The sequence below is a fragment of the Microbacterium istanbulense genome, assembly GCF_037204145.1.
Lineage (GTDB): Bacteria > Actinomycetota > Actinomycetes > Actinomycetales > Microbacteriaceae > Microbacterium > Microbacterium istanbulense.
Genome location: NZ_JBBDGN010000011.1, coordinates 1 through 56958 on the forward strand (window position 1 = coordinate 1; position 56958 = coordinate 56958).

Annotated in this window: 51 protein-coding genes, 4 tRNA genes and 1 pseudogene (1 of these 56 only partly in view); 23 read left to right on the forward strand and 33 right to left on the reverse strand. The window is 67.2% G+C overall.

What is annotated here, in order from left to right:
* Positions 1-69: 69 nt before the first annotated feature.
* The 4 genes from WDU93_RS11380 to pdxS all read right to left on the reverse strand — a co-directional run bounded on the left by WDU93_RS11380 (position 70) and on the right by pdxS (position 3403).
* A complete protein-coding gene (locus WDU93_RS11380) occupies positions 70-831 on the reverse strand; it encodes a YebC/PmpR family DNA-binding transcriptional regulator (protein WP_337320689.1) in 762 nt (253 codons plus the stop codon).
* A 113-nt stretch (positions 832-944) separates the two neighbouring features.
* The gene (locus WDU93_RS11385) at positions 945-1823 is read right to left on the reverse strand and encodes a ribonuclease FAU-1 family protein (protein WP_337320691.1); all 879 of its coding nucleotides are present in this window, start codon (positions 1821-1823) and stop codon (positions 945-947) included.
* Between the two features lie 28 nt (positions 1824-1851).
* Positions 1852-2484 (reverse strand): pyridoxal 5'-phosphate synthase glutaminase subunit PdxT, encoded by a 633-nt coding sequence (gene pdxT / locus WDU93_RS11390; RefSeq protein ID WP_420064069.1) that lies wholly within the window; start codon positions 2482-2484, stop codon positions 1852-1854.
* A 16-nt stretch (positions 2485-2500) separates the two neighbouring features.
* Positions 2501-3403, reverse strand: coding sequence for a pyridoxal 5'-phosphate synthase lyase subunit PdxS (pdxS, locus tag WDU93_RS11395; protein ID WP_337320693.1), 903 nt, complete (start codon positions 3401-3403; stop codon positions 2501-2503).
* Positions 3404-3469: 66 nt separating this feature from the next.
* Here pdxS and WDU93_RS11400 point away from each other — a divergent pair, with 66 nt between their 5' ends.
* Positions 3470-4777 carry an aminotransferase class I/II-fold pyridoxal phosphate-dependent enzyme gene (locus tag WDU93_RS11400; protein ID WP_337320696.1) on the forward strand — a complete coding sequence of 436 codons (1308 nt, stop codon included), beginning with the start codon at positions 3470-3472 and terminating at the stop codon, positions 4775-4777.
* Positions 4778-4820: 43 nt separating this feature from the next.
* The gene (gene pdxY / locus WDU93_RS11405; protein WP_337320698.1) at positions 4821-5672 is read left to right on the forward strand and encodes a pyridoxal kinase PdxY; all 852 of its coding nucleotides are present in this window, start codon (positions 4821-4823) and stop codon (positions 5670-5672) included.
* A gap of 15 nt (positions 5673-5687) precedes the next feature.
* Here the strand turns inward: pdxY and WDU93_RS11410 are convergent, their stop codons facing one another.
* The 8 genes from WDU93_RS11410 to WDU93_RS11445 all read right to left on the reverse strand — a co-directional run bounded on the left by WDU93_RS11410 (position 5688) and on the right by WDU93_RS11445 (position 10948).
* On the reverse strand, positions 5688-6212 hold the full coding sequence (locus tag WDU93_RS11410; RefSeq protein ID WP_337320857.1) for an HIT family protein: 525 nt from the start codon (positions 6210-6212) through the stop codon (positions 5688-5690).
* Positions 6213-6286: 74 nt separating this feature from the next.
* Entirely contained in the window at positions 6287-8215 is a 1929-nt protein-coding gene (thrS, locus tag WDU93_RS11415; protein ID WP_337320859.1) for a threonine--tRNA ligase, read from the reverse strand.
* 249 nt (positions 8216-8464) lie between these two features.
* Positions 8465-9040 (reverse strand): hypothetical protein, encoded by a 576-nt coding sequence (locus WDU93_RS11420; protein ID WP_337320700.1) that lies wholly within the window; start codon positions 9038-9040, stop codon positions 8465-8467.
* A gap of 4 nt (positions 9041-9044) precedes the next feature.
* Positions 9045-9932 (reverse strand): hypothetical protein, encoded by an 888-nt coding sequence (locus tag WDU93_RS11425; protein ID WP_337320702.1) that lies wholly within the window; start codon positions 9930-9932, stop codon positions 9045-9047.
* Positions 9929-10477, reverse strand: coding sequence for a DUF6932 family protein (locus tag WDU93_RS11430; RefSeq protein WP_337320704.1), 549 nt, complete (start codon positions 10475-10477; stop codon positions 9929-9931). The genes WDU93_RS11425 and WDU93_RS11430 overlap by 4 nt, the downstream gene beginning before the upstream one ends.
* Before the next feature lie 174 nt (positions 10478-10651).
* Positions 10652-10723: transfer RNA gene (locus WDU93_RS11435), tRNA-Val, on the reverse strand.
* Between the two features lie 27 nt (positions 10724-10750).
* Positions 10751-10821 (reverse strand) — tRNA-Cys (locus WDU93_RS11440).
* A gap of 54 nt (positions 10822-10875) precedes the next feature.
* Positions 10876-10948, reverse strand: a tRNA-Gly gene (locus WDU93_RS11445).
* A gap of 195 nt (positions 10949-11143) precedes the next feature.
* Between WDU93_RS11445 and WDU93_RS11450 the strand changes: the two genes are divergently transcribed.
* A tRNA-Val gene (locus WDU93_RS11450) sits at positions 11144-11216 on the forward strand.
* A 43-nt stretch (positions 11217-11259) separates the two neighbouring features.
* Positions 11260-11454 carry a hypothetical protein gene (locus WDU93_RS11455; protein WP_337320706.1) on the forward strand — a complete coding sequence of 65 codons (195 nt, stop codon included), beginning with the start codon at positions 11260-11262 and terminating at the stop codon, positions 11452-11454.
* 366 nt (positions 11455-11820) lie between these two features.
* On the opposite strand, the pseudogene WDU93_RS11460 reads toward WDU93_RS11455, so the two are convergent.
* Positions 11821-12951: pseudogene (locus tag WDU93_RS11460) on the reverse strand (recombinase family protein); the annotation flags it as partial.
* Between the two features lie 288 nt (positions 12952-13239).
* On the opposite strand from WDU93_RS11460, the gene WDU93_RS11465 reads away from it, so the two are divergent.
* Both WDU93_RS11465 and WDU93_RS11470 read left to right on the forward strand, forming a co-directional pair.
* Positions 13240-13950 carry a hypothetical protein gene (locus WDU93_RS11465; RefSeq protein ID WP_337320708.1) on the forward strand — a complete coding sequence of 237 codons (711 nt, stop codon included), beginning with the start codon at positions 13240-13242 and terminating at the stop codon, positions 13948-13950.
* Between the two features lie 62 nt (positions 13951-14012).
* Positions 14013-14900, forward strand: coding sequence for an HNH endonuclease (locus WDU93_RS11470; RefSeq protein ID WP_337320710.1), 888 nt, complete (start codon positions 14013-14015; stop codon positions 14898-14900).
* Between the two features lie 22 nt (positions 14901-14922).
* On the opposite strand, the gene WDU93_RS11475 is transcribed toward WDU93_RS11470, so the two are convergent.
* From WDU93_RS11475 to zapE, 4 genes are all read right to left on the reverse strand, one after another.
* On the reverse strand, positions 14923-17028 hold the full coding sequence (locus WDU93_RS11475) for an ankyrin repeat domain-containing protein (RefSeq protein WP_337320712.1): 2106 nt from the start codon (positions 17026-17028) through the stop codon (positions 14923-14925).
* A 616-nt stretch (positions 17029-17644) separates the two neighbouring features.
* Complete coding sequence (locus WDU93_RS11480; RefSeq protein WP_337320714.1) at positions 17645-18241, reverse strand: type II toxin-antitoxin system PemK/MazF family toxin; 597 nt, start codon at positions 18239-18241, stop codon at positions 17645-17647.
* Positions 18242-18272: 31 nt separating this feature from the next.
* Positions 18273-19511 carry an ammonium transporter gene (locus WDU93_RS11485; protein WP_337320716.1) on the reverse strand — a complete coding sequence of 413 codons (1239 nt, stop codon included), beginning with the start codon at positions 19509-19511 and terminating at the stop codon, positions 18273-18275.
* 115 nt (positions 19512-19626) lie between these two features.
* A complete protein-coding gene (gene zapE / locus WDU93_RS11490; RefSeq protein WP_337320718.1) occupies positions 19627-20661 on the reverse strand; it encodes a cell division protein ZapE in 1035 nt (344 codons plus the stop codon).
* A 131-nt stretch (positions 20662-20792) separates the two neighbouring features.
* On the opposite strand from zapE, the gene WDU93_RS11495 reads away from it, so the two are divergent.
* Both WDU93_RS11495 and WDU93_RS11500 read left to right on the forward strand, forming a co-directional pair.
* Positions 20793-21689, forward strand: coding sequence for a sulfurtransferase (locus tag WDU93_RS11495; RefSeq protein ID WP_337320720.1), 897 nt, complete (start codon positions 20793-20795; stop codon positions 21687-21689).
* 19 nt (positions 21690-21708) lie between these two features.
* The gene (locus WDU93_RS11500; protein WP_337320722.1) at positions 21709-22140 is read left to right on the forward strand and encodes a SufE family protein; all 432 of its coding nucleotides are present in this window, start codon (positions 21709-21711) and stop codon (positions 22138-22140) included.
* Here WDU93_RS11500 and WDU93_RS11505 read toward each other — a convergent pair.
* Positions 22124-23281, reverse strand: coding sequence for an alpha/beta hydrolase family protein (locus WDU93_RS11505; RefSeq protein WP_337320724.1), 1158 nt, complete (start codon positions 23279-23281; stop codon positions 22124-22126). The genes WDU93_RS11500 and WDU93_RS11505 overlap by 17 nt on opposite strands.
* A gap of 25 nt (positions 23282-23306) precedes the next feature.
* Between WDU93_RS11505 and WDU93_RS11510 the strand changes: the two genes are divergently transcribed.
* From WDU93_RS11510 to WDU93_RS11525, 4 genes are all read left to right on the forward strand, one after another.
* Positions 23307-23888, forward strand: a complete 582-nt coding sequence (locus tag WDU93_RS11510; protein ID WP_337320726.1) for a DUF3000 domain-containing protein — start codon at positions 23307-23309, stop codon at positions 23886-23888.
* Positions 23881-25074, forward strand: coding sequence for a ribonuclease D (locus WDU93_RS11515; protein ID WP_337320728.1), 1194 nt, complete (start codon positions 23881-23883; stop codon positions 25072-25074). The genes WDU93_RS11510 and WDU93_RS11515 overlap by 8 nt, the downstream gene beginning before the upstream one ends.
* Positions 25075-25147: 73 nt before the next feature.
* Positions 25148-26353: a thiolase family protein gene (locus WDU93_RS11520; RefSeq protein ID WP_337320730.1), complete on the forward strand. Its 1206-nt coding sequence runs from the start codon at positions 25148-25150 to the stop codon at positions 26351-26353.
* A gap of 11 nt (positions 26354-26364) precedes the next feature.
* On the forward strand, positions 26365-28509 hold the full coding sequence (locus tag WDU93_RS11525; protein ID WP_337320732.1) for a 3-hydroxyacyl-CoA dehydrogenase NAD-binding domain-containing protein: 2145 nt from the start codon (positions 26365-26367) through the stop codon (positions 28507-28509).
* Positions 28510-28564: 55 nt separating this feature from the next.
* Here WDU93_RS11525 and WDU93_RS11530 read toward each other — a convergent pair whose 3' ends face one another.
* The 3 genes from WDU93_RS11530 to WDU93_RS11540 are packed head-to-tail and all read right to left on the reverse strand — an operon-like array spanning position 28565 to position 32737.
* Complete coding sequence (locus WDU93_RS11530) at positions 28565-30190, reverse strand: GMC family oxidoreductase (protein WP_337320734.1); 1626 nt, start codon at positions 30188-30190, stop codon at positions 28565-28567.
* On the reverse strand, positions 30187-31101 hold the full coding sequence (locus WDU93_RS11535; protein ID WP_337320736.1) for a diacylglycerol/lipid kinase family protein: 915 nt from the start codon (positions 31099-31101) through the stop codon (positions 30187-30189). The genes WDU93_RS11530 and WDU93_RS11535 overlap by 4 nt, the downstream gene beginning before the upstream one ends.
* 1 nt (position 31102) lies before the next feature.
* Positions 31103-32737 (reverse strand): FAD-binding oxidoreductase, encoded by a 1635-nt coding sequence (locus WDU93_RS11540; RefSeq protein WP_337320738.1) that lies wholly within the window; start codon positions 32735-32737, stop codon positions 31103-31105.
* A gap of 20 nt (positions 32738-32757) precedes the next feature.
* Here WDU93_RS11540 and WDU93_RS11545 point away from each other — a divergent pair, with 20 nt between their 5' ends.
* The 5 genes from WDU93_RS11545 (at position 32758) to WDU93_RS11565 (ending at position 36875) form a co-directional block, all read left to right on the forward strand.
* A complete protein-coding gene (locus tag WDU93_RS11545) occupies positions 32758-33378 on the forward strand; it encodes a TetR/AcrR family transcriptional regulator (RefSeq protein ID WP_337320740.1) in 621 nt (206 codons plus the stop codon).
* Positions 33375-34817: a glycerol-3-phosphate dehydrogenase/oxidase gene (locus WDU93_RS11550; protein ID WP_337320742.1), complete on the forward strand. Its 1443-nt coding sequence runs from the start codon at positions 33375-33377 to the stop codon at positions 34815-34817. The genes WDU93_RS11545 and WDU93_RS11550 overlap by 4 nt, the downstream gene beginning before the upstream one ends.
* A gap of 252 nt (positions 34818-35069) precedes the next feature.
* The gene (locus tag WDU93_RS11555) at positions 35070-35603 is read left to right on the forward strand and encodes an SPFH domain-containing protein (protein WP_337320745.1); all 534 of its coding nucleotides are present in this window, start codon (positions 35070-35072) and stop codon (positions 35601-35603) included.
* Between the two features lie 106 nt (positions 35604-35709).
* A complete protein-coding gene (locus tag WDU93_RS11560; protein ID WP_337320747.1) occupies positions 35710-36384 on the forward strand; it encodes a TetR/AcrR family transcriptional regulator in 675 nt (224 codons plus the stop codon).
* Positions 36381-36875, forward strand: a complete 495-nt coding sequence (locus tag WDU93_RS11565; protein ID WP_337320748.1) for a hypothetical protein — start codon at positions 36381-36383, stop codon at positions 36873-36875. Before WDU93_RS11560 ends, WDU93_RS11565 begins: the two co-directional genes overlap by 4 nt.
* A 204-nt stretch (positions 36876-37079) precedes the next feature.
* Here the strand turns inward: WDU93_RS11565 and dxs are convergent, their stop codons facing one another.
* From dxs to dut, 5 genes are all read right to left on the reverse strand, one after another.
* Positions 37080-39026, reverse strand: a complete 1947-nt coding sequence (gene dxs / locus WDU93_RS11570; RefSeq protein WP_337320750.1) for a 1-deoxy-D-xylulose-5-phosphate synthase — start codon at positions 39024-39026, stop codon at positions 37080-37082.
* 145 nt (positions 39027-39171) lie between these two features.
* Positions 39172-42051: an aconitate hydratase gene (locus tag WDU93_RS11575; protein WP_337320752.1), complete on the reverse strand. Its 2880-nt coding sequence runs from the start codon at positions 42049-42051 to the stop codon at positions 39172-39174.
* 108 nt (positions 42052-42159) lie between these two features.
* Positions 42160-42912: a DUF3159 domain-containing protein gene (locus WDU93_RS11580; RefSeq protein WP_337320755.1), complete on the reverse strand. Its 753-nt coding sequence runs from the start codon at positions 42910-42912 to the stop codon at positions 42160-42162.
* Entirely contained in the window at positions 42909-43496 is a 588-nt protein-coding gene (locus WDU93_RS11585; protein ID WP_337320757.1) for a DUF3710 domain-containing protein, read from the reverse strand. Before WDU93_RS11585 ends, WDU93_RS11580 begins: the two co-directional genes overlap by 4 nt.
* Positions 43493-43942, reverse strand: a complete 450-nt coding sequence (dut, locus tag WDU93_RS11590) for a dUTP diphosphatase (RefSeq protein WP_337320759.1) — start codon at positions 43940-43942, stop codon at positions 43493-43495. Before dut ends, WDU93_RS11585 begins: the two co-directional genes overlap by 4 nt.
* A 12-nt stretch (positions 43943-43954) precedes the next feature.
* On the opposite strand from dut, the gene WDU93_RS11595 reads away from it, so the two are divergent.
* On the forward strand, positions 43955-44437 hold the full coding sequence (locus tag WDU93_RS11595) for a DUF3093 family protein (protein ID WP_337320762.1): 483 nt from the start codon (positions 43955-43957) through the stop codon (positions 44435-44437).
* Positions 44438-44515: 78 nt separating this feature from the next.
* Here WDU93_RS11595 and WDU93_RS11600 read toward each other — a convergent pair whose 3' ends face one another.
* Positions 44516-44809, reverse strand: a complete 294-nt coding sequence (locus WDU93_RS11600; protein WP_337320764.1) for a DUF4193 domain-containing protein — start codon at positions 44807-44809, stop codon at positions 44516-44518.
* Between the two features lie 206 nt (positions 44810-45015).
* Here WDU93_RS11600 and sepH point away from each other — a divergent pair, with 206 nt between their 5' ends.
* On the forward strand, positions 45016-46056 hold the full coding sequence (gene sepH / locus WDU93_RS11605; RefSeq protein ID WP_337320765.1) for a septation protein SepH: 1041 nt from the start codon (positions 45016-45018) through the stop codon (positions 46054-46056).
* Positions 46057-46082: 26 nt separating this feature from the next.
* On the opposite strand, the gene WDU93_RS11610 is transcribed toward sepH, so the two are convergent.
* Positions 46083-47210 carry an alkaline phosphatase family protein gene (locus WDU93_RS11610; RefSeq protein ID WP_337320766.1) on the reverse strand — a complete coding sequence of 376 codons (1128 nt, stop codon included), beginning with the start codon at positions 47208-47210 and terminating at the stop codon, positions 46083-46085.
* A gap of 83 nt (positions 47211-47293) precedes the next feature.
* Between WDU93_RS11610 and WDU93_RS11615 the strand changes: the two genes are divergently transcribed.
* Positions 47294-49738 (forward strand): DNA gyrase/topoisomerase IV subunit A, encoded by a 2445-nt coding sequence (locus WDU93_RS11615; protein ID WP_337320768.1) that lies wholly within the window; start codon positions 47294-47296, stop codon positions 49736-49738.
* 214 nt (positions 49739-49952) lie between these two features.
* Positions 49953-50327, forward strand: coding sequence for a GIY-YIG nuclease family protein (locus WDU93_RS11620; protein WP_337320770.1), 375 nt, complete (start codon positions 49953-49955; stop codon positions 50325-50327).
* Between the two features lie 48 nt (positions 50328-50375).
* On the opposite strand, the gene WDU93_RS11625 is transcribed toward WDU93_RS11620, so the two are convergent.
* On the reverse strand, positions 50376-52478 hold the full coding sequence (locus WDU93_RS11625; protein ID WP_420064068.1) for a DNA gyrase/topoisomerase IV subunit B: 2103 nt from the start codon (positions 52476-52478) through the stop codon (positions 50376-50378).
* 179 nt (positions 52479-52657) lie between these two features.
* Between WDU93_RS11625 and WDU93_RS11630 the strand changes: the two genes are divergently transcribed.
* Positions 52658-52870 (forward strand): DUF7455 domain-containing protein, encoded by a 213-nt coding sequence (locus WDU93_RS11630; protein ID WP_337320772.1) that lies wholly within the window; start codon positions 52658-52660, stop codon positions 52868-52870.
* A gap of 15 nt (positions 52871-52885) precedes the next feature.
* Here the strand turns inward: WDU93_RS11630 and WDU93_RS11635 are convergent, their stop codons facing one another.
* The 3 genes from WDU93_RS11635 to WDU93_RS11645 are packed head-to-tail and all read right to left on the reverse strand — an operon-like array spanning position 52886 to position 55646.
* Positions 52886-53938: an alanine racemase gene (locus WDU93_RS11635; protein ID WP_337320773.1), complete on the reverse strand. Its 1053-nt coding sequence runs from the start codon at positions 53936-53938 to the stop codon at positions 52886-52888.
* Positions 53926-54618, reverse strand: a complete 693-nt coding sequence (locus WDU93_RS11640) for an alanine racemase (protein ID WP_337320775.1) — start codon at positions 54616-54618, stop codon at positions 53926-53928. Before WDU93_RS11640 ends, WDU93_RS11635 begins: the two co-directional genes overlap by 13 nt.
* The gene (locus WDU93_RS11645) at positions 54615-55646 is read right to left on the reverse strand and encodes a sugar-transfer associated ATP-grasp domain-containing protein (RefSeq protein ID WP_337320777.1); all 1032 of its coding nucleotides are present in this window, start codon (positions 55644-55646) and stop codon (positions 54615-54617) included. Before WDU93_RS11645 ends, WDU93_RS11640 begins: the two co-directional genes overlap by 4 nt.
* Before the next feature lie 94 nt (positions 55647-55740).
* Here WDU93_RS11645 and WDU93_RS11650 point away from each other — a divergent pair, with 94 nt between their 5' ends.
* The gene (locus WDU93_RS11650) at positions 55741-56772 is read left to right on the forward strand and encodes a sugar-transfer associated ATP-grasp domain-containing protein (RefSeq protein WP_337320779.1); all 1032 of its coding nucleotides are present in this window, start codon (positions 55741-55743) and stop codon (positions 56770-56772) included.
* Positions 56773-56821: 49 nt separating this feature from the next.
* On the opposite strand, the gene murJ is transcribed toward WDU93_RS11650, so the two are convergent.
* Positions 56822-56958, reverse strand: partial view of a murein biosynthesis integral membrane protein MurJ gene (gene murJ, locus WDU93_RS11655; protein ID WP_337320781.1) — the 3' portion only. The gene runs 1444 nt beyond the window's last position; only the last 137 of its 1581 coding nucleotides appear in the window; its start codon lies beyond the right edge, outside the window — the gene reads right to left on this strand; its stop codon occupies positions 56822-56824.

A 56958-nucleotide genomic window follows, 5' to 3' on the forward strand; every position in this document is an offset into this window, starting at 1 on the left:
ACGCCCACAACACGGGGTTTCGGCGAGTAGACGGGGTCTCGGCGGTGCGGGATGCGCGTTGCGTGGGGGTCAGTCCTCGTCGCCCTCGAGCTCGGCCTGCACCTCGGGGGTGAGGTCGAAGTTGCTGAAGACGTTCTGCACGTCCTCGCTGTCCTCAAGAGCGTCGATCAGACGGAACACCTTGCGCGCGGTCTCGGCGTCGACTTCGACCTTCAGGTTCGGCACGAACTCAACGTCGGCCGACTCGTAGTCGATGCCGGCGTCCTGCAGAGCCGACCGCACCGCGACGAGGTCGCTCGCCTCGGTGATGACTTCGAAGCCCTGTGCGTGCGGTTCGATCTCCTCCGCGCCCGCCTCGAGAGCCGCCATCATGACGTCGTCTTCGGTGGTGCCCTCGGAGCCCACGACGATGACGCCCTTGCGGGAGAAGTTGTACGCGACGCTGCCGGGGTCGGCCAGCGTGCCACCGTTGCGGCTGAGGGCCGTGCGCACCTCGGCGGCCGCGCGGTTCTTGTTGTCGGTCAGACACTCGATCATCAGGGCGACGCCGTTAGGTCCGTAGCCTTCGTACATGATCGAGGTGTACTCGACGGCCTCTCCACCGATACCCGCACCACGCTTGACGGCGCGGTCGATGTTGTCCTTGGGGACAGAGGTCTTCTTGGCCTTCTGGACCGCATCGAACAGCGTCGGGTTGCCGGCGAGGTCAGGTCCACCCAGCTTCGCTGCGACTTCGATGTTCTTGATGAGCTTGGCCCACGACTTAGCGCGGCGCGCGTCGATGACGGCCTTCTTGTGCTTCGTGGTCGCCCATTTGGAATGCCCGGACATATATCTCCGCTCGTCTGATCGGCCATCCTCGACCCGTCGGTGGGGAGGAAGGCGTCGTCCAGTCTACGGTGCGCACCGGTTTCGCCGCTGCTGGTGACGCCCCGCGGGCCCGTTCACCCGTGCAGACGCTCCGTGCCGGACCATTCGCGGGCCGCCGCGATCTCCTCACTTGCGGGGAGGTCGAACGGCTCATTCAGGTCGGGTGAAGGCGTCCACGTATCCCACCCCTCGTCGAGCGGCCAGGCACCCGAGACGATGAAGTCCTCGCCGGCGTGGTCGGCGAGGGCGCGGATCGCTTCGGCCTGGTGCGCGGTGAACCGCCCCTGGACGACCGAGGCGTCGAGCTCATCGGCATCCTTCAGCCAGATGTCCTCGGACCCGGGGTGCTCCGCCGCGAGCCACACATCCAGCACGAGATCGCGGGAGAACACGCCAGCATCACTGCCGGTGACGCGTCGATGCGGGAGTTCGAGGTTGACGTAGACGCCCGCGGGCGCGCCATCTGGCCGGCGGAAGAACCACACCGACCACGGCTTACCGGCGGGAGCGACCCGCAACACGCCCTGCCCGTTCCAGGCCGCCTCCCGAATCCTCCACGGTATGCGGAATCGATCCTCCAGCGGCACGTCGCGTGACCGTCCGCCGTCGACGGGCCCCGGCTCAAGCCGCGTCGAGCCCGCGGGGATCCACGTCACCAGGCCACGCTCGTCATCGCGCACCACACGTGCCGTCTCGATGACCCGCCCGTACCGCCAGAGGATCCTGTCTCCTGGTGCGAAACGCGGCGCGTCCGGTACGGATGAGGGCAGGGAACGGGCGAACACGTCGGCGTGGTGAACGCCGTGCGCGCCGGGAGTATCGAGCAGACCGATCGCTTCGCTGAGCGGCATCGGCGTGCGCGCGACAGGGCGCCACACTTCTGCGCGTCTGCCGATCAGCGTGACGGTGCCGCCGCTCGCGCTGACGTCGGTGGAGCCGAGGGGAAGACGCATCCCGCCACGCTAACGTCCTCCCCCACGCTCAGTGCCGCAGCGCCACGCGGTCGAGGAAACGTTGGTGGAAGCGGGTCTCACCGGTGATCTCGGGGTGGAAGCTCAGCCCCAGTATCGCGCCCTGCTCGACGGCGACCACACGGCCGTCAGGCAAGGCGGCCAGCGGGGTCGCGCTCGGCCCGACGGACTCGACGACCGGACCGCGGATGAATGCCGCTCGGACGGGATCCGAGCCGAGCGCCGGGATATCGAGCTCGGCCTCGAACGACTCCACCTGCCGACCGAACGCGTTGCGCCGGACGACAACGTCCAGTCCCCCGAAGGACTCCTGCCCCTCGATGGCGTCGAGCACGGTGTCGGCGAGCAGGATGAGCCCCGCGCAGGTACCAAGCACAGGCATCCCCTCGGCGATCGCTGCGCGAATCGGCTCCTGCATCCCGAACAGGCGGGAGAGCTTGTCGATGACGCTGGATTCGCCGCCCGGGATGACCAGGCCGTCCACCGCCGCGAGCTCGGCTGGACGGCGCACGAGGGTCACTTCGGCGCCCAGTCCCTCGAGCAGGGCGGCGTGCTCACGCACGTCGCCCTGCAGTGCGAGGACGCCGACCCTGGGGCCCTTCGACAGGCTCAGGGACCCAGGGATGGCAGGGGTCGGGCTCAGGGACCCGGGCGCGGTGTTACCAGCCACGCTCGGCGAGGCGGTGCGGCGCGGGCAGGTCAGACACGTTGATGCCGACCATGGCCTCGCCGAGTCCGCGCGAGACCTCGGCGATCACCTTGGCGTCGTCGTAGAACGTGGTCGCCTTGACGATGGCCTTGGCGCGCTCCGCCGGGTTGCCGGACTTGAAGATGCCGGAGCCGACGAACACGCCATCGGCGCCCAGCTGCATCATCATGGCGGCATCCGCCGGGGTGGCGACGCCACCGGCGACGAACAGCACGACGGGCAGCTTGCCCGTCTCGGCGATTTCGGCGACGAGCTCGTACGGCGCCTGCAGCTCCTTGGCGGCGACGTACAGCTCATCCTTCGGCAGGGCGGTCAGTGCGGCGATCTCGCCCCGGATCTTGCGGATGTGCTTCATGGCCTCCGAGACGTCGCCGGTGCCGGCCTCGCCCTTGGAGCGGATCATCGCCGCGCCTTCGTTGATCCGGCGCAGCGCCTCGCCCAGGTTGGTCGCGCCGCAGACGAACGGCACGGTGAAGTCGAACTTGTCGATGTGGTTGACGTAGTCAGCCGGCGAGAGCACCTCGGACTCGTCGATGTAGTCGACGCCGAGCTCCTGCAGCACCTGGGCCTCGACGAAGTGCCCGATGCGGGCCTTGGCCATCACGGGGATCGACACGGCGTCGATGATGCTGTCGATCATGTCGGGGTCGCTCATGCGCGAGACACCGCCCTGGGCGCGGATGTCGGCGGGCACACGCTCGAGAGCCATGACGGCGACGGCGCCGGCGTCTTCGGCGATCTTCGCCTGCTCTGCGGTGACGACGTCCATGATGACGCCGCCCTTCAGCATCTCTGCCAGGCCGCGCTTGACGCGCTGCGATCCGGTGGTGCTGCTCTGCTCGGTGGATGCCATGGGTCACTCCTTGTGACAAAGACGGGTTTGGCCTATGTCAAACGATAGCACCGTAGACTCAACCCGATGGACGATGTGATCAGCGGGACGACGGCGGCCGAGATCGCCGATAGCGTGCGCGGACTGCGTGAGCGCGGAATGTTGCGCCCCGGCGACGCCCTGCCGCCCGTGCGTGAGCTGGCCGCGACGCTCGGGGTGAACCGCAACACGGCCGTCGCCGCATATCGTCAGCTCGCTCAGGCCGGGCTCGTGATCGCCCGCGGGCGCGCAGGGACGGTCGTCGCCGGCGCCGACACCACCGCACAGGAGGGCGTCACCACCGACACCGTGCTGCGCGACATCGGCTCGGGAAACCCTGACCCGCGTCTGATCCCCGACCCCACCCCTGCACTGGGGCGGATCGTCGGCCGGCCCGTGCTCTACGGCGAACCGGTGATCGACGCCGACCTCGAAGCCTGGTCGCTCGACATCGCCCGTGCTGAACTGGGCCGCGACGATGTGCGCATCAGCATCACCAGTGGCGCGGTCGATGCCGTCGAGCGACTGCTCGCCCAGGCGCTCATGCGTGATGATGCCGTCGCCCTCGAGGACCCCTGCTTCCTGGCCAGCATCCACACGGTGCGGCTGGGCGGGTACCGGGCGGTCCCGGTTCCCGTCGACGACGAGGGCATGACCGTCGACGGGCTGCGGGCGGCGTTGGATGCCGGCATCCGAGCCATCATCTGCACACCGCGTGCCCAGAACCCGACCGGGGCGAGCCTCTCCCCCGCACGCGCCGCGGAGCTGCGGGCCGTGCTGGCTGACCACCCCTACGTCCTCATCATCGAAGACGACCACTTCTCACTGCTCTCGCGGCACCGCTACTCCTCGCTCATCGGCCCGGAGCATCGCCGATTCGCGCTGGTGCGGTCGGTGTCGAAGTTCCTCGGCCCCGACATGTGTCTCGCGGTCGCGGCGACGGATCCGACCACGGCCGAGCGCCTGGGCATGCGCCTCAGCCCCGGCACCACCTGGGTCAGTCATCTGCTGCAGCGCCTCGCGCACGCCCAGCTGACCGACCCGTCGGTACGTGCACAGATCGAACGGGCGGGTGCACACTACGCCGAGCGAAATGCCGCCTTCGCGGCCGCGCTGACCGCGCGCGGCATTCTCACACGGACGGCGGATGGACTGAGCCTGTGGGTGCGGATGCCGGTGCCCGCTCGGGAGGCCGCCGCGTACCTCATGCGCCGCGGGTGGTTGGCTCGGACCGGCGACGACTTCCGGCTCGATGAGGCCGCGCCCGAGTCCCACCACCTTCGCCTGACGGTGCACGACCTTGACGAGGCCGATGCCGCCCGGCTCGTCGATGACCTGGTGGCAGCCTCGACCTGAGCAGGCGCGGAAGCGACCTGCGCAGGGGTGAGAGGATGGCGGGATGAAGATCCTCTCCATCCAGTCGGCTGTCGCGTATGGGCACGTCGGCAACTCCGCCGCCGTCTTCCCGCTGCAGCGCATCGGCGTCGAGGTCATGCCGGTGTACACGGTCAACTTCTCGAACCACACCGGATACGGAGCGTGGCGTGGCCCGCTCATCGACCCGGCTGACGTGCGCGAGGTCATCACGGGCATCGAGGAGCGCGGCGCGCTGGCGACGACGGATGCCGTGCTCAGCGGCTATCAGGGTGGCGAGGGTATCGCCGATGTGATCATCGATGCGGTTTCTCGGGTGAAGGCGGCGAATCCGCAGGCGCTGTACGCGTGCGACCCGGTGATGGGCAACGCGAAGTCAGGATGCTTCGTGGCTCCGGCCATTCCCGAGCTGCTGCGCGACCGGGTCGTGCCGGTCGCCGACATCATCACCCCGAATCAGTTCGAGCTGGGCTATCTCACCGGCACCGAGCCGGACACGATCGAGTCCACGTTGGCGTCGGTGGATGCCGCGCGCGCCATGGGGCCGTCGGTGGTGCTGGTGACCAGCGTGGAGCGCCCCGACCGCGCCGAGGGCACGATCGAGATGCTCGCCGTGGACGACGAGGGCGCCTGGCTGGTCGCCACCCCGCACCTGCCGATGAAGGCGAACGGCTCGGGCGATGTGACGGCGGCCCTGTTCACGGCGCACTACGTGGAGACCCGCGACGCGAAGCTGGCCCTCGAGCGCACGGTCTCGAGCGTGTTCGACCTGCTGCACGCCACCCTCGACTCGGGTGAACGCGAGCTGCAGCTCGTCGAATCGCAGGAGTACTACGCGCACCCGCGTATGCAGTTCACCGCGAACCGCGTGCGCTGAGGCGCGCGGAGGCGATCAGGCGGGCCAGGCGTTCGCGACGGTTTCGCGCACCTCTCCGAGCAGCTGCGGGAGGGCCTTGGTCTTGGCGATGATCGGGAAGAAGTTCGCATCCGAGTTCCACCGCGGCACGATGTGCTGGTGCAGATGAGCATCCACCCCAGCCCCGGCGATGGCGCCCTGGTTCATGCCCAGGTTGAACCCGTCGCAGTGTGACACCTGACGGAGCACCCGCATGCCGATCTGCGTGAGGGCGCCGATCTCGGCGACCTCCTCGGGGGTCGCCTCGTCGTACGTCGGGATGTGACGGTAGGGGCACACCAGCAGGTGTCCGGAGTTGTACGGAAAGAGATTGAGCAGCACGTAGGCGGTCTCGCCGCGAGCGACGATGAGCCGCTCGGCATCCGGATGCTTCGGTGCTTCGCAGAACGGGCACTCGTGACGCAGCGGCTCGGGCCCCGCCTGGATGTACGCCATCCGGTGCGGGGTCCACAGCCGCTGGAACTCGTCCGGCACGCCGGCGAGGTGCGCGGCATCCTCCACCTGGGTCCCTGAGCCTGTGCCCCCCTGGGTCCCTGAGCCTGTGCCCCCCTGGGCCCCTGAGCCTGTCGAAGGGCTCACGCGAGGTCCTCGGCGGTCTGCACGAGGGCGTGGGTCTCCACCGCCCGTCGTACGCGCTCGACGGCCTCGGCCACCGGCACGCCGTTCTCCTGCGAGCCGTCGCGGAAGCGGAACGACACGGTACCCGCCGCTCGGTCCTGCTCCCCCGCGATGAGGATGAGCGGCACCTTGCCGGTCGTGTGGGTGCGGATCTTCTTCTGCATCCGGTCGTCGGAGTGGTCGACCTCGGCACGGATGCCGGCGGCGCGCAGCGCACCGATGGCGTCATCCAGGTAGTCCGCGTACTCCTCGGCGACGGGGACGCCGATGACCTGCACCGGGGCCAGCCACAGCGGGAAGTCACCGGCGTAGTGCTCGAGCAGGATCGCGAAGAACCGCTCGATCGAACCGAAAAGGGCCCGGTGGATCATGATCGGGCGCTTCTTCTGGCCGTCACGATCGGTGAACTCCAGGTCGAAGCGCTCGGGCAGGTTCGGGTCGACCTGCACGGTCGACAGCTGCCACACGCGACCGATCGCATCGGTGGTCTTCAGGTCGATCTTCGGGCCGTAGAACGCGGCCTCCCCGGGAACCTCAGTGAGCTTGAGGCCGGAGGCCAGGGCGACGTTGCGGAGGGCGTCGGTGGAGTACTCCCAGAACTCGTCCGAGCCGATCCACTTGTCCTTCTCGTCGTCGCGCATGGACAGCTCGAGTTCGAAGTCATCCAGCCCGAAGTCGCGCAGCATCGAGATGATGAACTCGAGCACCTTGGTCACTTCGCCCTCGAGCTGATCGGGCGTGACGAACAGGTGCGAGTCGTCCTGGGTGAAGCCGCGCACGCGGGTAAGGCCGTGCAGGGCACCGGAGAGTTCGTAGCGGTACACGGTGCCGTTCTCAGCCAGACGCATCGGCAGATCGCGGTAGCTGCGGCCGCGCTCCTTGTAGATGAGGATGTGCATCGGGCAGTTCATCGGCTTCAGGTAGTAGTCGACGCCCTGCTTAGTGATGTTGCCCTCGGCGTCACGCTCCTCGTCCATCTGGATCGGCGGATACATGCCGTGCTTGTAGGTGACGAGGTGGTTCGAGGTGCGGAAGAGGTCTTCCTTCGAGATGTGCGGCGTGTACACGTAGGTGTAGCCGGCCTCGACGTGGCGGCGCCGCGCGTGCTGCTCCATCTCGCCGCGGATGATGCCGCCCTTGGGGTGCCACACCGACAGGCCCGAGCCGATCTCATCCGGGAACGAGAACAGGTCGAGTTCCTTGCCCAGCCGGCGGTGGTCGCGCTTGGCGGCCTCGGCGAGGCGCTCCTGGTAGGCGCGCAGTTCGTCCTTGGTGGGCCAGGCGGTGCCGTAGATGCGCTGCAGCTGCGGGTTCTTCTCGCTGCCGCGCCAGTAGGCAGCGGCGATACGCGTGAGGTTCCAGCCGTTGCCGAGCATGCGGGTGTTCGGCACGTGCGGGCCGCGGCAGAGGTCCTTCCAGACGACCTCGCCGTCCTTGCTGACGTTGTCGTAGATGGTCAGTTCGCCCTCGCCCACCTCGACGGACGCGCCTTCGGTGGCATCCGCCGACGGGCCCTTGAGGTCGATCAGCTCGAGCTTGAACGGCTCGTCGGCGAGCTCGACGCGCGCCTCGTCGTCGGTGACGACGCGACGCACGAAACGCTGGCCCTCCCGGACGATGCGCTGCATCTCCTTGGTGATGACCTTCAGGTCCTCGGGAGTGAACGGCTCGTCCACGCCGAAGTCGTAGTAGAAGCCGTCGGTGATGGGCGGGCCGATGCCGAGGTTCGCCTGCGGGCGCACACGCTGCACCGCCTGCGCGAGCACGTGAGCGGCGGAATGACGCAGGATATTCAGGCCGTCGGGGCTCTCGATGAAGACCGGCTCGACGGCATCCGTGTCGGTCACCGTCGTCGCGAGGTCCTTCAGCTCACCGTTCAGCCGCATGGCGACGACGGAACGGTCGGGGAACAGGGCGAAGCCGTCTTTCGGCTGGGCGTTTTCAGACACTGAACTCTCCATCTGGGTCAGGAATCCAGGCTACTCGTTCGCAGGTGCCCCTCCGCTCACTCAGCCTCGTCGAAGGCCTCTCGTGCGGCGAGGATTTCGCCCTGGTGTTCGGCGGGGCGCTCAGTGCTCGCCCATGCGGTGCGCGTCGCTCGCCCATGCGGTGCGCGTCGCAGGAAGACGCACGGGTCAAGGAACTCGGTAATCGTGCAGGTCGGTATCGAGGATCGGGAGTTCGTTCGGTACTCCAGGCTCGTCCCGAATCTCGGCCATCGTGGCGTCAGGGTCACCTATCCACCCTCGGACTCGAGCATCGATGATCGACAGCGCGGACATCACCGCCGAGGGTGACGAGGCATCCACTGTCCGGGCGTAGGTCGAGAGCCAACGTGAGAATTTACCTGCCGTCCGCTCGTTTGTTGCCAACTGGAGAGCGGATAACCCCGGCGTATGCTTTGGCCCGATGATGTCGAAGACTGCGCTTTCATCAGCGCCCAAGGAACGCTGGGAAAGAACGTCGTTCGACATCTGCTGGAGTCTCGACGCGAACGGGGCCCGCAAGGTTCCACCCGTGATCTCGTTGGCGCGGACAAGCGCGGATGCGGCTTCCTGCCACGCCAGGAGCGCAGACTGTTGCGCCGCGAGAGCCGCGTCCCGAGACTTCGATGCCTCAATCGCTTGCCACCACGCGACAGCGGCGGCACCTGCTGACGCGATGAAGATTCCGCCGTTGACGATGAGCCCCGCGAGGAGTACAGGATCCACGCGCTCAGTCCGCGAGAGTCTCGGGCCTCGGGTCCAGCCCGATCAGCCTGTAGGACGGGCGGCCCTGAGATCCGTCCGCACGCACCTGGACAGCCCGAATCAATCGCGCCCTGACCTGTGTATTTATCGCGTCCCGGACCTCCTCCAGTTGGTGCTCCTCGATCGCACCCTTGTACTCCTTGCCCGTCTCGTTCTCCAGGATGAAGAACACGCGTCGCTGGGTGCGCATCCCGTCCATGAGACCTTCGACCGTGAGGGGCGTCGAGTCGAGCCGGCTGTCCTTGAGGACCTCAGGCACGCGCCGCGTCTGGTCAGATGTGAGCACGGCCTCCTCGGCCTCTTGTCCTGGCTCACCCCGAAGCGTAAATGTCAGTGACGACTCGGTGTCGGCCACTGCACGAGCGACGGCGGATACAGCCGCGCGGAACTGAGACCGCCGCGCGGGGAGGGCTTCGAGCGCATCGGTGTCGCCAGCATCCCGTGGGAGTACCGCCAGGAACTCTCGCACAGCGCGCTCCGCTAGGTGCTCAGATCGTTGGAGATCCAGATGATCCGCGCTGATCTCGGGCTCAGGGAACCCGAACAGAAGCATGTGCCCAGTCTGGAGCCGCGGGACCAGAGGCGTCATTTCTCGTATGTGCTTGCCGACGACGATCGAGTCCGACTGTGGATCGAGCAGTGCCTTCGCGGAGAGCGAGGTCGCCTTCTGGATCGCGTGGGTGAGATGCGCTAGAGAACTAACCGTGAGATCCTCGCTGATCTGCACGCGCAGAGGCGGCGCAGAGGGCGCGAACCGCTCACGGAGCACCATGAGGCCCGTGCGCCGGACCATGGCGAGGCGGGAGTCGCCCTCGATCTTGCCTAGCGCGCGGTCGATGTCGTCACGGATCACCAGACCACCTCCGCCACGCCTCTCGCGCCGGGGATCTCCCGGCCATCTGCAAGGAGTACAGCACCCATCCACGACACTACGTCCTCAGCGTCGTCTGGGTGGCAGACGATGACCTCTATCCGACCCCCGAACGGGTGGAGAACCGGCATATAAGTGGGACCGAGACTCCCGAGGATGATGTCGTAGAGCGAGATGTGCTGGTAGAACCGATCCCACTCCGCCTCGGTCCACTGCTCTATCGTCGTTGGCTCGTCGGGAACTATGACGACGGAGAGGATGTCGAGTGGACTGATCTGCCGGGAAACGAAGGTCCCAGCGAGGAGCATTCGCCCACTCGGATAGAGCGCCTTGGTCTGGTGGAGCAGGCTGAGGAACGAGGTCCATGTGTGCTCACGCAGAGGATCACTCGGCTTGAGGACGAACTCCGCGTTCAACTCCTCGATCTCGACCTCGTGAGTGCCCGCGATCAGCCAGCCCGTCTTAGGGTCGATAATCGCGTCCCAGTCGATCGCGCCGTCGGGCTCTTCGTTGAATAGTTCCCCCATACGGCCGAGTATGCCAGGACTGGGCGATCATGCGCGTAGGCGATCACGTCACGAGATCGCCTGGCCGTCTCCGACGAGGCGAGATCGTGGGAGTTCCTGAATCGCTCTCCCACATATCTCCCACGACAGAGCCCGGGAACGAAGAAACCCCCGTGTTACCGGGGGTTTTCTGTGTGCGCGATACTGGGATCGAACCAGTGACCTCTTCCGTGTCAGGGAAGCGCGCTACCGCTGCGCCAATCGCGCCTAAAGGGCTTATTCAATTGTACAGAGAGGTGGCGACGGGATTCGAACCCGTGTAAACGGCTTTGCAGGCCGGTGCCTAGCCTCTCGGCCACGCCACCGCGAGGTGGATTCGAACCCACATGCCAGAACCTCCGAAGAGGCTCCTGCACTCGAGCGGATGACGAGACTCGAACTCGCGACCCTCACCTTGGCAAGGTGATGCGCTACCAACTGCGCTACATCCGCATTTCGTTCCCGGTTGCCCCGGGCACTTGATAAACATTAGCCCAGGTTCGCCAGAGTGCCAAACCGCGTCCGGACCTCGGGCGTGTCCGCGTCGGCGCCGACATCCGCCACGCCCGACGGCTCTGCCGTGTCGGCTCTCGCCTGTCGAATCGGGTATGCTCTTGATCTGTGCCACCGCGCACAACAACTCCACATGGGCGATTGGCGCAGTTGGTAGCGCGCTTCCTTCACACGGAAGAGGTCATCGGTTCGAGTCCGGTATCGCCCACCCAAAGTGTCTTACGGGAACACGCGACATCGGAAGATGTTGGGTGTTCCCGTTCCGTTTCCTTGCCTTCGTTGCCGCTGTTGTGTGCTTCGCGGAAGATCGTGGCGAACGGTTCGGCGAGTCGTGGGCGGAGTTGTTCGTCGTCGGTGATGTCCAGGCGCGTGTAGAACGCTTGGTTTGCGAGCCGCCGGTCGGCATCGCCGGAGTGCTGGTAGGCACGGTACGCATCGGTGAGTAGTAGGAGTGAGTCGTGGAGGAACGCGCGTCCGCCGGTGTGGTGCTCGCTGTGCTCGGCAAGGCGGCGGTTCACGTCGGCCAGGCCCGCACGGATGCGGTCTTGGTGCCGCTTCAACGTATCGAGGTCGATCGCATCGGCGAAATGCGCGGTGAGCAGCTTGTCCGATTCTGCTTCCAGACGCACCCGATTTGCGGTGAGGTCAGCGAGTTCTTGATCGTTCCCGGCATTGCGCTTGTCGAACTGGGCATCGACGTCGGCGGCGAGACGCTGATATGTGCTGTCGTTGATCGTGATCGAGGCGTAGGAATCCGTGACCAGACGTTCCGCGACCGCGACGGGCACGGCCCGCCGGGTACATGTGGTCTTCTTCGCGGCGCGGCCCGAACACACGAAGTAGGCGTAGGTGGTGCCGCGTGGGTTGGTGGCGAAATCGAGGAGCATGCGGGAGCCGCAGCTGCCGCAGTGCAGGAGTCCTTTGAGGTGGTGGGCGTGCTGGACGTGGCGGGTCATCTTCGCCGTGCGCGCTTTCAGGAGTGATTGCACTTTGTCGAATAGTTCCGGTTCCACAATCGGGTCGTGTGCGCCGGGGTGCAGTGCGCCTTTGTAGCGGATCACGCCCGCGTAGTACGGGTTTGTGAGCAACTTATAGAGGGTGTTCTTCCCTAACGGCTTCGAGGGACGCTTCGGCGTCGGCACCGTGAGTAGACCCCGTGCGGTGAGGTCGCGGAGCAAGCCGGTGATGGAAGTCTCGCCTTCGGCGTAGTGCTCAAACGCCCAGGCGATCAGCGGCGCACGTTCAGGATCAACCTCGACCGTGCGCACCTCGCGCCCGTTGTCATCGGTCTTGCGCACGTTCAGATAGCCGATAGGTGCGCGCATCGGGGTGCCACCCTGCGCGACCTTCTGCGTCAGCCCTTTGGTGACTTCGGTGGCGAGGTTACGGCTGTAGAACTCGGCAATGGAGGACATGATGCCGTGAACGAGCATCCCCGAAGGAGTCTGGTCAATGGACTCGGTAGCGGAGACGAGGGTGACCCCGGCGCTGAGGAGGGCTTGGTGGATGGCCACGTCGTCGGCGCGGTTGCGGGCGAGGCGGTCGAGCTTGTGCACGATGCAGAACTGCACCCTGGTTCCCGCGATGAACGCGAGCATCTCCTGCAACCCATCACGATCCGCCGACCTAGCCGACTCGCCCGCGTCCACGAACTCCCGCACGACCCGCGCCCCCAGCTCGTCGGCCTTCCTCGCGTTGGCTTCGCGCTGCGCCGGGATCGAGAAGCCCTCGTCCGTGCCTCCGCGCTCGGCCTGCTCACGCGTAGACACTCGCAGGTAGGAGACAGCCAGCAGGACGGGCACGCCGGCGGCGCGGTCCGTCGATTGGGTGTCGAGGATTGCGGTGCTCATGGTGGACCTCCTTGCCGGGGTGATGCTTGGTATCGATCCTCTCGCGCACCCCTGACAAAACGAAGAGCTATCGGGGTGCAGATGGGAGGTCATCTGGTGGCGGGAGCCCGTACGGGTCCGGCTCCCCGTTGAGCCAGGCGCGATGCCTGACCTCCGCGATGTTCAGTACCCATTCGATCAGCTTGCCGAGGTCAGTCTCCTCTCGCCGCGTCACCCGCAGCCATAGATTCCTCGTCTCGATCGCCATGACAGACAGGTGCACACCAGGCTGCACAATGCACGAAATCCCGTTCTAGGATCGACCCCCAGTGAGACCACACGCGTCTTGCAGATCGAGGATTCGCCACTTACGTCGGTGACGAAACGGACGTACCGTAGAACATGGCCACCAAGCGCTACGACCCCGCTGAGACGGATTTCGAGGCGCGCTACGCGCGCTGGGTTGCCGCGCTCGAGACCGGTGACGAGGCCGAACTTCTCGAGGCGACGATCGCGATCCCCACGCTGAGCGGCCGAGTGCTCGATGAGTACTTCGCCGTTGAGGGCGACGACCTCGAAACGCCTGGGCGGCGGGAGATGGAGCAGCGCCTGATCGTGCTCCTCAGCGAGGTCCGTCCCCGCGAGGCAGCACGGATTCGCGAACTGCACAAAGCTAGGCAACGGCGCCGCGACCGCACCACCCGTATCGAGCGCACCGTCGAACTTCCCACGAAGTGTGCACGCTGCGGCGGCAAGCTCCAAGACGTGAAGCCAACCGGCAGGCCTCGCGTCTACTGCACACCGGCCTGCCGTAAGGCCGCCTACGAAGACCGCCGCGCCCACCGAGGCGGTGCTGTGAAGGTGCAGATTGTCGAGAGACGAGTCACCGAAGTGCGAGAACGAGAGATCGAGACTCCCCACCCGCGCAGTGACTGCGTCAAGGCGGTGCTGGCTGACGAGAACGAGATGCTGGCTGTGATCTGGACCCTCACCGTACTCGTACAGGACCACACCCGACGCGCATTCGATCCAGACCAAGAGCTGTTCTCAGCGCTCTTGCACCATGTCGAGAAACTGCGCGACGCCCTCCTAGAGCGGTCCGGTGTCAGCTAAACGGTGCTGAGTTGCCGCCATTCCGAACCTGTGACACCGGACGTTAGTGAGATGATTATTGGGTGAGTGAATCACCCCGCGACAGTCGTTATCACAGGCTCGATGACGCCACCTTCATCTTGCCTCAGACGGCACCGCGCAAAGGGCGCAAGGCGCCACCTCCTCCACTTGGAGTTCGCGTGCAGAGCGCCGATATCGAGGCGGAGGTGCGCCATCCAGGATTTCATCATGACGGTCGGAGAACGTCCGGCGCGTGGGTGGTTGAGCGACACGACTTCGGCGTCTGCCCAATTTGCCTCAGCACGAAAGACCTGACCGAGGAGCACGTACCGATGAGGGCACTCGGCGGGAGGGCTATGACTCGGACGTGCAAAGAATGCAACAACAGACTGGGCTCATTGTCGGAAGCGGCGCTCAGTGCTCTCGTCGCGGGAGAGGTCGTGGTGGAAGCCGAGTCCGACGCTCTCGACGGCTTTCGGGGAGTCCGTAAGGCGACCGCAGCACTACGTCAGGCACCATTCAGCCCGCCTACGATGCACGTGACGAGTGGTGACCCCGAACTTCTCACCACTATTGCCGCTGGCGAACCGCTCTCCGTCCGCTACCGGCTACTCGATCCGGTCCCATCCGGAATCGCGATCCTCAAGTACGCTTACCTGGCAGCCTGCGTATGGCTTCGCGAGATTCCGTACTCTCAAGAAGCCAAATCCATTCGCGCCGTGCTCATGGCTGTCCGCGACGGTCAGGAACTTTCGGAAGATGTTCGCAAAGATGTCGTCGGACTCGTCAACTCGATGGTGCTCGTTGAGAATCCCAGCTACGACCTCGGCCCAATCGTGCTCGTTGAACCGACGTCGACGGATGCCGGATGGGCGTTTGTCCTCGGTCAACGACTGAGATGCCCATGGCCGTTCACGGGCTTGCAGCCGACAGATCGACGCGACCCGTAGTGTTCAGGAGCCAGGGGCCGCCTCAGATTAGGTCGCCACGAAGGTCTCGAATCGGGAACATGTCGTCGTACGCCAGATAGCTTCGAAGATGTTCCGGTCGGATCACCAGCATGCCGCGGTCTGTGTGCCTTGCAGGAATGATGCCGCGTGAGTACATGTCCGAAGGATCAGCCCCACCTCTGAGGAGCAGCAGGGCCACCTGCCAATAGTCGCTGCCATACGTCACACTCATCTCCGCTGCCTGCGCGAGTGCGGAGTTTCCCCCGGTGTGTCGATGAATATTCGGGTTCGCCCCTGCCTGTAGAAGCAGCTCGACGTTGCGCACCTGGCCTTTGCTCGCGGCGTAGAAGAGGGCCGAGTCCCCATCAGAGTCGACGGCGTTAACGTCTCCGTCCTGCATAAGCATAACGGAGACTTCGTCGTCCAGGCCCGCGGCGGCACACTGCATAAGGGGCGTACGTCCGTCTCGAAAATCAAAGAATGTCTGACGCAGCTCGCTGGAGCCGAGGCTCGCTAGGTCCAGCGTTGCCCAGCGCTGCATGCGCGACTCGGTGAAGTGTGGCAGCGGGATTCGCTCTGGAACTGGGCCGTGAGTGGCCTCCATATTCCCGTAACTCTCAAGCACACGCTCACTCGGGAATCCGCCCCAGACAGATACTGTCCCGTTTGATGCAAGTGCGTAGACTTCGGCGCTGCCGGTGACAAGTGCCTCGACGTCGGTGAGACCGGTCACCGGGACTGGGTGGTCGCGGTCGATTGTCGTTCCGTCTCCAATCTGCCCGAAGTTGTTGCATCCCCAGCCGTAAACGCGGCCGTCACGGTCGAGAGCATGCCAAGTATCCTCATGGCTAATCCAGTTGCTTCCGTGGACGATGGAGACAATGCCTGTCAGGTCAGGGATTTGCTTCGCTACGAGGTCTTCGTCCCAGCTCCAGACGTTCCCATGGTCATCGATCGCCGTCTCCCCATCGCCCAGGGACTGGATTTTCGGGAGACCGATCAACTCTGTCGGAATGCTCCGCGCGACCTTGTCTCCGTCGAATGAGTACCCGTAACCCCAGATCAGAACAGCACCCTCTGTCGTCAGGGCGACAACTTGTTCGCGCCGATCCGAGCATCGAACCTCGCTGATACCGCTCAGGTGCGGAACCAAAGCGGGCACACTGCGGTCTACCTCCGAACCGTCACCTAAACATCCGCCGTACTGTGATCCCCAGGACCACACTTCTCCCCGCGCCCCAATTGCAAAGTGGGTGCTACCTGTCGATGCCAGTGTGACGATCCCGGCGAGGCCTTTGATCTGTAGCGGCATCTCTTCGTTACGCCCGTCTTCACCAATCTCATAGAAGTAGTCCTCGCCCCAGGCCCAAACATCCCCGTGCTCGGTGAGGGCGAGCATCTCGTCCCCCGAGCCAGCGATCTGAATGGCCTTGGCTGGAATCGCCAGACGACGCGCGGGGAGGCGCACGGGTTCGTACACCTCGTTCTGCGATTCGCTGACGAGACCAGTACGCGACTCCCAACTGATCACTTTGCCTTCGATGTCGAGTCCGTAACCCCATTCGCTACGAGGCACGGCCTGGGCGAACTTCTTGAGTGCGGTGGAGAACCCGATTACGCCCAGGTGTTTGAAGCCCGGGAGCTGTGGAGTCTCGGTGACCGTAGCTTTCTGGAGCAGCTTGGAGCTATCTTGAGACTGCGCCGACGCAGTCCCGACCTGGCGGACGTGGCCTTGGGCAGTCGCGGACGGAATACTGGCGGATTGGTCGGGGCGAGGAGAGTCCGACGGGTTGCCAGTAGGAATTGAGTTGTTCCTGGCGTTGGCGTGGACGGTGAGCAGTGCCTCTCGGAGTCCGGTTCGCCCTGCCACAAGGAAATCTTCGGTAGTCCCATCAACCAGTGTCAGGGTCCAGCGCGAACCGATCACCGCACCTCCCGTGTCGCCGACGAAAGACATGACTTTCGAGAGCGGAAGGCGCAACTCGTACCGACGCTGGAAGACACCGTGTGCACGGAAGACCAGCTCCGGCTGGGGTCCTTCCTGAAGCCAGAGGTGCCCACCCGCCGCGGACCCGCTCAAATGGTTCGCACGGGTCTTGTGGCTAAGCGTTTGGTCGATACCGTTCATAAGGCAACGATACCGATCGCGAACTTGCTCACACTTTTGCCTGACAACACAATCTATGCCTGAACGGGCTGCCGCCATTAGTCGAATCGCCCATGGTACTGACGACCTTTGCGACGCACCCCCGACTACCAGCGGTTTTCACGCCAAACGAGTCTTCGCCCAGACTGTGCCACGATGCACCCCGAACTGCTTCGCCAGCGCGGTCACGCTGACGCCGTGTGCGCGGGCTGTTCGCATAGCGTCCACTTCCTTGTCCGTGAGGCGTGTTCGAGGTCGTTTACTTGGTTCCGCCGACGCGCCGATCAGCGGGTCGTCCGCCTCTCCGACAGGGTCGGCATGCTCGTGGATGCCCTGATTCCACGCGGAAGCAAGCCCCTCGACCCGTGGTCGCCTGTTCCCGTAGTGCTCCATTGCGTCCACCATGAAGCCCCTGGTTCGCCGGGGGCTTTTCGCATTCTCCCTCGTCCCCTACGCCGCCGGCGACCCGCGGTCTCGCGAGTCTGGGGCGCTTCGACAGGCTCAGTGACCCAGAGAGCGTCGGGTCTCGCGCGCTTCGACAAGCTCAGCGACCCAGATGGGGCGGCTCAGCGACCCAGAGCTCAGCGACCCTGATGGATCAGTCGCGCGCCCAGCCGTAGCGCGTGATGAGGGCCTGTGCGACGCGGCCGTAGCGTCCTGCATCCAGCACCGCGGCCTCGCGGCGCATCGCGCCCTCGTGCACGCTGTACAACTGCTCGATGTCGACCCACGACTCGCGCCCCTGGTTGTCCCACCGCCCAGAGCCGATCGACAGGAAGTCGCGGTCGCCACCGTGCGGCTTGCTGGTCATCCGCACCGCGTACACCCGCTGCGCGGTGTGCTGTCCGATCACCAGCACCGGCCGGTCCTTGCCGCGCCCGTCATTCTCCTCATACGGCACCCAGGTCCAGATGACCTCACCCGAATCGGGCAGGTTGTTGCGCGCGGGCGCGTACTCGACCTGCACATCATGGATGCGTTCCGGGTCAACCTGCACGGTCGCCGTCCCCGCCATCCGCCCCGGCTCGTCGCCGGCCTCCCGTCGCGTCGTGTCACGGCCCGAACCGACGCCATCCGGTCGCAACGTTGCCTGAGGGCGCGGCGGGTTCACCGGCTGTGGGCGGTTCTCGCCACCCGACAGCAGCTTGCCGAGCACACCGAAAAGGGTGGACAGGATGCTCTTGGAAGAGGTCACCCTGCCCACCCTAGTCGGGGGGATCAGACGATCAGGCGTCGGTCAGCGCGTAGCCTTCCTCGCCGTGGACGACGAGGTCGATACCGGCGATCTCGTCCTCGCTGGTCACACGGAAGCCGATGGTCTTCTCGATCGCCAGACCGATCAGGCCGGCCAGCACGAAGGAGTAGATCAGCACGCCACCCGAGGCGAGAACCTGCACGACCAGCAGACGCCAGTCGCCGCCGACGAACAGGCCCTGCTCCATGGCGAAGAAGCCGAGGTACACGGTGCCGAGCAGACCACCCACGAGGTGGATGCCGACCACGTCGAGCGAGTCATCGAAACCGAGACGGAACTTCAGCTCCACCGCCAGTGCGCACAGCACACCGGAGAGGGCACCGAGCAGCAGAGCCCAGCCGGGGGCGAGGTTGGCGCAGGCGGGGGTGATCGCGACCAGACCGGCGACCGCTCCCGACGCCGCACCGACCGACGTCGCCTTGCCGTCCTTGATCTTCTCGATCAGGATCCAGCCGAGGATGGCGGCTGCCGTCGCGCCGAGCGTGTTGATCGAGATCAGGCCGACCTTGCCCATGTCCTCCGAGAGCCATTCGGCACCGGCGTTGAAACCGAACCAGCCGAACCACAGCAAAGCGGCGCCCAGCAGCGTCAGCGGCACGTTGTGCGGCTTCTGGATGCCCTTCTGGAAGCCAATGCGCTTGCCCAGCACGAGCGACAGCGCCAGGGCGGCAGCACCGGCGTTGATGTGCACAGCGGTGCCACCGGCGTAGTCGATCACGGCGATCCCGCTGTCCTCACCGAACAGGGCGCTGCCGAGGTTCATGATCCAGCCGCCGCCCCAGACCCAGGCTGCGATCGGGAAGTAGCCGACCGTGCCGAAGATGCCGACGAACAGCAGCCACGGGCCGAACTTCGCGCGGTCGGCGATGGCGCCGGAGATCAAGGCGACCGTGATGATCGCGAACGTCGCGCCGTACGCGACGGAGAGCAGGGCGACGTTCGCGCCGGGCTCAGCGGCCGACTCGGCCAGTCCGAAGTCGGCGAAGGGGTTGCCCGCGAACTGCAGCGGCGAGTCGACCGCGCTCATGGAGAAGCCGTACAGCACCCAGAGCACCGCGATCAGGCCGATCGCGCCGAAGCTCATCATCATCATGCTGATGACGCTCTTGGCTTTGACCAGGCCGCCGTAGAAGAATGCGACGCCGGGCGTCATGAGCAGCACGAGTGCTGTGGCCGTCACACCCCAGGAGATGTTGCCAGGTGCATCCATTTTCGAACCTCACTTTTCGGGAAGATTGAGGTTCAGTGTGACGACATCGCGTTTCGGCGGATCGCTCCGACTGTTGCGGGCGCGTTACGGAAACGCCGCGGATGTGTCGGTCGTGTTACACGGCCGCGTGCGTCAGCGCGTTCAAGCGCGAGATGGCCCGCAGATACTTCTTTCGGTAGCCGCCCTGCAGCATCTCGTCGGCGAAAACCTGGTCCAAGGGCACGCCGGTCGCGGCGATCGGGATCTGCGCGTCGTACACCCGGTCGACGAAGGCGACGAACCGCAGCGCCTCGGACTGATCGGTGAGTGTGCGCACATCGCGCATGCAGACGAGGTCGAGTCCGTCGATCAGACGGATGTAGCGCGACGGATGCACCTGGGCCAGGTGCCGGACGAGATCGGAGAACGAGTCATCCGATGCGGCACCCTCGGATGCCGCGGCATCCAGCGTCTGCGCATAGGTGTGCTCGTCCATCACCACCGCGGTGCCGTCGATCGCCCGCTGACGGTAGTCGACGCCGTCGATCCGGATGGTCTCGAAGCTGTCGGACATCGCGTGAATCTCGCGCAGGAAGTCTTGCGCGGCGAATCGCCCCTCACCCAGCGCGTTCGGCGGGGTGTTGGACGTCGCGGCAAGCTTGGTGCCGGATGCCACGAGCTCACCCAGCAGCCGGGTCATCACCATGGTGTCGCCCGGGTCGTCGAGCTCGAACTCGTCGATGCAGAGCAGATCAGCACCACGGAGTAGATCGACGGTGTTCTTGTAGCCCAGCGCACCGACCAGGGCGGTGTACTCGATGAACGACCCGAAGTACTTCCGCCGCGCAGGCATGGCGTGATAGATCGACGCGAGCAGGTGGGTCTTGCCGACGCCGAACCCGCCGTCGAGGTACACCCCCGGCTTCATCGGCGCTTCCTTCGGCGCGCGACGGAACATCCCGCCCCGCTTGACCGGTGCGCCCACCCCGGCGAACCGGATCAGCTTCTCCTTCGCCTCTTCCTGCGAGGGGTAGGCGGGGTCGGCCCGGTAGCTGTCGAACGTCGCCCCGTCGAACTGCGGCGGGGGCACGAGGCTCGCCAACATCTCGGTGCCGGTGACGACAGGGGTGCGGCCGGTGACATGCACGATGCCGGTGCTGGTGGGGATCATGAGGTTCCTGTGTCGAAGTCTTACGATTCGTCAGACGGATGCCCCGAAGCGTTCTATCTTCGAATGGGGACTGCTCAAGAGTACGCCGTCCCCGCTCGCACTCCGCGCCCGATAACCCTGAGGAGCCCGCTGTGACCGTCGACCACGACACCTCATCCGCAAAGTTCGCCGAGTACGCCGAACCCGGCCGTCTCGTCACCACCGACTGGCTCGCCGCCCACCTCGGCGACCCGGGTCTCGTCGTCGTCGAGTCCGACGAGGACGTGCTCCTCTACGAGACCGGGCATATCCCCGGTGCGGTGAAGGTCGACTGGCACACCGAGCTCAACGACCCTGTCGTGCGTGACTACGTCGACGGGCAGGGCTTCGCCGACCTGCTCAGCCGCAAGGGCATCTCCCGTGACGACACCGTCGTCATCTATGGCGACAAGAACAACTGGTGGGCCGCCTACGCACTGTGGGTGTTCTCGCTGTTCGGACATGAGGATGTCCGCCTTCTCGACGGCGGCCGCGACCGCTGGATCGCGGAGGGGCGTGAGATCACCACCGAGCCCGCCGGGCGCGAGCGCACTGCCTACCCGGTGGTCGAGCGCGACGACTCCATGTTGCGCGCCTACAAGGAAGATGTCCTCGCCTTCCTCGGCTCCGGACCGCTGATCGACGTCCGCTCCCCCGAGGAGTACAGCGGTGAGCGCACCTCTGCGCCTGCCTACCCCGAAGAGGGCGCCCTGCGTGCCGGCCACATCCCCACAGCGCAGAGCGTGCCCTGGGCGAAGGCCGTCGCCGAGGACGGCGGGTTCAAGACGCGCGCCGAACTCGAGGCCATCTACCGTGAGGGTGCCGGCATCGCCGACGGTGACAGCATTATCGCCTACTGCCGTATCGGTGAGCGCTCCAGCCACACCTGGTTCGTGCTCAAGCACCTGCTCGGCTTCGACGACGTGCGCAACTACGACGGCTCGTGGACCGAGTGGGGCAGCGCCGTCCGCGTGCCGATCACGACCGGTGCCGAGCCCGGCGCCGTCTGATCATGGGAGACTGGCGGGGATGACCAGCACTGACACCCCCGCCAGCCTCGCCGAGATCCGGGACGAGTTCCTCGAGCTCCCCGAAGAAGAGCGCCTGCAGCTGCTCTTGGAGTTCTCCAACGAGCTCCCCGCGCTGCCGGCGCATCTGGTGGATCACCCGGAGCTGCAAGAACGCGTCGTCGAGTGCCAGTCCCCCGTCTACATCTATGTGGAGGTCGTGGACGGCGTCGTCACCATGCACGCGACAGCACCGCCCGAGGCTCCGACGACTCGCGGTTTCGCCAGCATCCTCGCGCAGGGGCTGACCGGTCTGACGGCCGATGAGGTGCTCGCCGTCCCCGATGACTACCCGCAGTCGATCGGCCTCACCCGCGCCGTCTCTCCCCTGCGGATCGCCGGCATGACGGGCATGCTGCTGCGCGCGAAGAATCAGGTCAGACGGAAGCGGTGAACCCGCGCGCGGTCATCCACTCGGTGATCGCGGCCGTCCAGGCGTTCTGGTCGTAGTTCCACAATTTCGTGTGACGCGCGCCCGTGAAACGTGGCATCGTCACGATGTCGGGGCGCGCCTCGGCAAGGGCGTGAGACGCATCGGCGGGCACGAATCCATCATCGTCGCTGTGCAGGATGAGAATCGGGGCCTGCAGTTCGGCGGCCCTGGCCACCATATCCAGCTGATCGAACGGGATGACCTGCTCAGCGCCGCTGAGGCGGGCGGTCACCGCCGACGAGAGTGCGTTCATGGCCAACAACGGCAGCGGTTCGCGCAACCCGGCCTCGCGGGCCTGGAAGCGCAGCACTGTGCGCCAGTCCACAACCGGAGAGTCGAGCACGATGCCTGCGATGGCATCCCGATGGCCCGATGAGACCGCCGCCTGCAGCACGATCGCGCCGCCCATCGACCACCCCATCAGCACGACGCGTTCGGCACCGTGGCGCAGCGCATAGCCGATCGCCGCATCGACATCACGCCACTCGGCGGCCCCCAGCGCGTAGCTGCCGCCGCGGGATCGCGGCGCCTCGCCATCGTTGCGGTACGACACGACGAGCGTGGGCAGCCCGAGCGAGAGGAACACGGGGACCGCGCGGAGGCACTCGGAGCGCGTGGTGCCGCGGCCGTGCACCTGGATGACCCAGGTGGCGGAGTCGGCGGGGAACAGCCAGGCTGGGCACGGGCCGGCCGGTGACCCGATCAGCACGCTCTCCCAGGGCAGGTGCAGTTCACTGGGCGTCGTGTAGTACCAGCCGCTGAAGGCGGCGTCGCGGTCGATGCGCGCTCCCGTCTCGATCTGGGTGAGAAGCTTGCGGCGCACGTGCTTCGCATCCGCGCTCAGTACAGCGCCCAATTTGACGTACCCGTGCGTGCCGGTGGTGAACAGTCCGTAGCGGCCCGGCAGCTCCGTATCGGAGGTGCGTGTGAGCTCGATGGTCTGCGCGCCGGTATCGACGGCGAGGATCTCGGTGTCGTTCGCCCGCGGCGCGGGAGTGACCACGCGGCGTGCGGTCGCGAGCACTGCGGCCAGAGCGGCCCCCGCGCCAAGGGCCGCGACGGCGGGTACGGCCAACGCTACGGCGTGCCTGAGACTCTTCATCGCCTCCTGACTCTAGCCTGTCAGCGTGACCGCTCCCCCGGATGCCGCCGCCGTCTTCGAAGAGGTGGCCGCAGAGCTACGCGAGACGCCGTTTCGCGCCGACATCGTCGTCCGCGAGATTCCCGCGCCCGGTGGTCTGGCTCCGTTCTCGATCGCGTTGGCCGCCGATGTTCGGCCGGATGACCACGGCGACTCCGTGTACGGCACGGGGCGCTTCGTCCTCCTGCACGACCCCGAGGAACCCGGCGCTTGGGATGGCGCCTGGCGGATCGTCGCGTTCGCGCAGGCACCTCTCGAGCCCGAGATCGGCACCGATCCCCTGCTCGCAGACGTCGCCTGGTCGTGGCTGGTGGATGCCCTGGAGTCACGTGATGCGGTCTACCACTCGGCATCCGGCACGTCGACGAAGATGCTCTCGAAAGGCTTCGGCGGCCTCTCCGGCGAGGGTGATGGCGCGCAGATCGAGCTGCGCGCGTCGTGGACCCCGGCGGGCGCGATCCGTCCGCATGTGGAAGCATGGGCAGAGTTGGTTGGGATGCTGGCGGGTCTTCCGCCCGGCTCCGAGGACGTCGCCGTGTTCGGCGCGAGAAAGGGCGGACGTGGCTGAATACTCCGTGATCGTCGATTCCACGGAGTTTGAGGCAGCCGCCAGGGCCCTCGCAGCAGGAACAGGACCGGTCGCCGTCGACGTTGAACGCGCGTCGGGCTTCCGCTATTCACAGCGTGCCTACCTCGTGCAGGTCTTCCGACGCGGTGCGGGAGTGATGCTGTTCGACCCGCCCCAGATCGGCGATTTCAGCGCCCTGCAGCAGGCGATCGGCGACGAGGAGTGGGTCTTCCACGCTGCCAGCCAGGATCTTCCGTCTCTGCGAGAGCTGGGCCTGGAACCCGCCCGCATTTTCGACACCGAGCTGGCCGCCCGGCTGCTCGGTCACGAGAAGGTCGGACTCGCGGCAGTCACCGAGGACACCCTCGGCATCACCTTGAAGAAGGAACACTCGGCGGCGGACTGGTCGACCCGTCCCCTGCCGGAGTCCTGGCTGGAGTACGCCGCCCTGGACGTGCTGCACCTCGTGGATGTGCGTGACGCCATCGCCGAGGAACTCGCCGAGGCAGGAAAAACCGAGATCGCCGCCGAGGAGTTCGCTGCCACTCTCACTCGAGCGCCCAAGCCGCCGCGGGAGGATCCGTGGCGCAAGCTCAGCGGTCTGCACCGTGTGCGCGGCGGACGCAACCTCGCTGTCGCGAGGGAACTGTGGAACGCACGCGAGGAGTACGCGCAGCAGCAGGATGTCTCCCCCGGCCGCCTGGTGCCCGATCGTTCACTGCTCGCCGCCGTGCTGGCGGCACCGAGCAGCAAGCAGGCGCTCGCAGGGCTGTCGGACTTCCACGGGCGCGCGAGCCGAAGCCAGCTCGACCGCTGGTGGGCGGCGATCGTGCGCGGCCGCGAGAGCGAGGATCTGCCGCGCGAGCGGGTGCCCAGCGACACGTTGCCCCCGCCCCGCGCCTGGGCTGACCGCAATCCCGAGGCCGATGCCCGCCTCAAGCTTGCTCGACCGGTCGTCGAGCAGCTGGCCGAGGAACTGAACATGCCCACTGAGAACCTGCTGACGCCGGAGTACCTGCGTCGCATCTCGTGGCAGCCCCCGGCTCTGACCGCGGATGCTATTGGCGTCGCGCTCGCTGATCTCGGCGCCCGCCCCTGGCAGATTGCGCAGACTGCACAGAAGATTGCGGATGCCTTTGTAGAGGCGGCCCAACCGGTCGAGGAAGCGCCCGCAGCGTGTTCGTAGGTTCGATCCAACCGATTCCTGCCGGTGAAATCGCCCTCCTAGGCTGGGGACATCCCAACCAATGGAGGCAGGAGTGGCCGAGATCTCGGACGTCTTCTTCGTCGACGGAGTGCGCACACCTTTCGGGCGCGCCGGCGAAAAGGGCATGTATTGGAACACCAGGGCTGACGACCTCGCCGTCAAGGCGACCATCGGCCTCATGGAGCGCAACGCCGGTGTGCCGGCCGACCGCATCGACGACGTGGCCATCGCCGCGACGTCGCAGACCGGAGACCAGGGCCTCACGCTCGGACGCTCCGTGGCGATCCTCGCGGGTCTGCCGCAGACCGTGCCGGGCCTCGCCGTCGAGCGCATGTGCGCGGGCGCCATGACCAGCGTGACCACCATGGCCGCATCGATCGGGGTGGGCATGTACGACTTCGCCCTCGCCGGCGGTGTCGAGCACATGGGTCACCACCCCATCGGCGGCAACGCCGACCCGAACCCGCGTTTCGTCGCTGAGAAGATGGTCGACCCGGGCGCCCTGAACATGGGTGTCACGGCCGAGCGCATCTTCGATCGCTTCCCCCACCTCACCAAGGAGCGCTCGGATCGCTTCGGCATGCTCAGCCAGCACAAGGTGCAGGCCGCGTACGACGCAGGCAAGATCCAGCCCGACCTCGTGCCGGTCGCCATCAAGGGCGCTGACGGCGCCTGGGGCCTGGCCACAGAAGACGAGGGTCGCCGTCCGCAGACGACGATGGAAGACCTCGCCGCGCTGAAGACGCCGTTCCGCCCGCACGGTCGCGTGACCGCGGGCACCTCCTCGCCGCTCACCGACGGCGCGACCATGTCGCTGCTCGCCGGCGGCTCGGCGGTGAAGGAGTTCGGCCTCACGCCCAAGATGAAGATGGTCTCGTTCGCCTTCGCCGGCGTACAGCCAGAGATCATGGGGATCGGTCCGATCCCGTCGACGGAGAAGGCGCTGAAGAAGGCCGGTCTGTCCATCTCCGACATCGGTCTGTTCGAGCTGAACGAGGCGTTCGCCATCCAGGTGATCTCGCTCCTCGACCACTTCGGCATCGCCGACGACGACCCCCGTGTGAACGCGTGGGGCGGCGCCATCGCCCTCGGTCACCCGCTCGCCGCATCCGGCGTGCGCCTGATGATCCAGCTGGCCGCCCAGTTCGCCGAGCGTCCTGACGTGCGATACGGCCTCACGGCCATGTGCGTCGGCCTCGGCCAGGGCGGATCGGTCATCTGGGAGAACCCGTTCTACGACGGCAAGAAGCGCAAGTAAGGGATGCCGGAATGACGAACTACGACGAGATCGACTTCTCGCCCATCCAGGCACTCACCGAGGGCGAGGTGATCACGCACTCCCCCGTGCGCGACATCCGCCTGCCCTCCGGCAAGGTGCTCGCCCTCATCACGCTCGACAACGGGCGCGACCACACCCGTCCGAACACGCTCGGCCCCGCCACGCTCACCGAGCTCGGTGAGACGCTGGCGGATCTGAAGGCCCGCGCAGCGGCTGGCGAGATCCACGCGGTCGGCATCACCGGCAAGCAGTACATCCTCGCCGCCGGCGCCGACCTCTCCGACATCAGCAAGGTGGGCTCGCGTGACAACGCGCGCCTCATCGCGCAGCTCGGCCACAAGGTGCTCGGCTCGCTCAGCGAACTGGGTGTGCCCTCCTTCGCATTCGTCAACGGGCTCGCGCTCGGCGGTGGCCTGGAGATCGCCCTGAACTCCACCTACCGCACGGTCGACTCGTCGGCCGCCGCAGTGGCGCTGCCCGAGGTCTTCCTCGGCATCATCCCCGGGTGGGGTGGCGCGTACCTGCTGCCGAACCTCATCGGCATCGAGAACGCGCTCGAGGTGGTCATCTCCAACCCGCTCAAGCAGAACCGTATGCTCAAGCCGCAGCAGGCGTACGAGCTGGACATCATGGACGCCATCTTCCCCGCGGCGAACTTCCTCGAGAACTCGCTGGCCTGGGCCGACGCGGTGCTCGGCGGCAAGAAGGTCGACCGCAAGAACGAGCCGGGCAAGATCGAGCGCCTCACCAAGTGGCCGATCGCGATCAAGATGGCCCGGGGCATGCTCGAGTCGAAGATCGGCACCGTGCCGAAGTCGCCCTATGCCGCCCTCGAACTGCTCGACAAGGCCAAGAGCGGCACCAAGGCGGAAGGTTTCGCCCGTGAAGATGAGGCGCTTGCCGACCTCGTCACGGGTGACCAGTTCGCGGCCTCGATGTACGCCTTCGACCTCGTGCAGAAGCGGGCCAAGCGCCCCGTCGGTGCCCCCGACAAGACGCTGGCCAAGAAGGTCACCAAGGTCGGCATCATCGGTGCGGGTCTGATGGCCAGCCAGTTCGCCCTGTTGTTCGTGCGCAAACTGCAGGTTCCGGTGCTCATCACCGATCTCGACCAGGCGCGCGTCGACAAGGGTGTCGCCTACATCCACGAGGAGATCGGCAAGCTCGAGGCGAAGGGGCGTCTTGACGCCGACAGCGCCAACAAGCTGCGCGGACTCGTCACCGGCACCACCGACAAGAGCCTGTACGCGGATTGCGACTTCGTCATCGAGGCCGTCTTCGAAGAGGTCGGCGTCAAGCAGCAGGTGTTCGGCGAGATCGAGAAGGTCATCGCAGACGACGCGATCCTCGCGACCAACACCTCGTCGTTGTCGGTCGAGGAGATCGGTGCGAAGCTCGCTCACCCCGAGCGCCTGGTCGGTTTCCACTTCTTCAACCCGGTCGCGGTGATGCCGCTGATCGAGATCGTGAAGACGCCGGAGACCTCGGATGCCGCGCTGTCGACGGCTTTCGTCGTCGCGAAGAGCCTTGGCAAGAGCGCTGTGCTGACCGCCGATGCGCCGGGCTTCGTCGTCAACCGTCTGCTGGCCAAGGTCATGGGCGAGGCAGCACGGGCTGTGTACGAGGGCACCCCCGTCGCCGACGTCGAGAAGGCGTTCGCCCCGCTCGGCCTGCCGATGGGGCCGTTCCAGCTGATCGACCTGGTCGGCTGGAAGGTTGCCGCACATGTGCAGGACACCATGGTGCGGGCATTCCCTGACCGCTTCTACGCCAACGACAACTTCCACGCTCTCGCAGAGCTGGATGCCGTGGTCGAGAAGGACAAGGGTGGCCGTGTGACCGGCTGGACCAAGCAGGCCGAAAAGGTGCTGAAGGGTCATGTCGGTTCGTCTCCGGCATCCGCCGAGACGATCCTGCGCCGCGTGCAGGACGGCCTGGCTCAGGAGATCAAGATCATGCTCGACGAGGGCGTCGTGCCCGAGGTCGAAGACATCGATCTGTGCCTCATCCTCGGTGCCGGCTGGCCGTTCATCGACGGCGGTGCCTCGCCGTACCTCGACCGTGAGGGCGCCTCGGAGCGGGTCTTCCAGGGCACGTTCCACACGCCGCCCATCCGCGGCATCGAGAACCGCTGAGCCAGACGACAGGGGCCGCACCGTTCACCGGTGCGGCCCCTGTCGCATGCCGACGCTAGTCGCGCGCGGGCCGCTGGTCGGGTTCGCCGTGCCGGGGCCAGAGCGCGAGCGCGCGCTCGGCGAGAGCGGTGATCGTCAGTGACGGATTCACGCCGGGGTTCGCCGGCACGGCCGATCCGTCGACGATGCTGAGCCCCGGATGCCCCCACACCCGGTGCTCGGGGTCGATCACGCCGCGGGCAGGGTCGGCCGAGATCACCGCGCCACCGAGGAAGTGCGCTGTCAAGGGGATGCCAAAGACCTCTGGCCACGATCCACGCGCCTCGGCCGGCACCCCCGACTCCGCGGTTATCCGCGCCGCGATCGCGCCGGCGGCGGCATGCGCCTGCGGCAGATAGGTGGGATTGGGCTCACCATGACCCTGGGCGCTGGTCAGCGTCATCCGGCCGAAACGGCGGCGCAGCGACAGGGTGAGCGAGTTGTCCGCGGTCTGCATCACCAGGGCGATGACGCCGCGCTCGCTCCAGCGGCGCAGTGAACCGAGGCGCAGCTGGCGCACCGGCGCGCGGAGCACCGTGCCTAACAGTGCGGCGAGGCGGGCGCCCAGACGACGGTCGCCCGGCACCAGCGCGGTGGCGAGCATGCCCATGAGGTTGGACCCCGGCCCGTAGCGAACGTTCTCGACGTGGGTGCGCTCGTCGACGTGGAAGGAGGTCGTGATCGCGAGGCCGCGCGCGAGCTCGAGGCTCTCGGGCACCCGTACCGCGACGGCACCGTCGAGGGCCTCGGAATTCGTGCGGGTCAGCCGGCCGAGGGCATCCGACACGTTCGGCAGCGCACCCGAGTGCTTCATCCTGTGCAGCAGCTGCTGCGTCCCCCAGGTGCCGGCTGCGAGCACGACCTGCGCTGCCGTCACCGTGCGCCGATCCCGCCGCAGCCACGCTCCCGTCCGCACCGTGGTCACCGAGAACCCGCCCTGCGGCAGCTGGCGCACCTCGGTGACGGTCCGGAGCGGCTCGATGACCGCTCCGCGCTGCTCGGCCAGCGGCAGATAGTTCTTCATCAGCGTGTTCTTCGCACCCACGCGGCAGCCGACCATGCAGTTGCCGCACAGCGTGCATCCGGTGCGATCCGGGCCCTCGCCGCCGAAATAGGGATCGGGGACGCGCACTCCGGGGGTGCCGAGGAAGACGCCGACCGGCGCGTGCCGGAAAGTCTCTCCGACCCCGAGATCCTCCGCGGCCCCCGCCATGATGCGCTCGATCGGTCCGGTGTGCGGGTACGTGTCGACGACACCCAGCATCCGCTTCGCGGTGGCGTAGTGCGGCTCGAGTTCACTCTGCCAGTCGGTGATCTGCGCCCATTGCGCGTCGGTGAAGAACGCCGGCCCCGGCTGATACAGGGTGTTGGCGTAGTTCAGGGAGCCTCCCCCGACACCCGCGCCGGCGAGGATCATCACATGTGGCAGCCGGTGCAGGCGCTGGACGCCGAAGCATCCGAGCGCCGGCGCCCACAGGTACCGACGCAGGTTCCAGTTCGTCTTTGCGAAGTCGTCGTCCTCGAACCGGCGCCCGGCCTCGTAGACGCGTACCCGGTAGCCCTTTTCGACCAGGCGCAGCGCGGCGACGGAGCCGCCGAAACCTGAGCCGACGATGATCACATCCTCGTCAAAACGGCTCATGACTGCTCCTCTCGAGCGGTCGGGCTGACCATCAGGGTGAGTGCGCCTGGCCGGATGCCGATCGTGCACTCGCCCGCGCCGACCTGCTCTCCGTCCGCACAGACGAGCAGATCGGGAGCCGCCACCTGCACCGATGTGACGCGCCGATGGGTGACTTCCTGGCGATGCAGGTGACGGCCGCTGAGCAGCAGCGGGAACAGCCGCAGCAGACGCCAGCGGCCGAGCGGCGCGACGTGCACGGCATCCAGTCGACCGTCGTCAGGCTCGGCGCCCGCGCACACGGGCATGCCGCCGCCGTAGCTCGCCGTGCTGCCCACGGCGATGAGGGTACCGGGCGCCTCCTGCATCCGTTCGCCGTCGTAACCGACGCGGAAGGCCGTGGGACGCAGGCGAGCAAGCTCGATGAGGATCGCGAGATAGTAGCGGGCACCGCCACGCGGCCAGCGCAGGCGGTTCGTGCGGTCGCTGACCTTCGCGTCGAAGCCGAGCGCCGCGATCGTCAGGAACAACGTCGTCCGCCCAGCGCTGCGCACCTCGCCGACGTCGATCGCGCGCGGTGCCCCTCGCACGGCCAGTTCCGCTGCGGCTGCCGGATCATGCCGAGGCAGCGACAGCGCGCGCGCCAGATCGTTGCCGGTACCGGACGGAACCAGCGCGATCGGCACCTGCTCAGCGCACACGAGATCCAACACCGTGGACAGCGTGCCGTCGCCGCCGACGATCACCAGCGCGTCGGGCCGTGCGGCGAGAGCTGCGGCGACGAGCGTGCGCGACTCGGCGGCGGATGCCCCCTCGTACGCGCGCACGTCGCCATGCAGATCGCGCAGCCTAGCGAGAGCGACCTCGGCCGAGGCACGGCCGCACCCCTTGCCGGCGGAGGGGTTCGAGACGACAGCGATGTGACCCACCATGTCAGGATGCCGGGTGAGCGGTGACACCGCGACCGATGACCGCGCCGGGATTGAGAATGCCCTGCGGGTCGAGCTCCCGCTTGATCGCGGTGAGGATGCGGATGCCTGTCTCACCGATCTCCTCCGCCAGCCACGGCGCGTGATCACGTCCAACGGCATGGTGATGGCTGATCGTACCGCCCGCGGCGAGAATGGCATCGTTGACGCGGCTCTTCACGTCGTCCCAGACGGCGAGCTGATCACCGCGGACGCCGGCGAGCACCGTGAAGTACAGCGAGGCACCCGTCGGGTAGATGTGCGAGATGTGGCACATGATGTAGCTCTTCGCCCCCGCCTCGGTGAAGCCGTCGCGCAAGGCGTTCAACACCGCGGCGCGCAGCCCGTGCAGCTGCGACCACGTGGTCGCCGTCTCCAGCGTCTCGCAGAAGACGCCGGCATCGAGCAGCGCGTCGCGCAGGTAGGGCCCGTCGAACCTGCCCGCCAACCATTCCTCCGCGGCCCCTTCGCCGGAGGAGGTTCCCCCGGCGCGCCGCAGCAGGTCGGACGTCACGGCGCGGCGATGTTCGATGTCCCTGCCCTCGTACACGGTGATGGCGCTGGCGCCCTTAGCCATCGCCTTGCCGATCTTGCCGACCTGAGCGAGGCTCACGGCAGTCTCGGACTCATCGGAGAGGCGGATCACGGTCGGGCCGCCGCCCTGTTGGGCCACGGCCCGCAGCGCGGCGGCACCCGACGCGAAGTCGGGAAAGGTCCACGCCTCGAAGAGCCGCTCCGCAGGCGCAGGGTGCACGCGCACGCGCACCTCGGTGATGACACCGAAGATGCCCTCGGAGCCGAGGAACACCCGGATCAGGTCGGGGCCGGCAGCGGAGCCGGGCGAGCGCCCCAGATCGAGGGCGCCGGTGGGGGTGGCGACCCTCAGTCCGGTGACCATGGTGTCGAAGCGGCCGTGACCTGCCGAGTTCTGGCCCGATGAGCGGGCAGCGGCGAAGCCGCCCAGTGTGGCGTATCGGAAACTCTGCGGGTAGTGGCCGAGTTCGAGGCCGTGTTCGGCCAGCAGACGCTCGGCCTCGGGGCCGGTCGTGCCGGCGGCGAATACGGCGTCGCCGGACTCCTCATCGAGACGGAGCAGTCCGCTGAGCCGGTGCAGGTCGAGGCTGACGACGCCGCGGTGGGCGCCCCGTTCAGGATCGAGCGCGCCCACGACGCTGGTGCCACCGCCGAACGGGATGACGGCGAGGTCACGCTCAGCGGCCACACGCAGGCACGCGTGCACCTCATCGTGGGCCGAGGGGGCGATCACCGCGTCCGGCACGACCTGCCGGTGCTGACGGCGACGCAGCAGATCGATGGTCGAGCGCCCGCCTGCGTGCCGGATGCGCGCCTCACGGCCGGCATCGACGTGAGCCGGGCCGACGACGGCAGCGAACGCGGCGAGGTCGGCCTCGGCCAGCGCTGTCGGGGCGATCTCGACGTCCTCCAGTGTCGGCGCGGCATCCGGGCGGCGGATGCGGCCGAGCAGCAAGGGCAGCAGGCTGCGTACAGCGAAGGGCAGATCTTTCGCCTTCTGAGGGTCGCCCCAGCCGTTCCAGCGCATCGGCGGAGCGTCCTCGCCCCTGCCAATCTCTTCAGTCATGCATTACAGTGTGACAGATCATGGAAAAACGTCAACTAGGCAACGTCGCCGCGTCGATCGCCTCCGACACTGCCGTCATGCCCGCGGAGGCGACGCAGAATCGCATCCTCGATGCCGCCGACCTGCTCATCGTGCAGCGCGGTGTGCACGGTGTCACTATTGCCGAGCTCGCCCGTCGTGGCGGGGTCAGCCGGCCGACCGTCTACCGGTCGTGGCACGATGCCGACGACGTCGTGCGAGCCGCACTGCTCCGTCGCGTCACCGGCATCCTGGAACACTTCCCGACCCCGGCCGCCAGTCGCACCGCGCTCGTCGATGACATGATGCGCTTCTCCACGCTGTTCCGCGAAGACGCGGTATACGCGCAGCTGCTGGCCGAAGAGCCAGAGACGTTCATGCGCTACACGCTGCAGCGAGTGGGCTCGAGTCAGCGCCTGATCCTGCAGTGGCTGGCGACGGCCATCGCTCAGGCGCAGGCTGACGGTTCGGTGCGCCCGGGCAGCCCCTCAGACATCGCCGTCATGCTTCTGCTGATCGCCCAGTCGGCGCTCCTTTCCCATGGAACGGTCTCAGACATCATCACCGAGGACGCGTGGGAGCGCGAGCTCCGCGCCGCCCTCGACGGGCACTTGCGCCCATGACCCCCGCCAGCACGCACCTGAACGCCGTCCGGCGTCGCACGGACCTCTCGCAAGCCGCCGACGAGGTCACCGACCTGCTCGTGGTCGGCGGCGGAATCACCGGCGTAGGCGTGGCCCTCGATGCCGCATCGCGCGGCCTGTCTGTCACCCTGATCGAAGCTCATGACCTCGCGTTCGGCACCAGCCGGTGGAGCTCGAAGCTCGTCCACGGGGGCCTGCGCTACCTGGCGACCGGCGACATCGCCACGGCCAGGGAGAGCGCACACGAACGCCACCTGCTGATGACGGTGATCGCCCCTCACCTCATCCGCCCGCTGGGCCAAGTGCTGCCCTTCGCGCCCGGGGTGAGCATGAAGCAACGCCTCGCGGGCGCCGTCGGCATGGGGGCCGGCGATCTGCTGAGGATGCGAGCGCACACTCCGCGCTCGGTCCTGCCAGCGCCGAAAGGGGTGACAGCCAGCACCGCACGTCGGCTGGTGCCGACACTTGCGCCGCGCGGGCTTCGTGGCGGGATGCTGTCTTTCGACGGTCAACTCGTCGACGACGCGCGTCTCGTCGTCACCGTCGCGCGGACGGCCGCGGGCCTGGGCGCTCGCATCCTCACCCGGGTGCGCGCGCTCGACGTGCGTGCTGACGGCGCGAGTGTCGAGGACAGCCTCACGGGTGAGCGCCTGGAGCTGCGCGCGCGGAGCGTCGTCAATGCGACCGGCGTCTGGGCGGGCTCCCTCGATGCATCCCTCACGGTCCGCCCGAGCCGCGGCACGCATATCGTGCTGGATGCCGCGGACCTCGGGCATCCGACGGCAGCCCTGACGATCCCCCACCCCGGGTCGATCAGCCGCTACGTGTTCGCCCTTCCGCAGCAGCATGGGCGCGTGTTCGTCGGGTTGACCGATGAAGATGCTCCGGGTCCCGTCCCTGATGTGCCCGAACCCACCGAGGCGGAGATCTCCTTCCTGCTGGACAGTGTGAATCGCGTCGTCGACGCCCCCATTCGTCGTGATCAGGTGCTCGGCGCCTTCGCCGGACTGCGCCCGTTGGTCGACAGCGGGGCAGATGCGACGGCCGACATCTCCCGACAACACCTGGTCGCGACCTCAGACGCCGGGTTCGTGAACGTGCTGGGCGGCAAGCTGACGACCTACCGGCGCATGGCGGAGGATGCCGTGGATCATGCGGTCGACGTGCGCGGCCTGCGCGCGGGGCCCAGCAAGACGAGCACCCTGAGGCTGGTGGATGATGCACCGGCAGGGACGGCGTCGGCGCTGGCTGCGGTGAGCGATGCGCAGGTCGCCTTCGCCGTGCGCGCGGAGGGTGCGCTCACCGTCGACGATGTGCTCGACCGACGCACCCGCATCGGGCTCGTGCCGGCCGACCGCGAGCGCTGTGCGCCGGGCGTGGCGCAGCTGGTGCAACAGACGCTCGCGGCGCTCGACTGATCCGGTGGGGCGAAACCGGTCGCGAAGTTCATATGAACATCTCGTGCCGTGGGCCGTTCGGCACCATCCGGAGCACAGCAGGCAGGCACAGTGGACTCGTGGACGCGATCTTCAGCGCATTGGGCAGCGGAGCGACGGGCAATCTGGTCAAGGCAGGCACAGCGATCCTCACCACCCTGTTGGTGATTCCCGCATTGCTGAAGCTGTTCATCGTCACGGTGGACGAGGGGTGGGCGGCGATTCGGACTCGCAATGGCAAACCGATCATTCGGCGCGCGCCGCGGGCGCCCCGCGGAGCCCGGCGTCGGCGACGTGGTGGTGCTGCGGCCCGGATCGCACGGTGCGTTCCCGCTGTTCTACTGGTACAAGCTCATCGATGTGCGGTGTCGCGCGACAGACCTGCCTGCCCGGCAACTCACCGGGGCGAGCGGGCATCAGCATCTCGTGCATGCATCGTTCGAGTGGCGCCCGGCGGTGTCGGGCCGCGATCTGCGGGTGTTCGAACTTGACGTGGTGAACGTCACCGAGCGAGCGGCGAACATCATCGCCGCCGCGCTGCGAGACGTGGTCGGAGGTGTCACCGGTGCGGAACTCCCCCGCACCGACGAACTCAGCACCCAGGTGCGCGCAGCGTGCGCCGCGCGGGTGCGGGAAGCGTGCGGCGTCGACCTCGTGGCTGTGCTCATCACCGGCGACGCGCTCACCGACGGCTATCTGCTGTCTCAGGCGCTGCGCGCGAGCGATCAGGCCCCGCAGGCGATCGCCGCGCTGCATGCCCTGAACTGAGCATCCCGCGGCCCTGCGCGGTCTGAGGAAGTCAGAAAGTGTCGCCTCCGGCGCGATCAGGCGACACTTCTTGACCCCTCAACCTGGCGGGGCATAGAGTTTGAACATGTTCGAAACGGATGAGTCGGGTAGCAAGAGTGACCGCACGCGAGCGCGGATCAGCGCCGCGGCGATCGACTCCTTCATCGAACGCGGCTATGCCGACACGACCATGCGGCTGATCGCTGAGCGGGCGGGCGTGTCGGTCGGCAACGCCTATTACTACTTCCCGTCGAAGAACCATCTTGTGCAAGAGCTCTACGAGCGCGTGCAACACCAGCACGCCGATCTCGCACGCCCGCGCCTTCAGGACGCGAGCACCCTGATCGACCGGCTCAGGGTCGTCTTCTGCGCCGGAATGGAGACGCTCGAGCCCTACCGTCGCAGCGCCCCCGGGTTCCTGACCGCCATGGTCACCCCAGACTCCCCCATCAATCCGCTCGCCTCAGAGTCGGCGCCAGCCCGAGACCTCACGGTGTCGCTGTTTCGCGAGGCTGTCGGGGGTTCGACGCACCGCCTGCCCGCCGACATCGCTGATCTCCTGCCCGACGCGATGTTCATCGCCTATCTGGCACTGACCCTGCGATGGACGTATGACTCCTCCCCCGGGCAGAAGGCAACGTCCCGGCTGCTGGATGCCGGGCTGCAGGTGTTGAGCTTGTCATTGCCCTTCGTGCGGGTGCCCGGCGTGCACGGCGCTGTCAGGAGCCTCCTGTCGTCCGTCGTCGAGGTGACGGCATGATGCTCCAGACTCCCGTCGCGGTGCACCGTGTAGACGTGGTGCGCGGCGCGGGGTTCGCCTGGCTCGCGTTTCTCATCGTGCTGTTCCTGCTCATGCTGACCACTACCGTCGTGGGGACCATCGCGGACGGCACACAGAACCCGGCAGAGAACGTGGATGCGCTGTCGCTGGGACTGAGCTACGCGTTCTTCGCCGTGGTCTTCGCTCTCCTTCCTTCTGCTGCCGTCACGGCGGTGGGAACGTTCGCCGCCGCCCTCCTTGCGCACGCGCTCCGCCGCGTGCGGAGCATTCCTGTTCATTTGGCGGCTTACACCGGCGTGGGAGCGGCGATCGGCCTGGCCTACTGCCTGGCCGTCACAGGAGGGAATCCTCTGGCCGCATGGCCCGAGGCCGCCGCCTTCCTGCTACCGCCTGCCGTCGCTTCCACGGTGGCTGTCCCGCTCGGTTGGTACTGGAACCTCCGCTATGACCGGGTGAACGGTGCCTCATGACGCACCGCTGGGCACGATCCGAGCCGGGTCCCGGGTTCGTCGACGGAAATCCGCGCACTGCATCCGAGCCGATGGCCCCCCGGATTTCATCTGTTCGCGTGGGCGCCCGCTGTCGCGGCCACGATCGCCGTTCCGCTCGGCTGGTGGTGGACCGCTCGCCGGATTCTTCGCCGTGACGCCATGGCGCCAGTGAAGGAGTAGCGGTCAGCGCTCGGTCTCGTGCACCGGCACATCGATGGCGCCGGTCTCGCCCGCGTGTCGCGCAATGGGGATCCGCGTTCCCAGTACCTGAGCGACGACGTCCTGGGCGATCTTCGATGCGGTCAGGCCCGCATCCTCGAGGATCTCCTCGCGCGAGGCGTGGTCGATGAACTCGTCGGGCACGCCCAGCTCGTCTACAGCGGTGTCGACGCCAGCCTCGCGCAGCACCTGGCGCACGCGGGTGCCGATGCCGCCGACACGGATGCCGTCTTCGAGGGTGATGACCAGACGGTGGGATGCCGCCAGCTGGACGACCGACGGCTGCACCGGAATCACCCAGCGCGGATCGACCACCGTGGCACCGATCCCCTGCGCGCGAAGGCGCTCGGCGACGTCCAAGGCAAGGGATGCGAAGGGCCCCGTGGCGACGAGGAGCACGTCCTCGCTCTCGCCCCGCGACAGCACGTCCACGCCATCGGCGAGTCGCTCGAGGGCGGGAATATCCGCAGGGACAGAACCCTTCGGGTAGCGGATGACGGTCGGAGCGTCGTCGATCTGCACCGCCTCTTCGAGTGCCTCTTGGAGGCGCGCCCCGTCACGCGGTGCCGCAATGCGGATTCCCGGGACCAACTGCAGCATGGCGAGATCCCAGATGCCGTGATGGCTGGGGCCGTCGGGCCCGGTCACGCCGGCCCGATCCAGCACGAAGGTCACTCCGGCCTTGTGCAGGGCGACATCCATGAGCACCTGGTCGAACGCCCGGTTCATGAACGTCGCATAGATGGCGACAACGGGATGCAGGCCGCCGTACGCGAGTCCCGCAGCCGAGGCGACGGCGTGCTGCTCGGCGATGCCCACGTCGTACACACGAGAGGGGAAGCGCTCGGCAAACGGCGCGAGTCCCGTCGGACGCAGCATGGCAGCCGTCATCGCGATGACGTTGGCATGACGCTGGCCGACGTCGACCAGAGCGTCAGCGAAGACATCCGTCCACGCCGTCGACGTCGACGTCGAGAGCGCACCACCGGTCTTCGGGTCTATGCGACCGACGGCATGGAATTGATCGGCCTCGTCATCGCGGGCGGGCTGGTAGCCACGCCCCTTCTCGGTGATGGCATGCACCAGCACCGGAGCGCCGTACTCCTTCGCCAGCTCGAGCGTTTCCAGCAGTGCGGGAATGTCGTGGCCGTCCACAGGACCGAGATATTTGATGTCGAGATTGGAATACAGGGCGGCGTTGTTCGTGAAGCGGGACAGGAAGCCGTGCGTGCCCCCTCGCACGCCGCGGAACATCGCGCGCCCGAACGGACCGAAGGCGCGGAAGAGTCGATCTGACTTGCGGTGCAGGTCACGGTAGGCGCCGGCCGTGCGCACCCGGTTGAGGTACCGCGACATGCCACCGATGGTCGGCGCGTAGGAGCGGCCGTTGTCGTTGACGACGATCACGAGATTGCGGTCGTTGTCATCGCTGATGTTGTTCAGCGCCTCCCACGTCATGCCGCCGGTGAGGGCTCCGTCGCCGACCACGGCGATCACGTGGCGGTCCGCTTTGCCGGTCGCGGTGAGGGCGCGTGACACGCCATCGGCCCAACTCAGCGAGCTTGACGCGTGAGAAGACTCGACGACGTCGTGCGCGCTCTCGCTGCGCTGCGGGTAGCCGGCGAGGCCGCCCCGGGAGCGCAACTGCGAGAAGTCCTGCCGCCCCGTGAGCAGCTTGTGCACGTACGACTGGTGACCGGTGTCGAAGATGATCGGGTCGTCCGGTGACGAGAACACCCGGTGCAACGCGATCGTCAGCTCGACGACGCCGAGGTTCGGTCCCAGATGCCCACCGGTGCGCGCGACATTCTCAACGAGGAATGCGCGGATCTCACTGGCGAGTTCCGCCAGCTGCTCAGGTGAAAGGCGGTCCAGATCTCTGGGGCCGGTAATGCTCGGCAGGATCGGCATGGACGCTCCTCCGCGACTCGTCGAAAGTGCGGCCAGGACGGCCGCACGAAACTGGATCAATCTTAGCGACGGCACGTGGGAATCACGTGTGACGCACGGCAAGGGGCTCGGATGCCGAAGCACCCGAGCCCCTGTGCTCTTAGCGTCAGACCAGCGAGCGCAGCACGTACTGCAGGATGCCGCCGTTGCGGTAGTAGTCGGCCTCACCGGGGGTGTCGATGCGAACCACGGCGTCGAACTCCACCGGCTGCTTGCCCTCGGGCGAGAACTCGCTCGGGGTAGCGGTGACCTTGACCGTCTTCGGTGTGATGCCCTCGTTGAGCTGCTCGAGGCCCTCGATCGCGACGATCTCGGTGCCGTCCAGCCCCAGCGACTCCCAGGAGGTGCCGGCCGGGAACTGCAGAGGCACGACGCCCATGCCGATGAGGTTGGAGCGGTGGATCCGCTCGAAGCTCTCGGTGATGACCGCCTTCACGCCCAGCAGGTTGGTGCCCTTGGCCGCCCAGTCACGCGAGGATCCGGAACCGTACTCCTTGCCACCGAAGATCACCAGCGGGATGCCCTGGTCCTGGTAGTTCTGCGAGGCGTCGTAGATGTACGCCTGCGGGCCACCTTCCTGGGTGAAGTCGCGGGTAAAGCCGCCCTCGATCTGCTCACCGTCGTTGACCGCCTTGACCAGTGCGTTCTTCAGACGGATGTTGGCGAAGGTGCCGCGGATCATGACCTCGTGGTTGCCACGACGCGAGCCGTAGGAGTTGAAGTCCTTCTGCGTCACACCGTGCTCGGTGAGGTACTGCGCGGCGGGAGTACCGGCCTTGATGTTGCCCGCCGGCGAGATGTGGTCGGTCGTGACCGAGTCGCCGAGGGTCGCCAGCACGCGAGCACCGGTGATGTCCGTGACCGGAGCCGGGGTGAGACCCATGCCGTCGAAGTACGGGGCCTTGCGGACGTACGTCGAGTCGGCATCCCACTCGAACACGGGTCCGGTGGGGGTGGGCAGGTTCTTCCAGCGCTCGTCACCGTCGAACACGGTCGCGTACTGCTTGATGAACTGGTCGCGCGAGATCGAGGCGTCGATGATCTCCTGCACCTCGGCCGGGTCCGGCCAGATGTCCTTGAGGAAGACCTCGTTGCCGTCTGCGTCCTTACCGAGCGCATCGGTCTCGAAGTCGAAGTGCATCGAACCGGCGAGAGCGTAGGCGACGACCAGCGGCGGGCTGGCCAGGTAGTTCATCTTCACGTCGGGGCTGATCCGGCCCTCGAAGTTGCGGTTGCCCGAGAGCACGGCGGTGACGGCGAGGTCGTTGTCGTTGATCGCGGTCGAGACCTCTTCGATCAGCGGACCCGAGTTGCCGATGCAGATCGTGCAGCCGTAGCCAACCGTGTAGAAGCCGAGGCCCTCGAGGTCCTTGTCGAGACCGGACTTCTCGTAGTAGTCGGTGACGACCTTCGAGCCGGGGCCGAGCGTGGTCTTCACCCACGGCTTCTGCTTCAGGCCCTTCTCGCGCGCCTTACGGGCGAGAAGGCCTGCGGCGATCATCACCGACGGGTTGGACGTGTTGGTGCACGAGGTGATCGCGGCGAGCGTCACCGCTCCGTTGTCGAGGATGTAGTCCAGGCCCTCGGGCGTGGTCACCTTGACGGGCTTGGAGGCGTTCGCCGGCGCACCGCTGTTGATGTGGACGGGGCGGGTCACCTCGTCCTCTTCGCCGGGAGCTCCGCCCGGGTCGGATGCCGGGAACGAGTGCTTCGACTCGAGATCGACCATCGAGTCGCTCGTGGAAGCCGTCGCGTAGTTGACGATGTCCTGCTCGAACTGCTCCTTGGCCTCGGAGAGGAGGATGCGGTCCTGCGGGCGCTTCGGGCCGGCGATCGAGGGGACGACGGTCGACAGGTCGAGCTCGAGGTACTCGCTGTACTGCGGCTCCTTGTCGGCGTCGTGCCACAGCGACTGCGCCTTCGCGTAAGCCTCGACGAGGGCGACGGCCTGCTCGTCGCGGCCGGTCAGGCGCAGGTAGTCCAGGGTGACGTCGTCGATCGGGAAGATCGCTGCGGTCGAGCCGAACTCCGGCGACATGTTGCCGATGGTGGCGCGGTTGGCGAGCGGCACGGATGCCACACCGGCACCGTAGAACTCGACGAACTTGCCGACGACGCCGTGCTGGCGGAGCATGTCGGTGATCGTGAGCACGACGTCGGTGGCGGTCACGCCGGCGGGGATCTCGCCGGTGAGCTTGAAGCCCACGACGCGCGGGATGAGCATGGAGACGGGCTGGCCGAGCATGGCTGCCTCGGCCTCGATCCCGCCGACGCCCCAGCCGAGCACGCCCAGACCGTTGACCATGGTGGTGTGCGAGTCGGTGCCGACACAGGTGTCGGGGTACGCGCGCAGCGCGCCGTCGACGGTGCGGTCGTAGATGACCTTGGCCAGGTGCTCGATGTTGACCTGGTGCACGATGCCGGTTCCCGGCGGCACGACCTTGAAGTCGTCGAAGGCGCCCTGGCCCCAGCGGAGGAACTGGTAGCGCTCACCGTTGCGCTCGTACTCGATCTCGACGTTGCGCTCGATGGCGTCGGGGCGACCGAAGAGGTCGGCGATGACGGAGTGGTCGATCACCATCTCGGCAGGCGAGAGAGGGTTGATCTTGTTCGGGTCTCCGCCCAGCGCGGTGACGGCCTCACGCATGGTGGCGAGGTCGACGATGCAGGGCACGCCGGTGAAGTCCTGCATCACCACGCGCGCGGGGGTGAACTGGATCTCGGTGTCGGGCTCGGCAGCCGGGTCCCACGAGCCGAGGGCCTCGATCTGCGCCTTGGTGACGTTGGCGCCGTCCTCGGTGCGGAGCAGGTTCTCCAACAGCACCTTGAGGCTGAAGGGGAGCTTCTCGTAGCCGGCGACAGTGTCGACGCGGAAGATCTCGTAGTCGGTGCTGCCGACCGTCAGGGTGCTCTTTGCACCGAAGCTGTTCACCGTGGACACGGGTGCGTCTCCTTCTGGTCGAATGGAAGCGACAAGCGGTTCCATCTTGCTCGCCTCGGAGGTTCTGCGGCTAGCAAGGCGGACCTAACCAGTCTGCGCCTGTTCTGGCCTGAGCAGAAGCCTGCGATTTATCTTGACATCAAGATAAATTTATCACGCCTCCGCCGAGCCGTCGCTCTCCGACGCGCGGGCGTACAGCCGGGTGACGGCGAAGAAGGTCAGCGCCAAGACGGCGGCGAACAGCGGGATGCCCATGACGATCTTCACCGTGCCGAGCGTTGCCACGTCGCCGGCGAAGTAGAACGGCAGCTGGGCACCGAGGCGCGCCAGGAACAACAGCGCCCAGACGATCGTCAGCGCCGAGAACACCCGCATCTTGCGTCGGTCGGTCCGCCAGGTGACGCCCTCGTTCTTCAGGAAGCCGACGACGACCCCGATCAACGGCCAGCGCACGAGAACCGACAGCAGGAACGCCGAGCCGTACGCGATGTTCGTGATGAAGCCGACGACGAATTGGTCGGCCGCGTTGCCCGTGAACAGCGGCAGACCGGCGGCGATCACCGCAGCGAACAGGCCGGAGAGCGCCGCGATCGGCGTCGAGCGACCCAACAGGCGGATGACGGTGAACACCGCGGCCGCGCCGACCGAGATCGACAGCGCGAGGACGAGATTGCTCGTGGCGGTGTACGTCACGATGAACGCGAGCAGAGGCAGAACGGACTCGGCGATCCCCCGCCAGCCTCCGATCACACGCCACACGACGTGCCCGGTGCTCGCCTCCGACTCGGGGTCGATCCCGGCTCGCCGGGCGGCGCTGCCAACGGCATCCCCGAGGATCTCGGAGGCACTGCGCTGGTCGGCATCCGCCGGCGCCGGCTTCTCCGGCTCGCGCTCGGCGTCGGTCATGCGGAGCCGGGCGTCGACGGCATCTTCAGCGGGATCAGATCACGCGGGGGCATCGGTGTGCCGCCGCGGACGACCACGATCGACCGGAAGAGGTCTTCGACCTGCGCAGCCGCGGCGGGATCTGCCGCCGCATCCCCGCCGATCACGCCGCGCAGGAACCATCGCGGACCGTCGACGCCGACAAATCGCGCCAGCCGCATGCCAGACCCTTCGGCGGCCGTTGCCGGCACCTCGGCCAGGAGTTCCTTGCCCAGGGGGCCCTCACGCTCTTCGGCGCGTCCGCCCTGGGAGCGGATCTGGTCGCGCAGCTGCACCCGTGTCTCGTCCCACAGGCCGCGCGAGCGCGGCGCCGCGAACGGCTGCACCTGCAGCGATGAACCGGCGTAGTCCAGTCCCACCGCCACGATGCGCTTGGTCTGCTCCTCCACCTCGAGGCGCAAGTTCAGGCCCTCGCGCGGGAGCACCTTGATGCCGCCGAGGTCGATGTACGGGCGGACCGGGTTCGCCTCCGAATCGTCGAAGGGGCCCGCTGAGGCACGATCGTCCGGGGCCGACTTCAGCGCCGGCACGTTCTCTTCAGTCATTCACTCTTTCCCTGCGTGTATCCCGTCGACCCGAAGCCACCCTCTCCGCGGACGCTTTCGGGAAGCTCATCGACGGGTTCGAAGGTCGCCTGGATCACAGGCATGATGATCAGCTGCGCGATGCGGTCGCCGACGGCCACATCGTACGCTTCCTTGCTGTCGGTATTCAGCAGGCTCACCTTGATCTCGCCGCGGTACCCCGCATCCACGGTGCCGGGACTGTTCACGATCGTGATGCCGTGCTTGGCTGCCAGCCCGCTGCGCGGTACGACGAAGGCGGCGTAGCCCTCGGGGAGCGCGATGCGCACGCCTGTCGGCACGAGGGCGCGTTCGCCCGGTGCCAGCGTGAGCGCTTCCGTCGACGTGAGATCTGCTCCTGCATCACCCGGGTGCGCATAGGCGGGAGTGACAGCGGCGATAATGGGGACGACAACGGATTCAGTCACCCCAAGAGGCTAATGCAGAACGACACGCAGCACGCGCGGACGCGGTACCGCGAGCGGCTGACCCCTGGACTCCCCCTGCTGGTGACGATCGCGCTGGTCGGCCCCATGGTCGCGCTCGTCTTCGTGCCGATCGGCGCCACGACCGCGCTGATCATCGGCGCCGCGGCATCCTTGCTGCTGGTGCTCGCCAGCGTGCTGCTCTCCCCCAGCATCCGCGTCGATGGCACGGTGCTGCGCGTGGGGCGCGCACACATCGACGCGCAGTGGCTCGCGGAGCCGGAGACGTTCACTGGTGACGAGGCGCGCGAGCGCCGGGGACCGTTGCTGCCCGGGGATGGATGGCATCTGATCCGCGGTGGTGTCGATGGTGTCGTGGTCGTGGCGCTCACCGACCCGGATGACCCGGTACACAGCTGGACGATCTCCAGTCGCACCCCCGATCGTCTGGCCGCCGCGATCCGCGCCGCACGCGCTGCGGTCAGCGATCAGCGCTGAGCATCCCCGCGGAACGCGCCCTGAACGCAGAACGCGCCCCCAAACCGGATGGTTGGGGGCGCGGAGTGTCGCGTGGCGTCAGGCCGCGCATTCCTTGCAGATCGGGCCGTTCGCGTCCTCGTGATCGAGCTGCGAGCGGTGCTTCACCAGGAAGCAGCTCATGCAGGTGAACTCGTCCTGCTGAGCGGGAAGGACGACGACGTCGAGCTCCACATCAGACAGGTCGGCGCCCGGAAGCTCGAAGCCGGTGGGGTTGTCAGAATCTTCGACGTCACCCGAGCCGGATCGAGTCTCCGGTCGTTCCTTGAGCGCCTCGATCGACTCTGAGGAGTCGTCTTCGCTCTTGCGGGGGGCGTCGTAGTCGGTTGCCATGCTGGATCTCCACTTCCATGGTGCGAGTGGTGTTTTGGGGAGGGTGCCGTTTCGGGTGAGCGGCGGCCATAGTTTGCACGACCGGAGCCTCTTTTGCAAATGCCCTCTCCTGTGCCGGGTGAAACTCGCGGCACGCCCACGGTATTCCCGGCTCCCGGCGCCCGCGCGTGACACCATGAACGCACACTCTTCTGAGGGGCATTCGCATGGAAAACGTCACCATCGTCGGAACAGAAGCGGGGGTTCTCGTCCTCGCGACAGAATCCGGGCAGCGCTTCGCGCTCCCCATCGACGACGTCCTGCACCGCGAGATCAAGCGCGCCACGCGGGATTCCGAGCCGGCCCCTGCCCGCCTCGCGGCCAGTCCGCGCGACATCCAGGCCCAGATCCGTGCGGGGCTCGGTGCGCAGGAAGTCGCCGACCTCCTCGGTGTGAGCGTCGCGGATGTGGCCCGCTTCGAAGGCCCGGTGCTGGCGGAGCGGGAACACATCATCGGACAGGCGCTGGCCGTGCCCGTGCTGATCGGTAGCGAGGTCGAGCCTGACGCGCAGCCCACGTTCGGCACTGCTATTCGCGCCAAGCTCGCCGACCTCGACGCAGCGGACGAGCGGTGGGCCAGCTGGAAAGACGAGTCCGGCTGGACCGTCAAGCTGGAGTTCACCGCCAACGAGGTCGCCCACGACGCGCGCTGGAGCTTCGACCCGCGTCGCAGCGCGCTCGCGCCACTGAATGCGGATGCCACCCAGCTCTCCCGTCAGGGATCGTTGCCCGAAGGGCTGATCCCACGGCTGCGCGCTGTCGACTCCGACAAGCAGTCGCCCTACAAGGACGACAGTCGCTTCGACTCGGGCGCCTTCGGTCCTCGTCTGGTTCCCGCCCCGGCTGAGGACGAGCAGGAGTGGGAGCAGCCCGAGCGCAACGGCGCTGCCGTTCAGGATGCCGCTGCGCGCCACGCGCCAGACCCGTCGACGACGAGCGCCGAGACCGCAGATCTGCTCGAGGCTCTTCGCCGGCGTCGAGGTCAGCGTGAGCCGGCGCCCATGATCGACGACGACCCGCCCGCGTCCACTCCGAGCGGCCCGGCGCCGATCGCGACCCTGTTCGATCAGGTCGCCGATGAGCCTGAGACCGCAGAGCAGCCGGCACCGGCACCCGCAGAACCCTCAGACAACTCGGCGCGACGCCGCAGGCGAAACGCGATGCCGTCATGGGACGAGATCGTCTTCGGAGCCCGCACCGACGAGTGACCCGATCTGCGCGATGAGCGCCGCGCTCAGCCCGCGAACGCTCCGTGGCGAATCAGCGGAACGCGCCATTCCTCATCCGTGAGGGCGCCGTGTTGGCCGACCATGCCTCGCGAACGCTGATCGGCAGCGGCACCGTCGTAGATGGCGTGATTGCTGCGGGCGATCACGATCAGGTCGCCGATCCGCGATGCCGCTGCGTCGGTGACAATGGGGCCGAACAGACCGGCAGCGATCGCCTCGTCGCGTGAAGCGGCCTCCGCGAAACCGGTGAGGTCGCGACGCCACCGCTCGACGACCGCCTCCGTCGAAGCATCCGCCTCGAGATACACGTGCAGCATGCGCGGCTCGCCGCCGATGAGTCGAACGCCGTCGTGCCAGCCCTCGTCCGGATCCAGCACAAGCTGGCGGTGTGCGGGGACGTCGACCATTCCGTGGTCGGCGGTGATGAGGGCACCCACGCCCTCCGGCAGCCGCCGTGACAGTGCCGCATCCACATCTTCCAAAGCGGCGACCCACTCGGCCGAGTCCACACCGTGAGCGTGTCCTGCTTTGTCGACCTCCGGCAGATAGCAATAGACGATCGCGCCGGGGTTCGCATCTGCGAGCTCCCAGGCGACCTGCACGCGGTCCACCGCGTTACGGCCGCCGCGGAAGTCCGCGCCACGCAGCGTCGCGACGCTGAAGCCGGTGTTCACGTACCCGGGCATGCCGACGGCGAAAGACGGGATGCCCGCGCTTGTCGCCTGTTCGAAGATGGTGGGCGCTGTCTGCCACGTCTCGGGGTCGATGTGCGCCCGTTCCCAGCCGCTGAGCTGGTTGACAAGCCGGTCACGCGCGGGGTCGCGTACCTCGTACCCGACCAGGCCGTGCTCCCCCGGGTGCACGCCGGTGACAAGGCTGGTCAGCGCTGACGCGGTGGTCGTCGGGAAGACGGCAGCCGCGACATCCTTCTTGCCCATGCCGGCGGTGAGCGTGCGAGCGTGGCCAGCATGGGCACGCAGCGGGATGGCCCCGAGCCCGTCGACGACGACCAGAACCGCCGACCGCACGGCCGGAAACCAGGTCGACTCACCCCGCACGGCGGCGAGCAGCTCGGGCGCCACCCCGGTGATGCTCCGCGACGCGGCGGGGGTGGACGGTAGCATGAGAGGCATCCGGGCCAGTCTGTCACAGGCATCCCGACGCGTCGCGATCACGAGCGACGCGAACCGGCCCCCGAGCGTCCCGCAGGAAGTCCATGCCCTCCACCTCCGCGTCCGAGCCCGTCCAGGAACGCATCCAGGACATCGATCTGTCCCAGGAGATGCAGGGCTCGTTCCTTGAGTACGCGTACTCCGTGATCTACTCGCGTGCGCTGCCCGACGCCCGCGACGGTCTCAAGCCTGTGCAGCGCCGCATCCTCTATCAGATGGCCGAGATGGGGCTGCGCCCCGACCGCGGTCACGTCAAGAGCGCGCGCGTCGTCGGCGAGGTGATGGGAAAGCTGCACCCGCACGGCGATTCGGCGATCTACGACGCGCTCGTGCGTCTGGCCCAGTCGTTCGCGCTGCGCGTCCCCCTCGTCGATGGGCACGGCAACTTCGGTTCGCTTGATGACGGACCCGCGGCGTCGCGTTACACCGAGGCGCGTCTGGCGGCATCCGCCCTGTCGATGACCGAGAGTCTCGACGAAGACGTCGTCGACTTCGTGCCCAACTACGACGGCCAGTTCCAGCAGCCCGCTGTCCTCCCGGCCGCCTTCCCGAATCTGCTGGTCAACGGTGCCGCGGGCATCGCTGTCGGCATGGCCACGAACATGGCACCGCACAACCTCATCGAGGTTGTTTCGGCGGCCACGCATCTGCTGGAGAACCCCGAGGCGACGACCGAAGAGCTCATGGAGTTCGTCCCGGGCCCCGACTTCCCGTCGGGCGGCATTCTCATGGGGCTCGACGGTGTGAAGGATGCGTACACGGCGGGCCGTGGGGCGTTCAAGCTGCGCGCGAAGACGTCGATCGAGTCGCTCGGTCCGCGCAAGACCGGCATCGTCGTCACCGAGCTGCCCTATCAGGTCGGGCCCGAGCGCGTCATCGAGAAGTTGAAGGACGCGGTCAACGCCAAGAAGCTGCAGGGCATCAGCGACGTGCAGGACCTCACCGACCGCACGCACGGGCTGCGGCTGGTGATCACGGTGAAGACCGGCTTCGACCCGGCCGCCGTGCTCGAGCAACTGTTCCGGTACACGCCGCTGGAGGACTCGTTCTCCATCAACAACGTCGCACTCGTCGAGGGCCAGCCGCGCACGCTGGGGTTGCGAGAACTCCTGCGGGTCTACCTTGACCACCGGCTCTCGGTCGTCACACGTCGCAGTCAGTACCGGCTCGCGCGTCGAAACGAACGCCTGCACCTCGTCAAAGGTCTGCTCATCGCGATCCTCGACATCGACGAGGTCATCCAGGTCATCCGCTCCTCTGACGACTCTGAGACAGCGCGAGCCCGCCTGCAGCAGGTGTTCGAACTCGACGAGATTCAGGCCGAGTACATCCTCGAGCTGCGCCTGCGGCGCCTGACGAAGTTCTCGCGCCTCGAGCTCGAAGCCGAGCGTGACAAGCTGCTCGCCGAGATCGCCGAGCTGGAAACGCTGCTCGGCGACCCGGCGCTGCTGCGTGGACAGGTTGCCCGTGAGCTGGATGCCGTCGCCGAGACCTTCGGCACGCCGCGCCGGACCCTGCTGTTGAACGCCGCGCCGCCGAAGGCCCGGATGACCAAGAGCGCAGCCGAGCTGCAGTTGGCCGATGCCCCCACGACCGTGCTGCTGTCGACCACAGGACGCGCCGTCCGCGTGGACATGGAGCCGGGGTCGTCGATTCCGACGCCGGCACGGCGCAGCAAGCACGACGGCATCATCGCGATGCTGGAGACCACGACGCGTACGGAGATCGGCGCGGTCACCAGCCGCGGCCGCGTCATCCGGTTCACCCCCCTCGACGTGCCCGCTGTTCCCGCCGCGTCGGTGCAGTTGGGCGCCGGAGTGCGCATCGCGGACTACCTGGGCATCACGGATCGCAGCGAGAAGGTTCTCGCGCTGATCCGTTTCGACGATGACACACCCCTTGCGCTCGGCACGAAGGACGGCGTCGTCAAGCGCGTCGTGCCCTCCGGTCTCGCGGTGCGTCCGGATCTGGAGATCATCGGCCTGAAGCCCAAGGATGTCGTGATCGGTGCTGCTCCCGCGGCGGATGCGGCGGAGCTGGCGTTCGTCACCTCCGACGCCCAGTTGCTGCACTTCGCGGCATCGAATGTGCGCCCGCAGGGTGCTCCGGCAGGCGGTATGGCCGGGGTGAAGCTCGGCGCGGGCGCAGAGGTGATCTCGTTCACGGTGGTCGACTCTCCCGAGGATGCGGTGGTCGTGACGATCTCGGGCGCCGAGGGCATGCTGGCCGGCACGGACAGTGGCCGCGCGAAGGTGTCGATGTTCGCCGAGTTCCCGAGCAAGGGACGTGCGACCGGCGGCGTGCGAGCGCACGCGTTCTTGAAGGGTGAGGACCGTCTGCGGCTGGCGTGGGTCGGCACCGGCCCGGCGCGCGCGCTGGGTACCGACGGCGCTGCACGCACGTTGCCGGAGGCCGGCGCGAAGCGCGACGGTTCCGGTCAGCCCCTCGACGCCGTGGTCGGCCACATCGGCCGCGCCATCGGCGTCTGACCCGGCCGGTCAGGACGCTTCGACAAGCTCAGCGACCCCGTGCACGTTGGGTCCCTGAGCCCGTCGAAGGGCCCCAATGTTGGGTCCCTGAGCCTGTCGAAGGGCCCTCCCAGTGGGGCGGGTCTGGCAGGTTGGGTCCCTGAGCTTGTCGAAGGGCCCTCGACTTATCCACACCCGCACCATCGCGCACGGGCAGGCGACGATGATGTACCGCATGCCCTGGACCTACATCCTGCGCTGCAGCGACGGGAGCTTCTACACCGGAAGCACGAACGGCGAGCTCGAGGCACGAGTGTGGCAGCACAACCACGACGACGACTACGGTGCGGCCTACACCCGCAAGCGCCGGCCCGTCGAACTGGCGTATGCCGAACACTTCGACACGGTAGACAAGGCGTTCTTCCGTGAGAAGCAAGTGCAGGGATGGAGCCGAGCGAAGAAGATCGCGCTGATCGAGGAGCGCGGCGATGACCTCCCCCGCCTGTCGGCCTCGCGGGCGAGGGACGCTTCGACAAGCTCAGCGACCCAGGAGGCCCAGGGCGCAGCGACCCAGGAGGGTCAGGACGCGCGCCGCCGGATGGGTCCCTGAGCCTGTCGAAGGGCCCCCAAAGCTGGGCCCCTGAGCTCCGCCTTAGGGTCAGGCGTCGATGGCGTCGCGGCTGAGCCTGTCGCTCGAGGTCATGATGAACTCGCGGCGCGGGGCGACCTCGTTACCCATCAGCAGCTCGAAGGTGCGCAGCGCGCCGTCGGCGGCCTCGGCATCCGCTATCGTGACACGGCGCAGCAGGCGACCGGCCTTGTCCATCGTCGTGTTCGCGAGCTGATCGGCATCCATCTCGCCGAGTCCCTTGTAGCGCTGGATCGGATCCTGCCAGCGCTTGCCCTGCTTCTGCAGCTTGGCCAGCAGCGCGTGCAGCTCGGCTTCGCTGTAGGTGTAGATCGTCTCGTTCGGCTTCGAACCAGGGTTCATCACGATCACCCGGTGCAGCGGGGGCACGGCGGCGAAGACCCGCCCGGCTTCGACGAGCGGACGCATGTAGCGGAAGAACAAGGTCAGCAGCAGGGTGCGGATGTGCGCCCCGTCGACGTCGGCGTCGCTCATCAGGATGACTTTGCCATAGCGTGCGGCATCGAGGTCGAAGGTACGCCCCGAGCCAGCACCGATCGTGGTGATGATCGCCGCGCACTCGGTGTTGCTGAGCATGTCGCTCACCGACGCCTTCTGCACGTTGAGGATCTTGCCCCGGATGGGCAGCAGCGCCTGGAACTCGCTGTTGCGCGCGTGCCGCGCCGTACCGAGTGCGGAGTCACCCTCAACGATGAACAGCTCGCTCTGTGCGACGTCGTTCGACCGACAGTCGACGAGCTTCGCGGGCAGCGACGACGACTCGAGAGCAGTCTTACGGCGCTGCGTCTCCTTGTGCGCGCGTGCCGACACACGCGCCTTCATCTCAGAGACGATCTTGTCGAGCAACATCGACGCCTGGTTCTTGTCATCGCGCTTGGTCGAGGCGAAGCGCTGCGCGAGTTCCTTGCGCACGACCTGCGCCACGATGGTGCGCACCGCCGGGGTGCCCAGCACCTCTTTGGTCTGCCCCTCGAACTGCGGCTCGGGAACCGTGACGGTCAACACAGCCGTCAGACCGGCCAGCACGTCATCCTTCTCGAGCTTGTCGTTTCCGGCCTTCAGGCGGCGCGCATTCTGCTCGACCTGGGCGCGCAGCGTCTTGAGCAGCTCTTGCTCGAATCCCTGCTGGTGGGTGCCGCCCTTGGGCGTGGCAATGATGTTCACGAACGACCGCGTGGTCGTCTCGTACCCGGTGCCCCAGCGCAGCGCGATGTCGACCGCGCACTCACGGTGCACCTCGGTGGCCTTCATCGAGCCATCGGGCTGCAGCACGGGCACCGTCTCGTTGAATCCTCCCGTGCCCTGCAACCGCCACGTGTCCGTCACCGGGGCATCCGCGGCAAGGTACTCGACGAACTCGGAGATGCCGCCTTCGTAGCGGTAGGAGGTCTCGTTGACCCCGCCGTCCTCGCCCCCGGCGCGCTCGTCACGCACGACGATCTCCAGCCCCGGCACGAGGAACGCGGTCTGACGCGCACGGGTCTCGAGCTCAGGCAGCTGGAACGCCGCATCCTTCGTGAAGATCTGGCGGTCGGCCCAGTACCGCACGCGCGTGCCGGTGACGCCTTTGGCGACCTTGCCGATCACGCGCAGCTCGCTGCGGTCCTCGAACGGGCGGAACGGCGCATCCGGACGCGGGCCGCCCGTGCCGTCGTCGAAGATGCCGGGTTCGCCGCGGTGGAACGACATCGCGTAGGTCTTGCCGCCGCGATCGACCTCGACGTCCAGCCGCTCCGAGAGCGCGTTGACCACCGACGCGCCGACGCCGTGCAGGCCACCGGATGCCGCGTACGATCCACCGCCGAATTTTCCACCCGCATGCAGCTTGGTGTAGACGACCTCGACGCCCGTGAGGCCCGTGCGCGGCTCGACATCGACGGGGACGCCGCGGCCTCGGTCCTGCACCTCGACGCTGCCGTCGTGGTGCAGCACGACCTGGATGCTCGTGCCGTTGCCGCCCACGGCCTCATCGACGGAGTTGTCGATGATCTCCCACAGGCAATGCATGAGACCCGGCGAACCGTTCGAGCCGATGTACATGCCGGGGCGCTTGCGGACGGCTTCGAGCCCTTCGAGAACCTGAAGATGATGGGCGGAATACTCGGCTGTCACAATCCTCAAGTCTAATCTGCGGGGCTGACGCTCCCCCGTCGACACTCCCCTGCAGCGCACGACTGCTCCCCCCGCGTACGCGCTGAGCGAAACACGCCGCAAACCGGGCATGCACCCAGGATGCTCGTGGTTGTATTGAGCACACCCGCACCGAGTTCTGCACCTGAGGAGGCACCGAAATGAACGCGACGACTGAGCGAGAGACCGTCGAGTACCGCCTCACGGCGATGGACCGCTGTGACTCCTGTGGCGCCCAGGCGTACATCTCCGCCGAGGTGAACGGTTCTGAGTTGCTCTTCTGCGCCCACCACGGCCGCAAGTACGAAGAGAAGCTCCGCGCCGTCGCCACCACCTGGCACGACGAGACCGCTCGTCTCGTCGACGTCGACTGAGTCGCGTCCGCGTCGTCAGTCCGTGACGACGCGGCGCACCCGCGGCGTGAGGCGAGTGAGGATCTCCTCGCCGACCGTATCGATGCGCTCAGCGAGCGCGGTCGCATCCGACTCCCCGTCGGCACCAGGGCCGAACACCGTCACATCCTGACCCTGCCGCGCCCCGGGCCACACCTCGACCGCTGATGTCACAGCACCCACGTGACGCAGCACACGCGCACCGCCGGGCGTCCCGACGCTCGCCCCGGCGATCGTCGATGGGATGCCGTGCAGCGCGCCTACGCTGATCACGACGTGATCGTCGAGCACATCGATCACGGGTGCGCGCAACGCGGCTACCGGTGCCACACCGGGGATCTCCGGTCCGTCGGCCGAGCGCACGCCGTAGCAGAACGCGCCGATGCGCGACACGCTGCCGCGCAGCTCCGGGCGCCACCACGACGCGGCGGAGGCCGTCAGGTGCCGTGCCACCGGGCGGGCGCCCGCGCTCTCCAGCGAGGCGACAGCGCGAGCGAACTCCGCGGCGGCATCGTCGTCTTCCGCGTCGCTCGCCTCAGCCAGGTGGCTCCATACCCCGACGACATCGATGACCCCGTCGTTCTGTGCCGCCATGGCTTCGGCGATGAACGCCGGCCAGTCTTCTGGACGGACACCGTTGCGGTGCAGTCCGGTGTCGATCTTGAGGTGCACGCGCGCCGTCGTACCGACGTCGCGAGCGACAGCGACGATGCGGCGCAGGTACGGCAGGGTACCCACGCCGAGGTCGATGTCCGACGCGAGTGCCGTGCGGATCTCGTCATCGGGACTCGTGACCCAGACGAAGATCCGCGCTTGGGGCGCTCGCGCGCGGATGCGCAGCGCGGTCGACACGTCGTATCCGCCGAACAGGGCCACCGGGGTGGCCGCCTCGACGGCGGCATCCACCGCCCATTCCACGCCGTGCCCGTAGGCATCGTCCTTCATCACGACCATCAGCTGCGAGGGCGCGAGCTGACGCTGCAGCGCCGCCAGATTCTGTTGGTAGCGGGCGCGCGACATCTCCAGTCGCGGGGCCGTCAGTTCGTCCACGTGCGCACCGCCTTCGAGCCTGCGACGGCGATGAGTTCGTCCAGTCGCAAACCAGTGACCTCCGACCAGACCGCGAGTCCGTCACGCGCCGGTCCGTCTCCTCCGAAGTACACCGCCTCAGCGCCGTCCGGCACGCCGGCATCCGCCGCCTGCAGGTCTACGACGCACACGTCCATCGCCACACGGCCGACGATCGGATGCATCCTGCCGTCGATCTCCACGGATGCCGTGCTGCCCAGTGCCCGAGGGATCCCCTGCGCGTACCCGCCCGTGACGAGCGCCACCGTCGTGTCCTGCGCGGCGCGGTGCAGATACCCGTACGAGACGGCCTCCCCCGCGCGCAGCGGCTTGGTGGACAGCACCTGACCGGCAAGCCGCAGCGCAGGGCGCGTACCCGCGCCCGGCAAGCCGTACAGCAGCGCGGAATCCACGTCGGCGTCGCCTCGCGTGAGCGCGTTCACTCCCTCGCGGCGCAGCGCCTCGGCCACCAGATCGTCGTCTACGAGCACGGCCGGGACTCCCACCTGCGTCACGATGCGCGCGGTCTCCACGACGCCGTGTCCCAGCGCGTCACCGCGCAGATCGGCGATCCGCCCGCCGTGCGCGAAAGCCGCGGCGGCGCCTTCGCGCAGCGCGGCCGTCGACACGGTCGCGTGAGGCAGGGTCGACGGTGTCGTCACCGGCGACTGGCCTCGATCACCGGACGGTGCCGCTCCCGACTTCCCGTGCGGATGCCGGTAGCGCTGACGCGGGTCTCGTACAGACCGGGCGTCCAGTTGCCTTCGATGAGCACCGGCCCCTCGGGCCCGACGGCGACGTCCCAGCCGACGTAAGGGACGGTCGGAACCTCCTTGGCGGCCCGCGTGACGAGGTCGACGACCTCATCCCACAGGGGCACCTGGTAGTCGACGATCGACTTTCCAGAATCCGGGTGCGTGAGGTACTTGCTGACGTGCTTGCCGGTGTGGCCGGGGCCGAACGACTTGCCGTTCTCGTCGATCATCGTGAAGAAGCCGCCCCAGGTGAACTGGTCGCTCACCGCGCCTCGGCCGAACTTCTGCGCGGCCATGAGCACGTGCACCGTCGTGCCATCGAAGAAGGTAGCGACGCGGGTCGTGTTCACGGTGCCGGCGCAGTACTCGGCCAGGTACGGATGCTGCGCGATCGGCTCTTCGATGAGCCGCTCGCCGCGACCGATGAGCTCGTCGCGCAGCTGGTCGATGTCGGCGTGCTCGGCGGTGTCGTAGCGGAAGACGCCCTTGCCCTCTCGGCCGACCGGATGCTTCGCGATGATGACCGGATGCCGTTCGACGAACGCCTGGAACTGCTCGGGGGTGCTGTCCTCGAGGTCGAGCCACTCCCGGCCGAGGTATTCGGCGAAGCGCTTGTTGAAGGTGAGCTTGTTCTCGAACTGCAGCACGTCTGTGCGGTTGTTGAGCGCCGCCGCGAGATGGTGCTGCACGAGGGAGGTCATGAACGTCTTGCGCTCACGGCGCGAGAGCAGCGCGAAGTCGGCCTCGTAGTAGTCGATGTACGCGGTGTCGTGGAAAGCGGCCCACCACAGCATGTCGATGAAGATCGGCGGTGCCCACTTGCCCTGTTCCTCGGCGATCTGCGTCGCGAATGACCAGACCCGACCGGGGTTGAACGACGTCAGTCGCTTGGTGAAGTACTTCAGGCGCGCAGTGAGAGCGACGTCTCGAGACAAGAGGGAACCTTTCGACACGGACGGGTCCGAACGACCCATGCTAGCCGCTCCCCCTGCACGAATCCCGGTGGCACCGCCCTGTTAGCCTTGACCGGTGGATCAGAAGCAGTTGCGCATGCGGTACCTCTTCGACCGGGCTCGGCGGCTCAATCCGACCCAGCTGTTCGAGCTCGCCCGCCAGGTCAAGCGCGTCTCCAAGGCGCCGCTGCCGGTCATCGTCGGCGACATGATCTGGTGCTCCGTGCGCTACGAGATGGGCTTCCGCGACTACGTGGTGTGGGACATCCGCATCCTCAACGCTCGCGAGCGGGCCACCTGGATGACGCACCCCAAGGCGTTCCGTCTGAACAAGACGCTCAACGCGCCGGAGTCGCGGGTCATGCTCGGCGACAAGATGCGCTTCCTCACCGACTTCGCCGACCTCACCCGGCGGGACTGGATCGACGCGACCACCGCGACCGACAAGCAGCTGCAGGAGTTCCTGGCCGCGCATCCCCGCGTGATCGCCAAGCCGGCCGCCGGCGAAGGCGGGGCCGGTATCGGCGTCTACGACGCATCGGAGATCTCCGACGTCGCCGAGTGGCGCGCGCAGCTCATCGAACGCGACCAGACGCTGCTCGAGCAGCTGCTGGAGCAGCACCCCGACCTCAACGCCGTCTACCCGGACAGCGTGAACACCGTGCGCATGATCACCTACCGCGACCCGCAGGACGAGCTGCACGTGATCGCGTCGGTGCTGCGCATCGGCAACGGTGCGGTCATCGACAACTTCGCCTCCGGCGGCATGTTCACGATGCTCGACGACAACGGCGTCGCACTGTATCCGGGGGTCGACAAGCAGTCGAACATCTACACCGAGCACCCTGTGACGGGCACGACCATCAAGGGCGTGAAGGTGCCCTACTACGACCAGGTCGTCGAGATGGTCACGGAGGCGTCGAAGCGTCTCCCCACGGTGCCGTACGTCGGGTGGGACATCGCGATCACCCCCGAGGGCCCGTCACTGATCGAGGCCAACCACAACTCGAGCGTGTTCCAGATGAAGCCCTCGGCATCAGGCATCCGCACCGGGCTGCTGTACCGCTACCGTGACGCCATCGGCGCCGACATCGTCGACAAGCGCTGACGCCGGGCCGGGGCGCTCGACGAGTTCAGGAACCCAGCCGAGGCGCCGCTCAGCGGCGTCGGAGGGCGCCGAGTGCGATGCGCAGTTCCGGCGCGCGCGTCAGGGCGAGCAGGGCCACGTAGACCGCGCCTGCGGCCGCCGCGATGAGGACGGATCCCACGGCTCCCGACAGCTGGCTGTCGGTCA

Coding starts and splice junctions, on each gene's coding strand:
- WDU93_RS11565 (WP_337320748.1), top strand. CDS start 36,381: ATGATGCTCCAGACTCCCGTCGCGGTGCACCGTGTAGACGTGGTGCGC.
- WDU93_RS11400 (WP_337320696.1), top strand. CDS start 3,470: ATGGACGATGTGATCAGCGGGACGACGGCGGCCGAGATCGCCGATAGC.
- WDU93_RS11465 (WP_337320708.1), top strand. CDS start 13,240: ATGGCCACCAAGCGCTACGACCCCGCTGAGACGGATTTCGAGGCGCGC.
- WDU93_RS11535 (WP_337320736.1), bottom strand. CDS start 31,101: ATGGTGGGTCACATCGCTGTCGTCTCGAACCCCTCCGCCGGCAAGGGG.
- WDU93_RS11500 (WP_337320722.1), top strand. CDS start 21,709: ATGACCAGCACTGACACCCCCGCCAGCCTCGCCGAGATCCGGGACGAG.
- WDU93_RS11620 (WP_337320770.1), top strand. CDS start 49,953: ATGCCCTGGACCTACATCCTGCGCTGCAGCGACGGGAGCTTCTACACC.
- WDU93_RS11600 (WP_337320764.1), bottom strand. CDS start 44,809: ATGGCAACCGACTACGACGCCCCCCGCAAGAGCGAAGACGACTCCTCA.
- WDU93_RS11630 (WP_337320772.1), top strand. CDS start 52,658: ATGAACGCGACGACTGAGCGAGAGACCGTCGAGTACCGCCTCACGGCG.
- WDU93_RS11555 (WP_337320745.1), top strand. CDS start 35,070: ATGGCAAACCGATCATTCGGCGCGCGCCGCGGGCGCCCCGCGGAGCCC.
- pdxY (WP_337320698.1), top strand. CDS start 4,821: ATGAAGATCCTCTCCATCCAGTCGGCTGTCGCGTATGGGCACGTCGGC.
- WDU93_RS11575 (WP_337320752.1), bottom strand. CDS start 42,051: ATGGAACCGCTTGTCGCTTCCATTCGACCAGAAGGAGACGCACCCGTG.
- WDU93_RS11505 (WP_337320724.1), bottom strand. CDS start 23,281: ATGAAGAGTCTCAGGCACGCCGTAGCGTTGGCCGTACCCGCCGTCGCG.
- WDU93_RS11530 (WP_337320734.1), bottom strand. CDS start 30,190: ATGAGCCGTTTTGACGAGGATGTGATCATCGTCGGCTCAGGTTTCGGC.
- WDU93_RS11580 (WP_337320755.1), bottom strand. CDS start 42,912: ATGACCGACGCCGAGCGCGAGCCGGAGAAGCCGGCGCCGGCGGATGCC.
- WDU93_RS11550 (WP_337320742.1), top strand. CDS start 33,375: ATGACCCCCGCCAGCACGCACCTGAACGCCGTCCGGCGTCGCACGGAC.
- WDU93_RS11475 (WP_337320712.1), bottom strand. CDS start 17,028: ATGAACGGTATCGACCAAACGCTTAGCCACAAGACCCGTGCGAACCAT.
- zapE (WP_337320718.1), bottom strand. CDS start 20,661: ATGATCCCCACCAGCACCGGCATCGTGCATGTCACCGGCCGCACCCCT.
- WDU93_RS11610 (WP_337320766.1), bottom strand. CDS start 47,210: ATGCCTCTCATGCTACCGTCCACCCCCGCCGCGTCGCGGAGCATCACC.
- dxs (WP_337320750.1), bottom strand. CDS start 39,026: ATGCCGATCCTGCCGAGCATTACCGGCCCCAGAGATCTGGACCGCCTT.
- WDU93_RS11430 (WP_337320704.1), bottom strand. CDS start 10,477: ATGGGGGAACTATTCAACGAAGAGCCCGACGGCGCGATCGACTGGGAC.
- WDU93_RS11380 (WP_337320689.1), bottom strand. CDS start 831: ATGTCCGGGCATTCCAAATGGGCGACCACGAAGCACAAGAAGGCCGTC.
- WDU93_RS11485 (WP_337320716.1), bottom strand. CDS start 19,511: ATGGATGCACCTGGCAACATCTCCTGGGGTGTGACGGCCACAGCACTC.
- thrS (WP_337320859.1), bottom strand. CDS start 8,215: ATGCGGCTGAACGGTGAGCTGAAGGACCTCGCGACGACGGTGACCGAC.
- pdxS (WP_337320693.1), bottom strand. CDS start 3,403: ATGGCATCCACCGAGCAGAGCAGCACCACCGGATCGCAGCGCGTCAAG.
- WDU93_RS11545 (WP_337320740.1), top strand. CDS start 32,758: ATGGAAAAACGTCAACTAGGCAACGTCGCCGCGTCGATCGCCTCCGAC.
- WDU93_RS11585 (WP_337320757.1), bottom strand. CDS start 43,496: ATGACTGAAGAGAACGTGCCGGCGCTGAAGTCGGCCCCGGACGATCGT.
- WDU93_RS11560 (WP_337320747.1), top strand. CDS start 35,710: ATGTTCGAAACGGATGAGTCGGGTAGCAAGAGTGACCGCACGCGAGCG.
- WDU93_RS11385 (WP_337320691.1), bottom strand. CDS start 1,823: ATGCGTCTTCCCCTCGGCTCCACCGACGTCAGCGCGAGCGGCGGCACC.
- WDU93_RS11615 (WP_337320768.1), top strand. CDS start 47,294: ATGCCCTCCACCTCCGCGTCCGAGCCCGTCCAGGAACGCATCCAGGAC.
- WDU93_RS11595 (WP_337320762.1), top strand. CDS start 43,955: ATGCAGAACGACACGCAGCACGCGCGGACGCGGTACCGCGAGCGGCTG.
- WDU93_RS11525 (WP_337320732.1), top strand. CDS start 26,365: ATGACGAACTACGACGAGATCGACTTCTCGCCCATCCAGGCACTCACC.
- sepH (WP_337320765.1), top strand. CDS start 45,016: ATGGAAAACGTCACCATCGTCGGAACAGAAGCGGGGGTTCTCGTCCTC.
- WDU93_RS11540 (WP_337320738.1), bottom strand. CDS start 32,737: ATGACTGAAGAGATTGGCAGGGGCGAGGACGCTCCGCCGATGCGCTGG.